This is a genomic window from Caryophanon latum (assembly GCF_001700325.1).
GTDB classification, from domain to species: domain Bacteria; phylum Bacillota; class Bacilli; order Bacillales_A; family Planococcaceae; genus Caryophanon; species Caryophanon latum.
This window is the reverse complement of sequence record NZ_MATO01000058.1, coordinates 1-41568: the sequence shown is the minus strand read 5'-3', so window position 1 is coordinate 41568 and position 41568 is coordinate 1. Positions and strand designations below refer to the sequence as shown.

Below are 41568 nucleotides of genomic sequence, written 5' to 3'. Positions count from 1 at the left end.
AAAAATGGAAGAGTCATAAAAACGGAAGTTTTTCAGTGCCCTCCATTACAGGTGAGGTCATTCCTTTTTACGAAGTCGATGTGACGAATGAATCAAAAGTAAATGCTATTTTTTCGCAGCATACGATTGAAGGAGTTATTCATTTTGCAGGCTATAAAGCAGTAGGTGAATCTGTCGAGAAGCCATTAATGTATTATGCCAACAATTTAATGAGCACAATTGCTGTAATGAATGCATGCCTAAAGCACAATGTGAAAAAATTTGTCTTTAGTTCATCTGCAACCGTTTATGGAGATAATGCAGTGCCGTTCAAAGAGACGATGACATTACTTCCGACGACAAACCCATATGGTGAAACGAAAGCAATGTGCGAGCGTATTTTAACAGATACAGCAAAAGCCAATCCTCAGTTGGAAGTGACGTTACTACGCTACTTCAACCCGATCGGTGCGCATAAAAGCGGCTTAATTGGTGAACGACCAAACGGTATTCCGAATAACTTAATGCCATACATTACACAAGTCGCTTCTGGAGAGCGTGAATATTTACAAGTGTTTGGTAATGACTATGATACGCCAGATGGTACAGGTGTACGAGATTACATCCACGTAGTCGATTTAGCAGAAGGTCATGTAGCAGCAATGAAGCATAGTAAGCCAGGTGCGCACGCATATAATCTCGGTACAGGAAAAGGTACAAGTGTGTTAGAACTGGTACAAACGTTTGAACGTGTGAATAACATTAAAGTACCATATAAAATTGTGGATCGACGTCCAGGGGATCTTGCTGAATGTTATGCGGATGCCAAAAAAGCTTATGAACAGCTTAACTGGAAAACAAAGTATGACGTTGTGCAAATGTGCGAAGATGCATGGCGCTATGAAACAGCAAAACAATCCGTATTAATTTCTGAATGAGTAAGGAGTAAACGATAGATGAAAGTATTATTTGTAGCCTCTGTATATCGACATTTAACAGCATTCCATATACCTTTTATGGAATATTTTCAGAAAGAGGGATATGAAGTATATGCAGCAGGAATTGGTGATGAAGATAAAGCCATTTTAGAGGCACATAATATTTCATGTATTGATATCCCGTTTTCACGAAGTCCCTTTTCTTCGGATAACGTAAAGGCATATAAACAATTAAAGAAGCTATTTAAAGAAATGAAATTTGACCTTGTGCATGTTCATACACCAGTGGCAGCGTTTTTAACACGAGCTGCGTTCCGTAAAAGTGATTATGGGAAAATTTTGTATACTGCACATGGTTTTCATTTTTTCAAAGGTGCGCCTTTACAAAATTGGTTAATTTATTATCCGTTAGAAAGATTAGCTGCGCGCTGGACGGATCACTTAATTACAATCAATGAAGAAGATTATAATAATGCCAAAAAGTTTCTGCCAGCACATAAAGTATCGTTAACGCATGGAGTAGGCGTAGAGCCTTCAAAAATTGAGTTAACGGAGGAGGAAAAGAGGGAGCTCAAAGCTTCTTTAAATTTACGTAAAGATTCAATCGTTATTTCGTATGTGGCAGAATTAAATGATAATAAAAATCATATATTTCTGTTCAACAATTGGAAGGAAATTAAAGCCGTCACACCACAATATGAGTTATTAGTGATCGGTACGGGTGAGAAAGAAGCAGAGCTGAAACGAATTGTAGCAGAACGTGATTTAAAGGATATTCATTTCTTAGGTTTCAGACGTGATGTTCCGAAGCTTTTAAAAATTACAGACATTGTTTGTTTGCTTTCTTTGCGAGAAGGGTTGCCTAAAAGTCTAATTGAAGCAATGTTAGAAGGTATACCTTGTATTGTATCAAATATACGAGGGGCACGAGACTTAATAAACTTCAATATTAATGGCTATGTAGTAGATTTAAATGATGCAAAAGGGTTGAAATCAAGTTTTTTACATGTGACTAGTTTAGTTAAAAATAGTGAGGCAATAAAAGCAAATATTATGCAAAGTGAAAAATATACATTAAAAAATATTTTAAAAGAGTATTTTTTAATATATAAAAGAATCATGAATGAGAAGTAAAATACACTATTGTGAAATTGAAGAGGAATAGCAATGAAACATGCATATTTAATAATGGCTCACAATAATTTTGAACAATTATTGATTTTACTTGAATTACTAGACTTCCCAGACAATGTGATATTTATTCATGTAGATAAGAAAAGTGAAGTACCTGCGTATATATCAGATTTAGTATTAACATATTCCCCAATTATATTTACAGAACGAATTAATGTATATTGGGGTGACTATAGTCAAATTGATTGTGAGCTAACGTTATTACAAGCCGCATTTGACTATCCGTTAAGTTTTAGTTATTATCATTTAATTTCAGGGGTAGATTTACCTTTAGTTGATCAAAAAAAATTCCATGACTTTTTTGAAATTAATAAAGGTAAAGAATTTGTCTCTTTTATTGATAAAAAATGGACTGAAGAACATAGAATTATAAAAAAGCGAATTTATGGGTATAGTGTATTTCAAAAATATTATAGATCAAAAATAAAAAGTATGAATAAGATATTTAGATTGATTGATAAAATATCTGTTGAACTACAACTATTATTTAGAATAAATCGTACTAAAATGTTAAATGAAGAATTTATGTTTGGGCCAAATTGGTTCAGTATAACAAATGAATTTACAGAGTATATATTGGGAAATCGTGGTTGGATTGAAAAAGTGTTTCGTTATACCTTATGTGGAGATGAAATATTTTTACAAACCTTGATGTATAATTCGGAGTTTTATAAAAAAAACTATGGTGAAAATTTGCGTTACGTCGATTGGGAACGTGGAAACCCATATATTTTCAAGTTGAATGACTATGAAGAACTTGAAAATTCTTCTAAATTATTTGCGAGGAAATTTGATACTACTATAGATTGCAAAATAATAGAGAGAATATGTGAAAGTATTAATGAAAGAAAGGATTAAAATGTTGAAAATATTACATGTTATTCCGAATTTAGATACAGGTGGCGCTGAAAAAATGCTGGTTGATATAGTTATAAATATGAAGAAATCGAATATTAATTGTGAAATAGCAGTTTTAGCAAAAGCACCTAATTTTTTTGGGGATAAATTGCTTGAACATGAAATTAAAATTTATTTTGGTCATGATTCAAACGTATATTCTTTGAAAAATATATTTTTTTTAAGGAATATAATCAATAACAATAGTTATGATTGTATTCATTGTCATTTGTTTGGAGCGCAATTGTTTACACCTCTCGCTATGCTAGGATTAAATAAAGACATTCCTTTAGTAACTACTGAGCATAGTACACATAACAGGAGAAGAGATATAAAATCTTTTTATCTTTTAGACAAATGGATGTATAAAAAATATCGACGAATAATAGCTATTTCTGAAGATACGAAGCTTAATTTAGTTAAGTATTTAGGATTTACTGAACATATAACGAAAGTAATTATTAACGGGATAGACTTACATGCATATAAAAATGGAGTTCCAGCTAATCGAATGGAAGTATTAGGAGTAGATAACAATAAAGAAATTTTAGTTTTAATGGTAGCTGGTATGAGAGAACAAAAAGATCCAGAAACGTTAATTAGAGCTAGTAAATTGCTTCCTGAAAATTATACAGTTTTATTTGTAGGTGATGGAGAAAGAATGAATGAGGTTCAGCAATATGCAAAAGATTACGGCTCAAAAAAAGTTAAATTTCTAGGTAAAAGAAAAGATATTGCGTCTATTATGAAAATGAGTAACATATTCGTTCTTTCTTCTAAATGGGAAGGTTTTGGACTAGTAGTAGTCGAGGCTGCTGCGACTGGATTGCCTGTTATTGCATCCAATGTGCCTGGATTAAATAATGTTGTAAAAAAGCTAGAAGGCGCACTTTTTGAGGTAGGGAATGAAAACGCGTTAGCGGATTTAATAATTCAAAGTGCATCGAATCAAAATAATACAAATTTGAATTTGAATGAATTTTCAATCGAAAATACAGTTATGCAATATATTGAGACATATAAAAGCGTGATTAGTTAATAAATATTTTATAAAAGGGAATATAAACAAAAGGAGTATATATGATTTTATTATTAGTTTTATTTTTTATTTTTTTCCCCGTTTTATCAATCCCAATAGTTATATTTCTGTTTTTAAAAACTAATCAATATAATAAAATTTATATTTTGATGATAAGTGTCACATTAGGGGGAGTCGCGCTTTACTTTATACCTCCGACAAACTACGATCTGTATCAACATTTCTTGAAAATGGATTTACTAATAAGGATGGATTTTTTTGAAGCGGTAACATTCAGTCCACTAATTGTAGAAAATTTATGGTTTTATTTAGTTGCTCTTAGTGGGAATTATAATTTATTAGCAGTATCAGCAGTTATCATTACTTATTACTTTTCTTTACTCACAATATTTGGTATTGGTAGGTATTGTAATGTTGATAAAAAGTGGATTTTGTTTTTATTTTTTTTATTTTTAGCATGGTTTCAATTAATTTTACCTATGAGTGGAGTACGTTTTTCTACAGCTATTAGTTTAACGGCCTATGGAGTATACTCTATATATTTAAAGAGAAAAATAGGCTACTATTTTATAGTGATAGCCGCTTTAATTCATATAGGGGTTGTATATATCGTAGCTATTTTTATGTTAGTTAAATTATTTAGATACAAAATATTTCTTTTAAGCGGACTAATTATAGTAGGGTCTATATTAATTGAAAACATATCTCAGATATTATCGTTAATACCTGTATCATATGTCCAATTATTAGTTCAACGAATCTTTATCTATCAAGAATTAACTATAACTAATTTTTTTGATGAATTTTTATATTATCTTATGTTGTTATTAAATTTAATATTATTGCTTATTTTGGCATTTAAAAAACCATCTTTTGTAAAACTATATGGTAAGGAAGCATATGCTTTTTATATGATTTTTATAATAACTAATTTAAGCTTCTACTATATTCCTACTGTAGTATCACGATATACGTATTTTCTATTTATTTTTTTCCCGATTTTAATTCTTCCGTTTTTTAATGCATTACAAAAATATTTAAGAATATTAATTATTCTTTTATTTATTAATTTAATCGGATTAGGATTGTATATACAATATATACAATTAAATCCTTTGGAGTTTGAAGTAACACTTCTAGAATATATTTTTAAAGGTTTTTGGGGTTTTTCTAAAATTTAGAAGAAATAGACTGAGTTTAGTGATAATACGTATATTATGCTGTGTTGGTGATAGAATGTAATATTTAGATAATTATTTTAAAAATAAAAAGGAAGTTATAAAATGAGTAATTGTTCTAAGAAAAGAATCTTACATATGGGAATTTCGGATTCTATTGGCGGTATCGAAACGTATGTTCTTAATTTGTTGACAGGGATCAATAAAGAGAAGTTTCAACTAGAGTTTATTGTTTCAACTAGTACAGATATTCATTTAATTAATACGTTGAAGCAGAACGGTGGAATATTACATTATATAGTTTCTCGAAAAGAGAATTATATAGAGCACAAAAAGCAACTGAAAAATATTCTACAATCAAATAAATTTAATATTATTCATTACCATATTATTAATTTATCGTATTTATTACCATTTAAATATATTAATAACAATTGCGAAGTAATCTTGCATAGCCATACGTCGAAATTAACAAGCAATAAGAGAATATTATTTTTTCATTATGTTTTTAAAGCTATATATATGCGGAGAGAAATACACTTATTAGCTTGTTCGGAATTTGCTGGAAAAGTAATGTTTGGTGAAAAACAGTTTACTGTAATTCCTAATGCAATAGAGTTTGAAAAATATGAATTTAATTTAGCTAAAAGAAATGAAATAAGAGAGCTCTTTTCTTTAAATGATCAAATAGTTTTAGGCCATATAGGCAGATTAGAAGCTGAGAAAAATCATCAATATTTAATAGATCTGTTTGAAGTGTTGGTTAAGGAAAATCAGTTGCCAGTACATTTAATTATAATTGGTGAGGGCAGTTTAAAAAATCATTTGATTAGTTATGTTGCTGAAAAGAAGTTAGATAATAAAATAAGCTTTTTAGGATTACGTAGTGATATAAATGAACTTCTTAATATGATCGATATTTTTTTAATGCCGTCAAAATTTGAAGGGTTACCATTTGCTTTAATAGAGGCACAGGTGAATGGATTAAAGTGTATTGTTTCGACAGGGGTCTCCCAGGAAAGTAATATTAATGGAAATGTTAAATATTTGTCATTACAATCGGATTTTGCAAATTGGAAAGATACTATCTATCAAATGAGTTTAAATTTAGACGAAAGGAACAATGATTTAAAGGATTCATTATATGATATAAAAAAGTCCAGTAAAATTATAGAACATATTTATGAACAACTTTCTACAACTATTACTTGATTTCTAAAAGGCTACATGAATTCAGAAAGAAATCAAATTGGAGGCGTAAGTCATGAAAAAAGTGAGAAAAGCTATTATTCCAGCAGCAGGTTTAGGTACACGTTTCTTACCAGCAACCAAAGCAATGCCAAAAGAAATGTTACCAATTGTTGATAAACCAACAATTCAGTATATTATTGAAGAAGCAATTGCTTCTGGCATTGAAGATATTATTATTGTAACAGGTAAAGGAAAGCGTGCGATTGAAGACCATTTTGATCGTAATTTAGAGCTTGAGGCAAACTTACAAGAGAAAAATAAATTAGAGATGCTTGAGAAAATTAATGTATCGTCTAATATTGACATTCACTATATTCGTCAAAAAGAGCCACTTGGTTTAGGGCATGCTATTTGGTGTGCACGAAACTTCATCGGGAATGAGCCATTTGCAGTTTTACTAGGTGATGATGTTGTAAAAAGTAAAAAACCATGTTTAAAACAATTAATGGAGCAATATGACGATACATACTCAAGTATTATCGGTGTACAAGAAGTTCCAGATGAAGATGTACATCGATACGGTGTTATTGATCCAGTAAGTGTAGATAAACCGTTAATGCAAGTAAATCAATTTGTCGAAAAGCCGGCATTAGAAGATGCTCCTTCAAATTTTGCAATTATCGGTCGTTATGTACTAACACCAGAAATTTTCCGTTTCTTAGATGAGAAGAAAAAAGGAAAAGGTGGAGAAATTCAGTTAACTGATGCGATTGAGCAATTAAATACAATTCAACGTGTATTTGCATATAAATTTGAAGGGCGTCGTTATGATGTTGGTGAGCAACTAGGTTTTATTGAAACAACTTTAGATTTTGCATTAGACCGTGCAGATTTATCTGATGCTGTAAGAACACTAATCATAGACAAGGCGAAACAATTGCAATAAAAATGTAATGAAAGTCATCTCAAAATGAGTTGGTTTTCATTATTTTTAGTATTAGGTCGTGTCTAAAAACTCCATCTCACTGTGTCAATTTGAAAATGGCAGCGATATAAACGAATGTCAAAAAAGAAGTGGCTAATTTGTCATAACGCGTTGCCACTCGACGGAAATGTTTGATTTTATTGAAGAAGCATTCGATAACGTGACGTTCCTTGTAACGATTCCAATCCACAGACCAATGTTTCTTGGCGTTCGTACGTGGTGGAATGGTATACGAAGCCCCTTGACTGGTCAGTTGGTTACGAATGGCTTGTGCACCGTACGCTTTGTCGCCTAATACGTGACGGCCTTCGATGGCGAGTTGGTCGAATAGCGCGCAAGCAGGTTGGCTATCGTGTACCTGTCCACTCGTTAGTTGAAATAATAACGGATTGCCTAGCGCATCGACAATCGCATGAATTTTCGTCGTTCTTCCCCCACGACTTATGCCAATGTGTTGGTTGACTTCGTGATGGATGGCGTTTTTTTGCCCCTGCACTGTGCTGGTGTGCACGAACCGTTGTCGAATCGATGTTGGTATTTTCAAAATCAGGTTCGATTTGAAGAAGTGCTTGAAAAATCAAGAGGAGCTTGCCATCATTGCGCCATTTACAAAAGTGGGCATACGCCGTTTTCTAAAAGTCATATCGTTCAGGCAGATCACGCCAAGGCGGACCACTACGCGCAATCCACAACATCGCATTGAATATCTCACAGTTGTTTCTTTTAGAAGGGCGACCTGTTGTTTAAGTTGGAAAAAGTGCTTCAATCTAGGTTCTGTCTAAAAACTACGTTTGTAATTTGTTCGTCACCACAAATTGTGATGACGCATACAGGTTACTTGAAACAAGAGGCGGACTCCTGTGGGAATAGCTCGCGTCGCAAGACCCTGCAGATACGAGGAACGCGTATCGAGGAAGCTTGAGCCGAGACCGCGGAAACCCTGCCTCGACATTGTATAAAAAATAATCCGATACACCGAATATTTCTGAAGGTTATAAATTATTTGAGTTGTAATATAATTTCGAAAAGGAGGGATAAAGTTGAGTTGTAAAATAAGTGTAATAATACCTATTTATAATGTCGCAGATTATCTTGAAATTTGTTTGCAAAGTATATTAAATCAAAACTTTAAAGATTTTGAAGTGATTTTAGTGAATGATGGATCGGAAGATGATAGTTTAAAAATTTGTGAAAAATATATAGATCTTGATAATAGAATGAAATTAATAAATCAGTCTAATAAAGGTGTATCAACTGCTAGAAATAATGGGATGAAACAAGCTCATGGAGAATATTTAGTCTTCATAGATCCAGATGACTGGATTGAGTCGAGTATGTTAGAGAAATTATATAATAAAGTGACGAAATTAAATTTAAACATAGTACTATGTGCATATTCCGAAATTTTTAATGGAAATAGAAAAATTATCTCTCTGGAAACATCAAATGATCTATTGGAATCAGCGGCTATTTTAGATGAATTAATAGGCCCTATGATCTCATCAGAAAATTTAGATAGTAATATAACTCCAGTGATGGGAAGTGCTTGTAGGGCTATTTACAAGAAATCTTTTTTAGAGAGTGAAAGCATCTGTTTTGATTCTAGTTTGCCTTTGATGGAAGATCTTTGTTTTATGATTCAAATTTTATCAAATGTAAACCAAGTAGGGGTTATTAATGAGCCTCTCTATAATTATGTTAATAGAGAAAGCTCTGCAAGTATAAAATATAGAGCAAATATGTATGATATCCAAAAAAAAGTATATTCTAAAATAGAAGATTTAATAAGTGTTCATATTAATGGAAAAATAGAGGAGTATTTAAATAATAGATACATTACAATTCGTATAGTTAGTATAATAAATGAAGTTAGTAATCCTAATGGGACATTTAAAGAAACACTGAAATATATTAAGAAAATATGTTCCGATTTCAAGTTTTTAAGTTTAGTAGAAACATTAGATGTTCGTAAATATACGCTAAGAAAAAAAGTGTTATACTATATGTTTAGAAAACAATTATTTTTAGGTATTTATCTTTATTATAAACTTTTAAAATTTTTAATAGAAAGAAAATAAATTTAAAAGTTTAATGGTTTATCTCAGGTGTGTTGATGAGCCATTTTTATACATTGAAAGGCATGATTTTTAGCACCCAAGCTGAAATAAATGCTGTACATTAGTGGTAAAGAGCGTGCGATGAGACTCCTTAGGGAATAGACCCCATAAAGCGAGCCGCAATATGTTAATTTCCAATTAACTGGATAATCAACACGCTTGGGTTTATCTTATTTGAATGAAGTTTACTACAAACTAATGAAGCATCAAACTTTATATTAAAAGATGCTAGAAAATTTAATTGAGATGATTAGATGGTTAATTCTTGGAATTAGGGAAACGAGTATTATAACGAGTATAATATAATACTAATACCCGTTTCCAAAAAAGAAAAAGAGAATAGAGGTAATGAAGTTGCTATCGAAATCTATACACACAACACATTTAAATTGTACCTTGTCAGAAGAACATATTAAACGATATGAACATGTTATATCAGCACTTCATTATAAATTAGAGCAGGCAAGCGAATTAACAGGCTGGTTGCACTATCCACAGCAAAACCATGATGCATTACTTACACAAATTGAACAGGTATCTGCGGAGATTCGTCAAGAAGCGGATGTTCTAATTGTTGTAGGTGTTGGTGGCTCATTCCTTGGTGCGCGCGCTATTTTAGATGCGTTGACACCATATTTCGGTCGCCAAATGCAAGGGATTGAAGTTATTTATGTTGGACAAAATATGAGTGGTGCGTACATTAATCAACTGCTGAAATATATTGTTGATAAACGTGTATATGTCAATGTTATTTCGAAATCTGGTGGGACGATGGAGCCTGCGCTGGCATTTCGTGCGATGCGTCAGTACATGGAAGGCAAATATGGTGAGCAAGAAGCGGCTCGTCGTATTATTGTGACAACGGATGCAGAAAAGGGGATTTTAAAAGGCATTGCAGATAAAGCAGGGTATCGTCAGTTTGTTATTCCAGATGATATTGGTGGGCGTTTTTCTGTATTGACACCAGTTGGGCTATTGCCAGTTGCAGCGGCAGATATTGATATTCGTGCACTTATGGCTGGGGCGAAGCAAGCGGCAGAGGAATTAGATGAGCCGAGCTTAGAGCATAATGATGCGTACAAATATGCGGTGATGCGTCACATACTGTATAAAGAAGGCTATAAAATTGAATTGCTTGCGTCATTTGAGCCGTCACTGAATAAATTCCATGAATGGTGGAAGCAGTTGTTTGGCGAAAGTGAAGGGAAAGATAAAAAAGGATTGTATCCTTCTACCGTTAATTTTTCGACGGACTTGCATTCGATTGGGCAGTTTATTCAAGATGGAAGTCCGATTTTATTTGAGACGCTGCTGCATTTCCAATCAATTCAGTCAGATTTTACGGTCAATAATGATTTACGTGATGAAGATGGGTTGAACTATTTAGCAGGGCGTACGTTTAATGAAATCAATGCGTTATCGAAGCAAGGGACGGCGCTTGCACATGCAGAAGGTGGTGTGCCTGTTATTCAATTAGAGTTACCGAAGCTCGATGCGTTCCATTTAGGGTATTTAATTTACTTCTTTATGAAAGCATGTGCGATTAGTGCGTACTTGTTAGATGTGAACCCGTTCGACCAACCAGGGGTAGAGGCGTATAAGAAGAAAATGCTAGAGTTACTGGATAAATAATGGGAACTCGTTTGTGCTACAATTAGACAGACGAGTTTTTACTATGTAAGGGGAGTAATTAAAATGAATGAAACAGTACAGCATTGGCTGAAACAACAATTGCCTACGTATATGGCAGAGGAATTAGCTGAGTTACAGACAAATAGTATTCAATTAGAAGATGCATTTTATCGATTATTGCCGTTTGGTACTGGGGGAATGCGTGGGGAACTAGGTGTCGGCACAAATCGTATGAACATTTATACGGTGCGATTAGCGGCACATGGTTTAGCGCAGCATGTCGTGAAAAACGGTGAACAAGCGCGTGGTGTTGTCATTGCGTACGATACGCGCCATTTTTCGAAGGAGTTTGCGGTTGAAGCAGCGCGTGTGCTCGGTGCATACGGTGTGAAAAGCTACGTGTTTAGCGAAGCACGCCCGACGCCACAGCTATCGTTTGCGGTGCGTCATTACAATGCATTTGCAGGTGTTGTTATTACAGCGAGCCACAACCCGAAGCAATATAACGGTTTTAAAGTGTACGGCAGTGATGGTGCGCAAATGGTACCGACAGATGTGAAAGTAATCATCGATGAAATGAAAGCGGTAGAAAATTTATTTACAGTGCCAGTTGCAGACTTTGAAGCATATAGTGAATGGATTTTAGACGATATTGATGAAGCGTACTTAGCTCGTTTAATGGAGCTGAAGGAACGTGAAGTTGATGCAAGCATGAAACTTGTGTACACGCCACTTCACGGAGCCGGGCTCGTACCTGTTGAGCGAGGGTTACGTGCATTTGGCTTCGATAATGTAACGATTGTTGCCGCACAAGCGATAGCAGATGGCGATTTTCCAACAGTGCCGTATCCGAATCCGGAAGAAGCAGCGGCGTTCACGTTAGCGATTGCGGAAGGGAAAAAGGTAGGTGCTGATTTACTGCTTGCGACGGATCCTGATGCCGATCGTCTAGGCGTTGCAGTACGTGATGGTGAAGATTATGTGTTATTAACAGGCAATCAGCTCGGCGCATTAGTTGTGAACTATTTAATTGAGGCAAAAAAGGAAGCAGGGACGCTACCTGAAAATGCGGTTGTGTTAAAAACGATTGTGACGTCAGAGCTCGGTGCTTCGATTGCACGTGCGAACAGTGTTGAAGTCGTTGATGTATTAACAGGCTTTAAGTATATCGCAGAAAAAATTGAGCAATATACGACGACAGGTGAGAAGCAATTTTTATTCGGTTACGAGGAATCGTACGGTTATTTAGTGAAGGATTTCGTACGAGATAAAGATGCGGTACAACTTGCACTATTAACAGCGGAAATGGCATCGTATTATGCAGCGCAAGAGAAGACATTGCTTCATGCGTTACGTGATTTATTTGAAACGTATGGCTATTACAAAGAAGCGCTTATTTCAAAGGCGTTCGTTGGAAAAAGCGGGCAGGAAGAAATGCAGCAGTTATTGACAAATTACCGCAACAATCCGTTAACTGAAATTGCCGGTGTAGCAGTAACGTGTGTGGAAGATTATTTAACAAAGACGGCGACATTTGCGGATGGTACGACGAAGGATATTACGTTGCCGAGTGAAAATGTGCTGAAATATGTGTTAGAGGACGGTTCATGGGTAGCGATTCGTCCGAGTGGTACGGAGCCGAAGTGTAAGTTTTATGTTGGAGTAAATGACAATTCAAGCGAAAATGTTTGTAGAAAGTTAAATATGATTCAAACAGTATTTTTATGAGGGCGAGAAAAAATTAATATGTTACCCGAAGAAATAGGGGGGATTAAAAATTAACTCTTCAAGGCAAAGAAGATTGGGAGCAGTATTATCTTACATTAATATTCTTGTAGCAACACTTATAGGTTTGATATACACTCCTTTTTTATTAAAAATATTAGGCCAAAATGAATATGGACTTTATTCATTAATTTTAGCGTTAATGAGTTTTTTAGCTATTTTGGATTTAGGATTTGGAAATTCTATTGTCAGATTTAATTCAAAGTTTAGAGCTTTAAAAGATGAAAATGGTGTAGCTCAATTAAACGGATTATTTGTTATACTATACAGTTCAATGGCAATGATTTCTTTAATAATTGGATACTTTTTATATACTAATTTTGAACTCCTAATAGGAAGTTCGTTGACGGTAAATGAAGTTAATAAAGCAAAAGTCATGTTTGGAATTTTAATTTTAAACTTAGCCTTTACGTTATTTATGAGCATATACAATTCATTATTAATTGCATATGAAAAATTTGTAGTTATGCAGAGTTTAAATTTATTTAAAACGCTTACGCTACCGCTTATAATGACACCGCTTCTTTTAATAGGCTACAAATCGATTTCGCTAGTATTGATTACTGCAATTTTGAATATAATAGCATTGATTATTGCATCAATTTATTGTTATAAACAGATTAAAATACAAATTTCATTTAAAAATATTCAATTCAATTTATTCAAAGATATAAGCGTATACTCATTTTTTATTTTAATTAATATTTTGGTGGATAAATTATATGCACCTACTAGCCAATATATATTAGGTATTACTGTTGGGACAGCAGCTGTTGCTATATATGCTATTGGTATTCAGTTTACGAGTTATTTTACAACTTTGTCTACATCATTAAATAGTGTGTTTCTTCCGAGAATCACCCATTTAGTTGTAGAAGATAATAAAAAAGAAATATCAAATATTTTTGTGAAAATAGGTCGATTACAATTTATTATATTAGCTTTTGTTCTAAGTGGTTTTTTTCTATTTGGTAAGGAGTTCATTGTTTTATGGGCTGGGGAAGACTATGTTAATAGTTATTATATAGCGTTGATCATTATGTTTCCTGCGCTGATTCCACTTTCTCAAAATATAGGAATTGTTATATTGCAGGCTAAAAATAGAATGCAATTTCGAGTTTTATTATATTTAGTATTAGCTGTCATTAATGTTTTCCTTAGTTATTTTCTATCAATCGAATTGAATGAAATTGGTCCAGCTCTTAGTATGTTTATTGCAAACCTCTTTGGACAGATTTTAATTATGAACTATTATTATTATAAATATATAGAGATTAATATACCAAGATATTGGAAAGAGATTTTTGGGATTTCAATTATAATAATTGCTATTACTAGTGTTGTCTTCATTATCAAGTATTACGTATTAGAACATGCACTTAACAATTGGCTAACATTAGGTTTAGCGATAATCACATATGTAATAATTTTATGTAGTTGTTTGTTCAAATTTGTATTTAATGAGTATGAGAAAGAATTATTAACATCATTAATACGAAGATTTAGGAGAAGTAAGAAATGAGAAAAATTTTACGCAGTCTAGTATTTAGTATGCTCTCAATTTTACCAGTTAAGAAACGTATTTTATTAGAAAGTCATCCAGATTTAACGGGGAATACTTATCAAGTGTATCAAGAAATGTTGAAGAATGGTTTAAATGATGAATATGAGCTAACTTGGTTTGTTCTAGATGTTGATAAGTACAATCATATTAAGGTTAAAAATGTGTTTTTTAGAGAATATACTCCATCAAGTAAATTTAGGAAGTTGAAAAATCTTTTTTATATAGCTCGATCTAGTTTGATTCTAGATGAAAATAAAATGATTATAAAAGTGAATAAAAAGACAAAACGTATTTTTCTGAATCACGGGACACTTTTGAAAAATGTAAAAGGTATTTATAGTCCCGGAAGAAATGCTGACCATGTAATTATAGCGTCAGAAGGAATGAGTGACATATATGTGGACTGTTTCGACATTGATAAAGAGCAAATTAAAGTATTAGGTGCACCAAGAAATGATGTTTTATTTAAAAATAATATTTTTAAGTGGAACGAGTTAATTCCGAGCTATCAAAATGAAAAAGTAATTATATGGATGCCTACTTTTAGACAACATAAGCAAAATCGTATTGATAGTATAAATACTTTACCTTTAGGTGTTCCAATTATTTATTCGATCAGAGATTTTGAAATAATTAATACTTTAGCAAAGCAATATAATATATTTTTACTATTAAAGTTACATCCAGCACAGGACTTGAGTTATTTAAAAATTAAAGACTTGTCTAATGTGAAAATTATATTAGAGGAGCAATTTAGAAGCATAAATAAAGAATTATATGAAATTTTGCCGCATACAGATGCATTAATAACAGATTATTCCTCTATATATTTTGACTACTTGTTGCTTAATAAACCGGTAGCCTTTACGAATGATGACATTGAAAGTTATAAATTGGGATTTGTATTTGACGATTTAGAGAATGTTCTAATCGGATCGAAACTATCTAACCTTGAAGATTTAAAATCTTTTATGAACAATATTTATTTAGAGACAGATGAATTTGTAGAAAAACGTGCGGAGGTAAACAAATATTTTAATACTTATCAGGATAACCAGTCAGCCAAAAGAGTATATAATCTAGTTTTAGAATGTTTAACAGAATCTTGAAGAAATTAAAGGGCGGTAAATAAAGTGAAAAGAGTTATAACATACGGAACATTTGATTTGCTACATTATGGGCATATTAATTTGTTGAAACGAGCAAAAGCATTAGGTGATTATTTAATTGTTGGTATTTCTTCAGATAAATTCAATCGAATAAAAGGGAAAGAAAGTTATTTCAATTTAAATGAACGCAAACAATTATTAGAAGCAATTCGATATGTAGATTTAGTAATTGTAGAAGAGAATTGGGAGCAAAAAATTCAAGATATTTTAAAATATGAGGTGGATTGTTTTGTGATTGGAGATGATTGGGAAGGGGAGTTTAATTATTTAAAAGAATACTGTGAAGTTGTTTATTTGGAGAGAACCCCAGAAATTTCTACTTCTAAAATTAAGCAGGAACTGAATTTTACAAGTAGAGTAGATAGTGGAATTAGTTAAATACCTTTTTAAGTTTTATAAGGGTAGGAAAGTATGTTTTTATGGTTTTTTGGGGAATATACTTTTCGTTATTAATTATTTTATGGAACCATATTAAAAATAAAGTGCGAAACAGAACTAAAGTGCTATTCGACTCTTACAACCTATGTATCTTACCCTTCTTAAATTGAGCGAGTACATATACTGACTCAGCAACATTTGAACTTACGAAATGCTTGTCACATCAGCAAGTTCTGGAGGTCCAGTAACAAAACGCATAATTTAGTAGTGATAAATCATATGTATAGTTTGTGGTTGAGAGAGGGATGCATTATGAAACAAATAAAAATAGGTATTATATTAAATTATGTATCTATAGTACTTACATTTGTAATCGGCTTAATTTACACGCCGTTTTTAATTAGAACTTTAGGGCAAAATGATTATGGGCTTTATGCATTTGTTTTTGCGATAGCTGGATATTTAGCAATTCTAGATATAGGGATAGGCAATTCTATTGTTAGATATATTTCTTCTAATACGGTGAGTGGTGATAAAGAGAAAGAAAAAAGGATAATTGGCTACTTTTTTAAGTTGTTTTCTTATGTCGCAGTATTAACCTTAATTTTGGGGATATTAATCGCATTTAATATAGAGGTTATTGTGTCTAACAACTTTCCTAACGATTCATTATACACTTTAAAATGGATGATTTTAATTTTAACATTTAACTTTGCGTTAGGATTTATTTTTAATACTTTTGCATCTGTAATTCAAGCTTATGAGAAATATATTTTTTTGAAAGTATTAAATGTTGTTAGAACTTTAGCTGTACCGATTTTCTCGACTATTGCTTTGTTCAACACTCAGAATTTAGTATTACTAACCTTAATTTTATTTATAGTTAATTCAATAGTTTCTATATGCTACTTTGTATATTATAAGCGAGTTTTAAGGTTGAGTTTATCTTTTGAAGAATTAAATAAGGATTTTAAAAAAGAAATATTTTCTTATGCTGTGATTATTTTTATTGTAGCAATTGCAGATAAAATGTATTGGCAAACAGATCAAATTTTATTAGGCATATTAAAGTCACCAGAAGATGTAGCAATTTATGCTGTAGCTATTCAATTTGTTAACATCTTTATGTCTCTTTCTTTAGCTATTTCTAATGTGTTTTTACCTAGAATAACTAAGATTGTTAATGCAGAACATTATTCTGTAACAGAAATTAATATTTTATATATAAAAGTGAGTAAGTATCAAACCTTTGTGATGGGATTGGCTTTTTCAGGATTTATTATTTTAGGTAGAGATTTTATTGAATTATGGGTTGGACCAAAATATGAACTGGCCTACTTTCTTGTTGTAATATTAATGTCTACTTTTTTCATTGATTTAATTCAAAACTTGGGGCTTACAGTAATGCAAGCGAAAGGGAAATATAGCTTTCGAGCATATACGCTAATCATTTGTGCAGTTTTAAATGTTATAATATCTGTTCCAATTATAAAAATATATGGTTCGATAGGAACTGCATATATTACAGCTGCTTTTATATTACTAGGGAATGTTATAATCCTTAATATATATTTTCATAGTGTTCTTAAATTGAATATGCTCAAATATTGGAATGAAATAGGTAGAATAATTCTTATTATTGTGTTAATAACTTTAGTTAGTAAGATATTTGTTATTAATCTAGATATTAATACTTGGATAATGTTTTTTAGTGTATCGCTAGTATATTTAGCTATATATGTTGTTTTTTTGTTTTTATTTTATGCATCTATCGCAGAAAAAAAGAAAATAATAAGTCATATAAAATCGGTGAATTTTAGAATTAAAAGATAATAAAACACACGTGTTGATTAGCGAAATTTACGTATCACTTTCTTGATAAATGAATCGAGCTGAGGTCAGAATTTCTTCCACATACGTTTGCCATTGTTGATCGAGCGCATGCCAAAGAAACAGGCGTGTAAATCCTGCGAATGACAGGGATTTTACGTCTGATTTTCGATTGATACGTGCGTGTAAAAACTTTAGTAGCACATACGCGATTAGTGCTGCGAACAGTTGGCTAAATACGGCGTTGGGTGTCGTGCCAAATAGCACAGGTACATTTAAATTTTGTTTGATCCAGCGAAAAAACGATTCAATCGCCCAACGTTCTTTGTACATCGTCGCGATGTCTTCTGCGGTTACGTGACGAAGATTGGTCACAACACGTACAAGTGCGCCTTCATAGTCAATAAATTCCACGACACGATGACGCTTTTTGGTTTGTTTTTGCGCAGTTCCAAGTGTACACGTAAAATCTGCGAGAATGTTCGAATCGTTTAGCATCGTTCGTTTCAACGATTTTTTTCGGTTTAATTGGATATTTTCCTTTAAACGAATCACAAAATCTTGCCCTGTTTGCGCATAACAATCCACTTTATCCAGCGCAAAATACGCGCGGTCTGCCACCAGGATAAAGCGCTTGTCCTCCAATTGTTCACCTATTGGCCCATCATGTCGTAAACCCGTTGTTTCCACGACTTGAAGTGGCATCCCTGTTGTATTCGTGAAGCTAACGTGTAGTTTAATACCTGAGCGTTCACCGTGATAAAGCGCCCAGGGTAAGCGATTTTTCCCAACGGTAATCGTTGTCGAATCCATCGCCAGTATGTCTTTTTTTACCTTTAATTTGCGGCGTGTCGCTCGGTTGAGACGACCGACAATCACCTCCAAAATACGTTTGACAATCTGATAATTCAATTCACCTAAACGTTTCGAAAGTGTCGAATAGTCAACGGGTTGTAAGCCCTGCGCTGGTGCAACATCCGCGGCGTGACGCAAGCTTTTCCATTCAAACGTCGCAGCCCCCACTAAATAACGTAAAAGCGTAGGGACATCGCATTTACGAGCCGTATCTTCAAAGCCGAATTCGGTAAGAATACCCGCGAGTTCTTCCTGTGAAATAAAGTTTTGAAGTAGTGTGAAAATCGTGGTATTCTTAGCCATGAGAGATTCCTCCTCGTAAAAAGTTTGTGTGGTAACTTACATTTTACATGGAATCTCTCTTTTTTATTAGTTTTTTACGGTAAAAATTAGCTAATCAACAGGCGTGATAATAAAAAATATTTTTAACTATAATTATTTTCGTAACAGCTATATTTAGATACTTAGGTCTATTGATTAGCAATCTTTTTGTAGCTGAATCGTTTCTTTTAGAGCAAAACGAGAATCATTGCTATACAATCACGGCAGATTGCGGCGGCGAGATTCATTGTGGAATAGCTCTCGCCCGATGAACCCGTAAAGCGCGACGGAGGAATGAGTCGAGCCCAGGAAAGCGAGCCGCAATACTTGTTTGCCAATCAACTTGACTTAGTATTTAAAAAATTAAAATCTTTAGAATGAGGTTAAGTATGTTATTTAATTCATTTGAATTTATATTCATTTTCTTACCAATAGCATTTATCATATATTTCTTACAAACGGCCAATAAATTATATACTTGTTCAAAAATCTGGCTTGTGATAGTATCTTTATTTTTTTATAGTTGGTGGAACGTAGCTTATTTACCGCTAATATTAGGCTCTTTGTTCATCAACTTTTTTATTGGTAATCTTTTAGGTAAAGAAAATTTGAGATTTAATAAAAAGCTTCTACTCACTGTAGGTATAGTATTAAACGTTATTTTTCTTGGATACTATAAATATACAGATTTCTTCATTGATACGATCAATACAGCATTAAGTACTAACATGGCTTTATTGCATCTTGCTTTGCCATTAGCTATAAGCTTTTTTACTTTTGAACAAATTAGTTATTTGGTGGATAGTTATAGAGGTGAAACCAAACACTATACACTACTAGATTATTCTATGTTTGTGACTTTCTTTCCAAAACTAATTGCAGGACCAATCGTATATCATAATGAAATTATTCCTCAATTTGAAAGCGAAGAAACAAAAAAGATTAATTGGTCAAATATTTCAGCGGGAGTTTTTATATTTGCAGTAGGTTTATTTAAGAAGGTGGCTATTGCAGATACATTTGCAGTATGGGCAACAAATGGTTTTGAAAACTCCAGTAAGTTGACATTAATAGAGGGTTGGATTACATCGTTATCATATACGATGCAGTTATACTTTGATTTTAGTGGATACTGTGATATGGCTATAGGTATAGCTTTATTATTCAACATTAATTTATTACAAAACTTTAATTCGCCGTATAAAGCACTCGATATTCAAGATTTCTGGCGTAGATGGCATATGACGCTAGGACGTTTTTTAACACATTATATTTATGTTCCTTTAGGAGGCAATCGTAAAGGCAAGCGTCGTACATATATTAATATTTTCATTATTTTCATGATTAGTGGTTTTTGGCATGGAGCTGGATGGACGTTTATCTTTTGGGGATTCTTGCACGGTGTAGCATCTATGATTTGTAGATATTGGAAGATGGCTGGGTACAAAATGAATAAGTTTGTCGCTTGGTTTATTACATTTAACTTTGTGAATATTGCTTGGGTGTTTTTTAGAGCAGAGTCTTGGGGGCAAGCAATTGAGGTTTTAAAATCGATGCTGGGTCTCAATGGTATATCGTTACCGAAATTCTTTGAAAGTAAGGCAGCTATATTAAGTGACTATAACATACAGTTTAATAATTTTTATCTCTCAAATATTGAAGTAATCCAAGTATCTCTTCTTATTATGGTTTCACTATATGTGTGTACGAAACTCAAAAATTCTATACAGATGATGAAAGAGTTCAATCCAACACCTTTGTACTCCTTATTTATCATTGTGATACTTACATATGGAATTTTGAATTTATCAAATGTCTCAGAATTTTTATATTTTAATTTCTAGGCATTTTGAATTTAGTATCTTTAAATTTAAGATAAATTTTGAGGAGAGGGAAAGGTAAATGAAACATAAAATTTGGACTTCATGGGTAGTAATAGCTACAGGTTTGCTTTTACTTATAGTAGCGATTGTAAATTATACGATCGATCCGTACGCACAGTATAAAGATCCTAAAGCGTATATAAATAATCAGCGTGTCGTACTTCCAGGCTTAAGTGAAAATTTGGACTATGAATCTATAATATTAGGAACATCTATGACAGAAAATTTCGATATAAATCAAATAAATGAATTATTCGATACGAATGTTATTAAACTATCGATGGCTGGAGCCTCTTTAAGAGAACAGTATGAAATCGCTAATAAAGCTTTGGGTTCTGAGAAAGAAATTGAAACTGTATTTTGGGGATTAGACTTTTTTAAATTTAATATTGATGACTATAACTATGATAAGTCTGAAATATCAAGTTACTTATTGGATGGTAACAGATGGAATGATTATAAATATTTAATATCTCTAAAAACATTAAATGATGCTATTAAATTATATAATTACAATCATAATATAATACCTTATTTTCAAGGAGGTATTACTGATTTAGAAAAGTACGCTTATTGGGGAGATTTTTATGACTTTTATGACTTTAATGAAACTGTAGTTTTAGAAGATTACAGTAAGGTTATTAAAGAAATAAATGATACAAAAACTTTTAATATGAGCCCTACAAAAACGATTGTGGATTATATAAAGCCAATAATTCGGGCTAATCCAAATGTTGAGTTTAATCTATTTTTAACTGCACCCTCAATTTTATATTATTCATATGCAAATCGAATGAATGAAAATTCAAACGAAATGATTAATGAGATTCGTTTAGCTTTAGTGGAAGAACTAGGACATTTATCTAATGTAAATTTATTTGATTTTTCTATTGAAAAAGAATGGACGCATAACTTAGATAATTACAAGGATGTATCACATTATAAACCTGAGATTAATAAAGAAATGATGGAAAGAATTTTTAACAATGAAAATGTTATAAATTCAGATAATGTAGAGGCAATTAATAAAGAATTTTTAAAACAAGTTAGTTCATATGAAGCTCCATAGAAATATTGAAGAGGCAAGCGCGGATATTTTTGCGCTTGCCTCTTTTTTTATATTTCTAACGCGATCTTCAGCGCATGAATTTTATCATGTGCGTCTTTGAAGTCGGCTTGTAGTTTGTCGTACGTCATCGTCTCGTCGTAGAAGCTGTATGCGACTTCGACGTTGCGTACCGCTTCGTCTGCGTCGATGTATTGATCTGTGTAAATGTAGTCGAGTTCTTTTGCGTCAGCGGCTTCTTCGGCTTGTTCGAGTGCTGTTAGTAAGTATTCGACTTTGCTTTCTAAATATGCATCGATGTATTCTGGAATGTTGATTTTAATGTTTTCGACTGTGTCGGTTGCTATGCTTAATGTTTGCTCGATCGTGTCGATGTTGGACGTCGTTGCGATTATGTTGTTTACGTTAAGTAACATTTGCTGCAAGGTCGGATACGTTGCGATAACGTTTGGAATGTCTGTTGCGTTTTTCCATGAATCGAATTGTTGCTGCACGAGCTGAACGTCTTGGACGAATACGCTCACTTCATCGAGTAAGTACGTGTAGTCAGTCGCGTTTTCGAGCAATGCGTCGATCGCATCGATTTGCTTCGTAATTGTGCTTTCTGATACTGCGACATTGCTTAAGTTTTGCTGGAAACTCGTTTGTAAGCTGTTGACGTAATGCATATTTGGCTGTGATGATGGCGCTACGAGATAAATGTCTGAAATGGCGCTGTTTAAATCTTCAAGCGCTGTAATTAAATCGAGCCCGATGTCGCTTGCTTTTTGTGTTGCGTGCATGAGCGAGATGATGTTTTCGCGCGCGCTGTTCGTTTTCGTTAATGCGTGTAATGACGGTGCGTCCGTAATATGTGTAGATGCCATGTCGCGCAATGTGTCGAGCTGCATTTCGACATATTCTTCGTTCGCTGTTGCCGATTTGGAAATGGCTTCAGCGTTTTTTATTGTGTTGTCGATTTGCTGAATGAGCGTTTTTAATGAATTGATGTTTGCTGGAATGTCCTTCACTGCTTTTGCGAGCGCGCTGCTCGGCTGCTCACCGATTGATAGTAAATACGCATGCTCTTCTGATTGCTCCTGCATCGTCGTAATGATTGTCGCGTCTTTGTATTGCGGGTATTGCTCAATGAACGTCGTGATTGGTGTTTTCACTGTTGATGTCGTGAAGAACATTTGCTTTTTTGGCTTTTCATTTTTTAGCTTTACTTCAACTGTGTAAGCTTCGTTTTGTTCCAAGTCTTTTGTTGGATCAAGCGTCATCGTGTTACCTGAAATAGCTGGCGTAAATGTAACGGGTGAAGCAGTTGTTAAAATCGTAATTTCTTCAATGAGTGCTTCGTTTTTCTTTACGTCGTCGCTAAATGTAATCGTAAATGTATGATTTGGCGAAATCGTTAATACGTTATCGTCTTTTAAAATAGATGCGTCGGTCGTCGTTGGGGCAAAAAATAGACTTGCCGTTAATGTAGAAGCGAGTAACAATCGTTTCATGAAAAATCTTCCTTTCTCATAGAGCTTTGTATTTATTTTTTGCGTATGTCCTTTTAATTATCGGAATTCATCGCCCTCTTTTGAAGGAAAAGCTCCATTTCACGTTCGAAAAGCCGATATTAAAAGCACGATGATTTTATGTGGGAGGATTTATTTATGCAAAAAATTTTAAAGGCTGCGGTGGCGGCGACGTTAGTAACACCTCCGATCGTGATGCCAGGTGTAGCGAATGCGGCGGACACAGTATTTTCAGATGTGCCGAAAACGCAAACGCATTATGATAATATTATGGCGCTGTATAACGAGAAAGTGATTAGTGGTTATCCAGATGGTACGTATAAGCCAAATGCGTCTGTAACGCGTGGGCAAGCGGCGAAAATTATCGCAGGTGTGCTTGGGCTCATTAAGCCGGAAAATACATACACAGGGCCGAATCCGAATTTTGCCGATGTGCCGGTGACGCATAGCTACTACAAGTACATTGCGGTGTTAGCACAAGCAGGCATTATTAACGGTTACCCAGATGGTACGTATAAGCCGAACAATACGCTGCGACGTGGACAGATGGCGAAAATTATTTATAACGGCTTTAACTTAGATAAGTTTCCAGACGTAGCGCTGCCGTTTACAGATATAAAAGAGGGCAACCAATATTACGACCAAATTAAGTCGTTATATGCGCTCGGCGTAACAGTAGGGAAAACGGCGACGATGTATTCGGAAAGTGAAGCGGTCACGCGTGGACAGTTAGCATCATTCGTTATGCGTGCGCGCCACGTAGAAGACCGTGCGATGGAAGTGAAAGTACAAAATTTAATGAACGGTCGTTTAGTAACAGATAAAGGGACTTATACGATTGGTGCTAGTTTGCGCGGCATTTTAAGCATGGACAATGTGCGTGCATTAACAGGTGCAGATTTACAAGTGTACGTTACGAACAACGTCATTGTCGGTGTGCAAAGCATCGAGCTCAATGCGCGCGGTAACGAATCATCGCCGATCGTGTTCGACGGTGGTGAGGAAGTATTCCACGGCAATCTCGCTATTAAAAGTGAGTATACGGAAGTAAACAACATTACGATTGACGGTGATGTTGTCATTAACGGTGTGAACTCAGGTGCGAATCGTACGGCGAAATTTGTGAAGTTTAGCAATACGAGCGTAGCAGGGACGACGACGGTAAAAGATCAGTTTGACGGCACGAACAATACGACGTCACCTGCGACGGCAGAGGACGAAATTGAAGTGACGGTAAGTAATTCGGAGCTTGGCGTTGTATCGATCGCACGCGACTTTACGACGTTTGTGACAGATACACCGATGCGCTACGTAAGTGTAGCAGACGATGTATCGGCGTTTAGCTTATACGGCGACATTGAGATGCTTGAAGCGCGCGGTGGCGACGTAGAAGTAAAAGGAACCGGAACGATTACGACGTTTAACTACCGTGGTAAAGGCATTGCGAAGCTGTCATTGCGCGGACGTGTCGGCAACTTCAACGTAACGTCAGAGGATGCACGTATTTTCGTCGGTGAGCATGCGCAAGTCGATATTTTAGCGAAAAACTATAAGCGTGAGCTCGTCGATATTTTAATGAATATGGACGAAGCGGAAACGCGCATTTATTACGTGACGGATTACGGGAAAGAAAACAACGGCATGGAGTCGCTTGAAGATTTACTCGTATATACGACGCGTACAAATAAATTGTTCTATCAAGGTGAGGCGCTCGATTTAACAGAGTTCGTCGTGCAAGGTGTGTATGCGGACGGCTCGCTGAAGCGTCAGCACATTAAGTCGTCGAATATTACAGGCTACAACCCGAACTTAATCGGTGACCAAACGATTAAAATTACGGTAGACGGCATTAGTAAAGAGATGAAAGTGACGGTGCTTGAGTTAAAGAGCATTAAAATCGTTACGAACCCGACGAAAACGATGTACCGTATTGGCGACAGCTTTTCGACGTCAGGTATTGTCGTGGAAGGTACGTATGCGGACGGTACAGTGCGTCGTGAAACGATTACCGATGCAGATGCGAGCGGCTTTAACTTAACGCGCCCTGGCTCACAGGCGATTACGATTCGCAAGCAAAATCGTACAGCAGCGTATGTTATTCAAGTAGTCGCACAGCACCAACCGCTCGTTTCGGCGTTGAAAATTACGCGCCCACCGACGACGACAACGTATTACCAAGGGGAATCATTGCTTTTAAATGGCATGGTCGTAACAGGTATTTATGAGGACGGATCAGAGCGTGTTGAACGTGTGAACATGGCGAATATTACGGGCTATGACCCGATGCGCGCAGGGAAGCAGTCGGTAACGGTTAGCTTAAACGGGCATATGGCGACGTTTGATGTCGACGTGATTGAAATGACCGATTTAATTTTAAGAAGACCACCGATTCAAAAGGAATACCAAGTGTATGAAGGGTTAAACACGGCAGGCATGGAGCTGATCGCGCGCTATGCGGACGGTCGTGAAATGGACGTGAAATTAAACGAGGCGAAAATTACAGGCTTTAGCAGTGCGCGCCCAGGTTCAAGAAGCGTGCGTATTACGTATAACGGTCGTGCGATTAGCTTCAACGTAACGATTATGAACATTGACCGCATCGCTGTATCGAAGCTGCCAGATAAGCTTGCGTACTTCCCAGGTGAGGAGCTTGATTTAACAGGTATGGAGCTACAAGCGCAATATTCCGACCAATCGACGCGCATATTCCCTGGTGACTTAGCAACCGTATCAGGCTTTAACCCGAACTTAGTCGGCGAGCAAGTGCTTACTGTAACGTATGATAATAAATCATCGCAGTTTAAAGTGAAAGTATTACCGCTGCTTAGCATTCACGTTGAGCAGCCACCAGTGAAAGTTGTGTACCGCGAAGGTGAGGAGCTCGATTTAACAGGCTTAAAAGTAATCGGAACGTATGAGGGCAACCGCACACGTGAGGAGCAAATTACGAAAAGCATGATTAGCGGCTTCGATTCATCGGCGCACGGCACGCAGCAAAAGGTGACGATTACGTTAAACAATTTAGAAACGACATTTGACGTAACGATTTCAAAATCACCGCTTGCGCTGAAGGAATTAATTATCGATAAGCTACCAGAGCGCATTCGCTATCGTACAGGTATTCCGTTCTCGATTGAAGGGCTTGAATTAACAGGGCTTTACAACGACAACACATCGAAGCCAGTACCGCTAGATGACCCGAACATTAAGCTAAGCACGATTGATACGTCAAAACCTGGTCGCCAAACGTTCAAAATTGAATATGGTGACGTCATCGCTGAGTTTGAAGTAGAAGTGTATGACGTAGCGTTAGACGGCTTAACCGTTTCGACGACGAAATCGACGTATTCAAAAGGGGAGAGCTTCATTCCAGGTACGCTGACGGTGAAGGCAAACTTCGCAGACGGTGACGAAACGTTAAAAGAAGGCGACTATGAAGTAACGGGCTTTGATCCGATGAAAGTTGGCGAGCAAACGTTAACGATTTCATACCGCGATAAAACGACGACGTTAAAAGTGCGCGTTAACGAAAACAACGTGCGCGACTTCACGGTAGAGCCAGAAATGGTATTCGTCACACGCGGCGGGCAAGTAGACGTCACGAAGCTAAAGTTAAACGTGACGCTCGACAACGCATTAAATGAGCAAATTACCGTAATGGGTACGCCAGAGGAAGTGGAAATTACGAGCTTTGATAATTCAAAGCTTGGTGCCTATACAGTAAACGTTTCATACCGCGGCAAATACGCACCGCTAAAAGTGTATGTCGTCGATGAGCAAACGATTGTGTCGATTGATAAAGTCGAGCTATGGTGGGACAAAAACGGCACGCATACGAAATATCCGTACAGCGTCGTATCAAAAGATGATGTAGATGCGAACAACGTGTATTTTAAAGTGTTACAAGCAACGAACGGCGCAGGGAAAATCATTACAGATGAGGCGACGTTAAACAACATTAAAATTAGCACGGTAAACTTTGCGAATCGTATTACAGGGCAAGCAGATACGACGTCGGCACAAGTGAACGCAGCGACAGGTCGTTTAACGATTGCATCAGCAGCAGATTTAGATGTGCAGTTTACGTATAATGTGGACGGTGTACCGCTTGATAACCCGTATACGTATGCATTAAACATGGTGTCGCAACGTCAAGCGACATCTTCAGAGCTGACGTCAGGTAGTGCGATTGCGACGACAAACTCAAGCAATATTACACCGCTTGCACGTACGATTTCGTTCGATGTGCTAGACCAAGTTGGCGAGCGCTTTGACTTACCGATGAGCGCACCGTTTTACACGTTAACGAAAGAAGGCGCAACAGAAGCGGCGACAGCATCAGCCGTATCGAGCTATGCGAGCGGCGCCGGTACGATTTTAACGAACTTAAACGATGCAGGCACGTACACGTTACGCTTATATACAGCAGCAAATAAAGCGAAAAAGCTTGGCGAGTTCCCGTTAGCGGTGAAGCAAATTACAGTGCCAGCTGAAGCGGATGCGTATGAATATAAAGTATCGTTCAACACGAGCAAGGAAGTGTTAGACGTAGCGAATTACGAATGGGCAAATGGCTACGGCGCTGCACCGACGAAAACAGATGCGCTGACAATTCGTGCGCAAGCGTTCGTAGACGATGTAGAAGTAGCAATGCCAACTGGTGCGACTGTGAAATTAAAAAATGGCACAGCGATGAAGCTAAGCGGTAATACAGTAACAGCAAGTAACGATGTGAAGCCAATGGTCGACTCAGTCGTTGTTATGGTCGGCACGCGTGAAATGGCAGCATCACCGTCGATTCGTCTTCTGAACACATTACCGAAATACGATGCATTTACAGCGACTGAGCGCGTCGATATTTTCAAATACTTCACATCGGCAAATGCGGCGTTAATGGACAAGCTGCGTAACGGTGAAACGTTAAGCGATGCGGATAAAGTGATTATGACGTCTCTAGTTGGAAAAGCGTTACGCGACGTATGGAACGTAAAAAATGAAGATGCGATGCAGGCGATTAAAGAAATTACCGTTGTGCCAACACCGACGAGCTCGTCAGCAGACGGCAGTCAAAAAACGACCGCTGTGAACGTATTAGTGCATAAGCAGTTCACTGAAAACGGCACGGAAAAATACGTGACGGTAAACGGGGAATATATCGAAGCATGGATGAACAAAGCGGCGTCGACGTTACAAAAAACAGACCGCACACCAGCACAGTTTACGGTAATGCTTGATGATATGCGCGTAGATGAAGTGCCGGCGAGTACATTGACGTTAACGAAAGCGGTACAAAAAACAGTGACGACAACACCGAAAATAACGATTGACGGTAGTACGACGGTAGGACAACCGACGACGACGCAGCCACCGATCGAGCTGTCACCAATTTTAGCGAAGCAAACGTTCGATTCATCGAAGTCATCGGACACGACGTACAAAAACCGTACAGAGCTAGAGCAGCGGTTAAGTGCATTCTCGGACATTTTCAACATTGAAATTACGAGCAACGCCATTCGCTTTACGTTAAAAGAAGGCTTATCGCTGACGAAAGAAGAAACGGCTGAGAGCGACAGTGCAACGGTGAAAACGCGCGAGGATATTTCATACCGCATTATTACGAATATGCGCACGTACACGCTAAGTTTAACGGCGACGTCAATCGATATTCCGTTAGCAGAATTTTTCACAGCGTATAAAAAGCCGAGTACGCTCGTGCTTGACGGGCAAGTGTACAAGTTCTCGACGAAGGCAGGTCCAGCAGACGTAGAGAAGCTAGAGGAAGTGCCAGCATTCTCAAGCATGACGGCATTATCGGCAATGATTAATGAGAAGTTTACAGGCAAGTACCGAGCAGAAGCGTTAAACGATCAGCTGAAAATTTTCACAGCGGTGACCGGAGAAATTGCGAACGACAATTTAAACGGTGCGCTAAAGGTGAATGATTTACCAGTTGCGACGACGCCAACGCCAGACCCGGCAACACAGTTTAAAACGCCGTGGACGCTCGGTCAAAACGAATCGTTCGTCGGAAACTTAACGTTAACGTTCTCGCAAGCAGTAGAGCTACCGCTTGACAACTTCTTACCGGTAGAGGACTTCATCGTCAACTACACAGTAGAAGGTACTCCGCAGCAGCTAAAAATTGCCGCAGCAGATGTGAACGAGCGCGTTGTCGTAAACGGCACGACGGTAACGGTGAAGCTAGACCACTTACCGAACGCTGCACATTTCAGCAACCCGAACATGACCATTATTATGGATGACATTAGCGGTCTGAAAGCAGTGAAAGGTTACTACGAAAAAGACGTAAAACGCATTTACGAGGAAGCGACCGTAACGGTTACACCGACACCATAATGTGAAAATGCTAAAGGGAGCGACGATGTTTCCTTTAGCATTTTGTTTTTACATGTAGAGAAATATGCATAAACGTATTAATTTATTGCTCGAAACAGTGACCAAAAGGACATGTTAAAATGGTATTATGGAGTAATATCGTAAAGCTATTGAAAATGGAGGAAACGAAAACGTGAAGAAAATAATCGCTTTATGTATGTCTGTGTTATTAGTTGTCGCAACGATGGCGCCGACTGCATCAGCAAATACGGCACAGCTTACAAAAACAGTGCAAGCACAAATGAAAGGCGTGCAGGCAACAATTGCGGTGCGCGATTTAGATACGAACACACTTGTGTACGGGTATAATCAAAACTTAGCGCTTGCCCCAGCATCGAACATGAAGCTGTTAACCGCAGCGGCTGCATTGCATCATTTAGGTACAGACTATGAAATGACGACAGATTTATATATCGACGGCACGATCGAAGGGAATACGCTAAACGGTAACGTGTACGTGCGCGGTGAAGGTGACCCGACGTTCCAAGCAGATGATTTCATTACGTTTGCGAATGCGTTAAAAGCAAAAGGGATTACGCAAATTAACGGTCATTTTTACGGAGATGAATCGTGGTTTACAGGTCCGCGTTTAGCACCAGGTATCGGACGCACAGATGAATTACAATATTACGGTGCGCAAATTTCAGCATTAACGATGTCACCGAACAACGATTACGATGCAAGTACAATGATCGTATCGGCAACAGGCTCTTCAGTAGGTAAAGCTCCAACGCTTACATACATGCCAAACTCAAGCGGTATGAATATCGTGAACCAAGCAAAAACAGTCGCAAAAGGAAAAGCAAACACGCTATCCATTAAACGCCAATACAACACGAACCGCATTATCGTATCAGGAAGCATTCCGGTCGGTGCGACGAAGCGTGAGTGGATGACATTATATAGCCCGACGTTAAGCACGCTCGTTGCGATGAAGCAAGTGTGGGAAACGCAAGGGGTAACATTCATTAAAGGCTCACAGCAAACATATGCGAAAGTGCCAAAGCATGCGGAGCTTATTCATTCAGTGAAGTCGATTCCAATGGATGACATCGTATACATGATGAACAAGCTAAGCAACAACAGTATTGCGGACATTTTAGTGAAGACGCTAGGACGTGTCGTAAAAGGTGAAGGTAGTAATACAGCTGGTGCGGCCGTATTAACAGAGTACGCAAAATCAATCGGTTTAAATATGAATAACGTACGCGCAGTCGACGGCTCAGGTATGTCGCTGAACAACCGTTTCACAGCGAACGAATTAACGCGTTTACTCATTTCATCAAACCGTAGCTCGTGGTATAAAACTGCATTTTTACCGAGCTTACCACAAGCAGGTCATTATGATCGCTTAATGGGGGGGACGTTACGCTCTCGTTTAACGTCAATTCCGAACCGCGTCATGGCGAAAACAGGTACACATACAGGCGTTAATTCATTATCAGGTTATCTTCGCGGGAAGAGCGGCGAATGGTATGTATTTAGTGTCGTGACGAAAAACGGCTCGGTTGCACGCATCGACCGCGTTGTACTTGAAATGTATCGTCAGCTTTAAAATAAAATGCTGCGCTCAAGTTGAAATGACTTGAACGCAGCATTTTTTTATTTGCGCGACATATTTCTTACAAAATAAACGAGCGTTACGTTGAATTTTCGTTCACGTAACGCTTTTATCATATAAATGACCAGTAATTGTAACAATTTTAATGGAATCTTAATAGTAAAAAGTAGCATTTCGGCTATAATAAGAGGCAGTTCAATGACAAAGTACATAGTTTGAAAAAAGATGTTATTATGCGTACAATAAGAATGTGAACAAACTAACATAATTTGTCATGTCTGTTGATTAGCCATTTATATACAGTGAAATCGGTTGTTTTTAGCAACCATCTGGAAATAAATGCTGCATATTAATGGCAGTAAGCGTGTGGCGAGACTCCTTGGGGAAAAGCTCGTGCCTCAAGACCCCGTAAGCCGCGACGTAGGAGCGGTGCGGAGGCTTGAGCCGAGCCCCAGGAAAGCGAGCCGCAATACGCTTCTGCCAATTGATTGGCTAATCAACACGCTTGATAATTTGTCTTTTAAATGTAATGAATAGGGAGGAATTTTTATTATGACACAGTACAAAAAGTTTTTTGTAACAGCATCAAGTGCCGCATTAGTTGTATCGGCTGCAGCACCTGCATCGGCCGACGTGAAGTTCGCTGATATTAGTCAATATTCGCAAACGGTGCAAGATGAAATCGTTTCATTGGCGGAAGCGGGCATTATTAACGGTACGTCTGAAACGACTTTTTCACCTGCACGTAATATTACGCGCGGGCAAGTTGTAAAATTACTCGGTCGCTTTTTAGTAAAGGAAGGGTATGCGACGATTCCGACTGACTGGGAAACGAAACAGCGCTTTAAAGATATTCGTTTAGATGCGAGCGATAAAGATCTAATTATGAACGCAGCGATCGTTTATGATGCAGGCGTATTCCAAGGGAGCAACGGCAACTTAATTTCGTATCAGCCAATTTCTCGTGAAAACATGGCGCTCGTACTAGACCGTGCAGCGGAGAAAATTTTAGGGCAAACGTTAATTGCGATTGCGAAAGAGCAAGAAAAAGAAGGTAACGTAACGGATTTAAAGAAAGCGAAAACAGAGGCACGTGCAGCGATTACAGCTATTAACGCACTCGGTATTTCAAACGTAGCGACGTTTAATCCAAAAGGCAACGTAACGCGCGCAAACTTCGTATCATTTTTACATCGTGCATTCATTAAAGAAGAAGTAAAGCCACCAGTTGTTTTAACGTTAAAGGATGTAAAAGTTGTATCAGCGACAGAGTTAACAGCAGAGTTAAGTGATGGTTCATTACATAACGTTGTACTTGAAACACCATTAGTAGATAACGAAGCGACAGAAGTATCATTTAAAATTAATGACGTAACATATAAAGCGACAGTGACGAATGTCGTATCAGATTTAAAAGTATCAAGCGTCGTAGCGAAAAACGGTACACAGCTAGAAGTGAAGTTTAATCAAGAAGTGAAAGATTTAGGTGACGTAACTATTCGCGGCATCGATACGAACAATGCGGTCGTAACGGTGAAGGATATGAAGCTTTCAGCGAATAAAAAGTCAGCGATCATTACAGTTGAGGAAGTATTCGTTGGACGTTACGCAGTCGTTGTCGAAAACTTTAAAACAGCAGCAGGCGTAGATAACGTATCGTACGATGAAATTATTAACGTAGCACCAGACAAAACAGCACCGACGATTGTTGGTACAGAGCGTCCGTACGCAAACCGCGTCATCGTGAATTTCTCAGAGCCACTTTCAAACATCGGCACTGTCACGTTAAAGCTAGCGGACGGTTCATCAGCTGTTGCAGTAGCGGAATTAATTGGCAATAAAACAGCAGTGGAGTTTGATTTATCGTCTGAAGCGATTCCACCAAACGCGAAAGTAACCGCGACATTCGTTGGCACAGCGGACGTTGCCGGTAATTTAATTTCGCCAAACCCAGCGAGCGTAACGTTTGAAAAAGGCTCAGCAGACGGTGTAGCACCGACTATTTCAAAAATCGAGCAGCTAAGTGCAAAATCATTTACAGTAACGTTATCAGAGCCAGTGCGTGCATTTACAGCAGCAAACATTTCCGTATCACGTGCTAGCACGGCAAATGGCGTAACAGCGGTTGAAAAACTATCAGATATGCAATATAAAGTAACGGTAACGAACGTGTTAGACGGCTTAAATACAATTGTCGTAAACAACGTCGAAGATTTATCAGGTGAAAAAGCGGCATCTGTTACGACGACAGCAACATTTGCAGTAGATAAAACAGCGCCAGTCGTATCATCAACAGCCGTTATTGTCGATAAAGGGCATCAATATTTATCGATTAAATTCAACAAGCCTGTTACATTAAACGACAGTGCAGCCGTTACGGTAAATGGCACGTACGTTCAAAACGCGGTAACGAACACATTAGTTGGAAAAGACGTTGCGGTAACGCGCGTTGATGCAGAAACAGTGCGCGTGAAGCTTTCAGATATCGCAGAAAACAATATCGGTGCGGCGTATGACGTATCACTTGGCTTCAAAAACATCGTGAGCGAGGCAGACGTAGCAGCTGAAACGGTTAATAGCGTCACATTTACACGCGGTGAGGATGTAAGCGAAAACACGACGAAAGTAGAAGTGGACGACATCGTCATCGTAGATAACAATACAATCGAAGTTATTTTCACAGAAAACGTAGATGCAGCGACAGCGACGACAGCATCGAACTATACGATCGATAGTGCGAAAGTGGAGCGCGTAGTCGTACTTGCAGGTGCATTAAATAAAGCAATCGTAACGTTAAAGGCGGATTCGGTTGAGCATGACGGTACGCGTTACATTAGCGTAGCGAACATTAAAGCAGCAGGCTCATCAAATGTTATGGATAATTACCGTCAAACGATCACGTTAACAGAAAACGTAACGCCGAAAGTATCAAGCGTTGAAATGGTGAAGGACAATCAGCTGAAAGTGACGTTCTCAGAAGCGGTACACAACGTAGGAGAGAATGCATTTATCGTTGCAGAAGGTGATAAAGTGTTTGTCGGTGCGAAAACGACGACAAGCGCAGCAGAAAGCACACAGTTTGTAACAGAGGCGCTTATTTCACTTGCAGAAGGTGATTCATTCGCATCGAAATCGTCCGTGCGCATTACGTTAGACCCGAATGCAAACATTGCAGATGGTAACCGTAACGCATTACAATTTAACGGCGCGACTGTAACAGTACAATAACGATAACAGCCGTTTAAAATAGAAGTGAGTTTCAACTGTTCAACGGATGAAGTTCATCGTGAAATATAGATGACGTAGCGCAGTCGAAAAGTGCCATCAGGAAATTGTTCCTGATGGCACTTTTTTGTCTACGCTTCTTTACGTGCATCGATCGCGTTAATTGAGACGAAAAAAGCTGTGCTAATTGTCGGCATCGACGTTTAGCACAGCTGTTCATTAAAATACTAAATACTTCACGTAATCTTCCCACGATAGTTGCTTTAAGTTGCTCCACTCAAGCTTTTTCGTCGGCATCGTTAAAAATGTTTCCGCGTAAATGTCACGCGCTGTCGCATTTAATAAAATTGTACCGTCGATTAAGTCTGTCGGTGTAACTGAAGCATTACCTGTTGTGAATGATACGTCGATTGGATTTAAGCGTACACGTCCGTCATAGCCGAGCGTGTATACGTTATCCTCACCGTAAAATGATGAGTCTAATTGAATGTCGTCGAGCATAATGTCAACCGTTTCATCCTCGATCACTTCTTCGCCTTCAACAACTGCTTCATCGTCAGCTGGTGCCGGTAAGTTTTTAGGTGGTGGTGCAATCCATGCAGTCGGTAGCTTGTACGCAAATAGCTCCTCGTTCAATACGATTTTCGCCTGTGCGATTGAGCCAAACGGTAATGGATCAAGCGTTTCATCTGCTTGAATCGCTACTTCATAAAGCGGACGGTCTTTGTATACGTCGAGCTGTTGAATTTGCGCATACGCAGGTGAATTTGTTGCAGGTACTTTATGCTTTACAGATACTGTACCTGTTATTTCGTCTTCGATTGAATCGTCCTCTAATTGAGCGGAAATTGTTGCAGCTTGTCCTTCAGATAGACGCTGCCATTCGCTGTCTGATACGAACGTTACGTATTCTTGCTCAGCTGAATAAATTTCGATTGTAATGAAGCCTGATTCTGTTTCGATTGCCGTAATCGTACCGTCAATTGGGCTAATGAGTGCTGCTTCACCTTCGTCAGCCATCGCTAAGTACGAATCGATAATATCTAGCTCACGTTGCACTTCGATAATGCGTTGGTCGATAATAGCAGCTGCTTGTAGCGGTGATTCTAAAATCGATACTTCAAGCTCCATATCGACTGTTAACTGCTCGCCAATTTCCGATAAATTTAACGTGCCAGTCGGGTCATTTGATCCTGAGTAGCCGAGTGAGCTTGCGATTGTTTCAAGTGCGTCTAATTCGTCCGCGTACGCATCTGCTTGAATTTGAAGGCGCTCGTATTCGCGTTCAGCTGCTTCAGTTCGGAATGTTAAAAGTTCCTCGCCAGCTGCAACGACCTGGCCACGAGCTACTAACAGCTCGTCGACATCGATTGCGTTCGCTGTGACTGTTTGTACAGAGGCAGAGGCAAGTACGGCATCTTTTTGTAAAATTTCTTCATGCGCATCTGCAGTTGCAACGGCATATTCGTTAATAAAATATGAGCGCTCTACAGGACTGTCTTCACCAAATGCGATGTAGCTGCTCGTTCCAGCAACGGCCGCACATAAAACGGTAGGAATCCATACTGATTTTTTTAATGTCATATTATTATAATCCCCCTACAAGCCAGTCTTGTAATGGCAGCACACTTATAATTGCTACAAAAATCGCAATAATAATATGTACGAAAATAATTTTGAATAGCAGCGGCGCGTTGTTGCTTTCGTTCCATTTTTTTAAGAATGCATATTGAACGCCAATAATTGCAACGACCCCAACTGTTAATTGGTTAAGTAAAAATAGCGTAAACTCATTTGTCGTCCATTGTGCTAAAATAGGTGCAAGTGATAAAAATGATAAATTTGTTGCATATCCTACGTTATAGAAGACGATAAAATGAATGAGCTTTTCTACAAGTAAAATGCAAATAACATACACTTGTACGCGTTGAATCCATTTGTATGGCAACTCTGTTAGTAAGTATAAAAAATACGTTACGATGTAGTAGTGGAATGCAAAATATAACATCCCTAGTAAAGTTGCACCAAGCGCCGACACATAACGAGCCGTTACGTATTGATCCATAAAGCCCTGTGCAAATAGCGCAGTCGCTTGTTCTGTTCCGAGTCCCCATAAATCACGTACTAAAAAGAAAACGGCTATTGCTAAAAATACAAGAAATACACGTAACTTGTATCCTTTAAATTCCATTTCTTGTTGTAATGCGTTATGGAAAGGAGCTGGTTTTACGAACGTGCGCCAAATTGAATAATTGAACACGAGAAAATTCCCCTTTCTTAAATAGCTCATTATAATAATTTCCCTACTAATAAATGTAACAGAAATTCCCTAAATGAAAAGGGAAAATTAAGAATTAAAGATAAATAGTTGCGCGTAATATGTTTCGCATTTTTCGTTATAATGAAATATGCTTTTACAGTGTATTTTCAGACAAGTTACTGTTTAGAAATATAACGTTCTATGACTAGAAAATAGTTGTTTGTGATTTCTTCTGTAACAAATAAACGCGATATATTATACTGTATGAAACAACATGAAACTTTCAACGAAATATAAAATACGTTGAAATTGGGAGGTCTTTCGTTGAAGAGGACATACTGGTTAATTGTATGTATTGCCATCGTCATTGTTTTTTCAGTGCAAGCCGCAATTCCTGTCATTGCACAAAAAACACCGTTTACTGACATTGAAGGTAATACACATAAGGAAGCCATTGAAACTTTATATGCTGAGGGTATCGTATTTGGCGCAACGAGAAATAAATATGAGCCAAACGCGATTGCAACACGTGGTGAAACGGCTAAAATGTTTGCAAAAGCATTACAGCTTGATACGATCAACGTGAAAAATCCAAACTTTAAAGATGTGCCGACATCACATGCTTATTACGGGGAAATTGCCGCACTCGCTAATTTAGGTATTGTGTCTGGTGAAAATGGCTCGTTTCGTCCGAATGGCAATTTTAAACGCTCGCACGCAGCAAAAATGCTGACGCTCGGTTTTGCATTAAACAAGGCGTCGTCGATTGATTCGAAATTTAAAGATATGCCAGAGCATCGCGATACGGCGCTTTATATTCAAACGCTTATTAATTACAGCATTACACAAGGAACAACGGCGACAACGTTTAGTCCGAATCAAGGCTTAACACGCGGGCACGTTGCAACCTTTTTATATCGAACGATGAACGCATTACGCGATGACTTAAACATTACGACGGTTGAGTGATGATGTGTCACATAAAAAAATAATGAATCGGCAATATAGCTATGCGACAATAGGCTTCTATGCATAGGTATATTGCCTTTTTTTATTATGTGGCTATCGTTACTTACGATGCATGAGACGTTACAAATGCTCATTTTGTACATGTCGGCTGTTTGTGCGTTCAAAATGGTCATAAAAGGTCGATATGTATTATGAGAATGTTTTATATAGAAGGGAATGAAGACGATGAAAAGAATCGTCGCAATTAGTTTACTTTCAGGTGCGATGTTTGTCGGCGCAATGAGTGTAGAAGCAACGAATGATGAATGTAGACAAATTGTCGATGCGACAAGCTTTAGTACGAATATTGAAGCATGTTCACCGACGATGACGAACGGGGAAGTAACAGAGTCGAGCTTTAAAGATTACGTAAGTACGTTACAAAAATTTAAAACAACGTATAAAGGCGAGCCACAATACACGATTTTAGAAGATAAAATTAAAGAGGCGACAGAAGTTAATGATGTCATTAATGATATCGCTTCGATCAACCCATATAAGCTAACAGGCTTTTCGCGTGAAGTAACGAATGCCCGCACAGCTTATGATGCTTTAACGGACAAAGCGAAAAGCTACGTGTACAACGAACAGCTGCTACAAACATATGAGGCAGCTGCAATTATCGTAACGCAAATTTCTAACATTAAGCTAACGGATACAGCAGCGGAATATAAGCGTAAAGTAGAAGCGGCTAAAGAGGCGTTTGACAATGCACCGATGGAAGTACAAAATGCAGTCGGGAATATGGATACGTTAAAGACACATGAAAATACGCTACACCGTGTAGACGAGCTATCAACAATTATTGCATCGCTAAATAAAGATATATCGACGTTAACAGACAGCCAAATTAGTGAGTTCGTCGCAATGCTAGCTGAGGCGAAAACATTGTATGAAAGCTTAAGTACGACGGAGCGCAAACTCGTACAAGGATATCAGCTCGTGCTAGATCATGAAAAAGGGATCGGCAGTGCGATGGAAATTGTCGCGTTAATTAATGAAATTTCGCCGTCGCTTGCAACATTTGCGGCACGTACAGAAGCGGTGAAGAAAAAATACGATGCGCTTGCAGAGACAGATCGTAAATTCGTACAAAACTACGATAAATTAGAAAGCTATATCGAACCAGCAGCGATTTCAAACGCGCTTAAAAAATTAAAAACGACGTCAAAAACGTTTGAAGCAGATGTAGCAGATTTACGTCAGCGCTTCGATGCGTTAACACCGACGCAGCAAGGCTACATATCAAATAGCAGCGCATTAACAGACGCGGAGCAAAAGCTAGTGCAAATAGAGGAAATGGAAAAGCTCATTAGCACAATTGCGAGCGCAACAGCACAAGATATGATGGGCGTTGTAATGTCAGCAGGCGAGGCATTTGAGCTGCTAGATGCCGGTCAGCGCAAGCTCGTAGAAAATGCAAGCGAGTTAACGAAGTTTGAGGGCATTGTGAAGGACGTATTAAAAGTCGAGGCGTTAATCGACAAAATTGATATTCAAAGCAAGCAGTTTACGAAGCAAGCAACAGCTGCACAAAAGGCGTTTGATAAGCTTACACCAGAGGAGCGTCTATACGTGCGTAATGTTAGCGCATTAGCATCAACAGGTCCAATTAGCGACTTTTTAGTAAAGCTTTCAAAGCTGCGCACATCGTCAAAAACGTACCGCCAAGACGTGGAAGATTTACGTGTAGAGTACATGCAGTTTGACGCAGAAACGCGCGATTTTGTCGGCAACTATGAAGCAGAGCCGAAATTAGTTGAAGCAGAGCGCATGATTTCACAGGCGAATTACGTCGATGAACGCATTGCGCGCGTCGGTGAGGAACCGGAAGAAAACTACGTAAAGTATGTGGCACAAACGCGCACAGCGTATAATGAGCTACCAAAGGACGCCCGCAAGCTCGTGTCGAAATACAAGGAGCTTCAAGGTGTCGAAAAGCAAATTAAGCCTGTATTAAAAACAGCGGAGTTAATCGAGGCGTTAGATGATAGCCCGAAAAGCTTAATGGCGGCGTTCGATAAAGCGCAAAAAGCATACGCAAAATTAAAGCCGAACCAAAAGCTACTCGTTTATAATTTCAACGTATTAAAAGAATACGAAAAGCCAGTATCAGTATCAAAAAAAATTAAGGCGTTAAAGCCGACGAATTTGTATTTCGCGACGGACTTAGCGACAGCACGTCAAACGTATGAAAGCTTAACGGAGCAGCAAAAAGGTCTTGTAGAAGGTGCATACCGCATTACCGAAGCCGAGATGGAAATGCGTGAAGTAAATGTCATCGTGACGCTTATTCAAAACGTATCGATTACATCGCCTAACTACGTGAAAGATGCGCGTTCAGCGGAGCAAGGCTATAAGCAGCTCATGTCTTCGTATCGCAAGCTTGTCGTAAACTATAACTACTTAAAGGACGAATTAAAATCGGTAAAAAAAGTAGAGAAGGTTATGAAAAATATCGACGAGCTTGTAACGCTAGAGCCGAAAAAATTTGCGACAAAATTAAAAGCTGCGCGCAAAGCGTATGATAAGTTAGAAGAAGATGAAAAACCGCACGTTGCCAATTACATGAAGCTCATCGAATATGAAACAGCTGAAAGTTTAAAGTAAAGTAGCGAAAAAGAAATATCATTCGAGGCAGCGATGTGTCGAATGATATTTTTTTGCTTTTGCGATGAAGAGAAGTAGTGTAAACTGACATATTGCACGCGTATGAAAATTGTTCATTTGATTAGGACGTGTCTAAAAACTTTATAATTCCGCACAAATGAACGCTGTAAACGAATGAGTGGTTTTATTAGCTGTTGGTAGAGTTAGTTGATTCAAGCGTAGGTCGGTTGATTCGCCATTCCAAATGGTAAATGAAGTGTTTTAACCGGCTAAACGAATGAACGACCGGACTGATTACGATGAGTTTGCAGCGAGACTGTTTCTAGAAATTCCGGCACTTAATAGTTTGCTGCTGTGAAGGACGAAGCGTAAAAATGTTTTTGGCGACGAGTAATCGCATTCGTCATACACGTCCAGTACAATGGGAGGCTAATCAACACGCTCTGCGAAAAACATGTTATATTTGTAAGCAATTATATTTTTATATGACCGGTAAAGAAAGGGGATAGCGTATGCGCAAAATAATAAGCATATTATTTCTAATGTGTATTGTTAGTTGTGCAACGACAGCCGCGGCTTCATACAAGGACATACCCGATACACATTGGGGTGCGCCGACTGCGAAATGGGCTGTCGAACAAGGGTATATGGCTGCTTATGACGGCTATTTTTCACCAAATAGAGAAATTCCACGCATCGATGCCATCGTAGCGCTTGCGGCGATGAAAGGTATCGTCGATCGACCAGCAACGAAACAGCTCGCATTTGAGGATTTTTCGCCAACGCAAAAAGGATATGGTGTCGTTGAACAGCTAGTAGAGCAAGGGATTATTAAAGAGCAGCAATATTTTAATCCACAGCAGCCGATTACACGCTCGCAAATGACGAAAATTTTAGCGATGTTATTTCAAATTAACGTTGATTTGAAAAATGATTCGAAGTTTACGGATGTACCCCATAGCCATCAAGTTTACCCATTCGATTCATTTCTTCAAA

General features: G+C 37.6%; 27 protein-coding genes and 1 pseudogene. 22 read left to right on the top strand and 6 right to left on the bottom strand.

From position 1 onward, the window contains the following. Positions 1–35 precede the first annotated feature (35 nt). The 7 genes from galE to galU all read left to right on the top strand — a co-directional run bounded on the left by galE (position 36) and on the right by galU (position 7362). Positions 36–917: a UDP-glucose 4-epimerase GalE gene (galE, locus tag A6K76_RS13390; RefSeq protein ID WP_083995457.1), complete on the top strand. Its 882-nt coding sequence runs from the start codon at positions 36–38 to the stop codon at positions 915–917. An 18-nt stretch (positions 918–935) separates the two neighbouring features. After that, positions 936–2051 (top strand): glycosyltransferase family 4 protein, encoded by a 1116-nt coding sequence (locus A6K76_RS13385; RefSeq protein ID WP_066465929.1) that lies wholly within the window; start codon positions 936–938, stop codon positions 2049–2051. Between the two features lie 33 nt (positions 2052–2084). Beyond that, positions 2085–2969, top strand: a complete 885-nt coding sequence (locus A6K76_RS13380) for a beta-1,6-N-acetylglucosaminyltransferase (protein ID WP_066465927.1) — start codon at positions 2085–2087, stop codon at positions 2967–2969. Continuing rightward, positions 2941–4047 (top strand): glycosyltransferase, encoded by a 1107-nt coding sequence (locus A6K76_RS13375; RefSeq protein ID WP_139108702.1) that lies wholly within the window; start codon positions 2941–2943, stop codon positions 4045–4047. Before A6K76_RS13380 ends, A6K76_RS13375 begins: the two co-directional genes overlap by 29 nt. Before the next feature lie 41 nt (positions 4048–4088). Continuing rightward, positions 4089–5228 carry an EpsG family protein gene (locus tag A6K76_RS13370; protein WP_066465923.1) on the top strand — a complete coding sequence of 380 codons (1140 nt, stop codon included), beginning with the start codon at positions 4089–4091 and terminating at the stop codon, positions 5226–5228. Between the two features lie 102 nt (positions 5229–5330). Then, positions 5331–6437: a glycosyltransferase gene (locus A6K76_RS13365; RefSeq protein ID WP_066465922.1), complete on the top strand. Its 1107-nt coding sequence runs from the start codon at positions 5331–5333 to the stop codon at positions 6435–6437. Between the two features lie 52 nt (positions 6438–6489). After that, the gene (gene galU / locus A6K76_RS13360; protein WP_066465921.1) at positions 6490–7362 is read left to right on the top strand and encodes a UTP--glucose-1-phosphate uridylyltransferase GalU; all 873 of its coding nucleotides are present in this window, start codon (positions 6490–6492) and stop codon (positions 7360–7362) included. 76 nt (positions 7363–7438) lie between these two features. Here galU and A6K76_RS16565 read toward each other — a convergent pair whose 3' ends face one another. Together A6K76_RS16565 and A6K76_RS16935 are read right to left on the bottom strand one after the other, a co-directional pair. Then, positions 7439–7945 carry an IS5 family transposase gene (locus A6K76_RS16565; RefSeq protein ID WP_211271766.1) on the bottom strand — a complete coding sequence of 169 codons (507 nt, stop codon included), beginning with the start codon at positions 7943–7945 and terminating at the stop codon, positions 7439–7441. 88 nt (positions 7946–8033) lie between these two features. Next, positions 8034–8126: pseudogene (locus tag A6K76_RS16935) on the bottom strand (IS5-like element ISSoc13 family transposase); the annotation flags it as partial. Between the two features lie 315 nt (positions 8127–8441). Between A6K76_RS16935 and A6K76_RS13350 the strand changes: the two are divergent. From A6K76_RS13350 to A6K76_RS13320, 7 genes are all read left to right on the top strand, one after another. Continuing rightward, a complete protein-coding gene (locus A6K76_RS13350) occupies positions 8442–9479 on the top strand; it encodes a glycosyltransferase family 2 protein (RefSeq protein WP_066465919.1) in 1038 nt (345 codons plus the stop codon). Positions 9480–9866: 387 nt separating this feature from the next. Further along, positions 9867–11150, top strand: coding sequence for a glucose-6-phosphate isomerase (locus A6K76_RS13345; protein WP_066465918.1), 1284 nt, complete (start codon positions 9867–9869; stop codon positions 11148–11150). A 57-nt stretch (positions 11151–11207) separates the two neighbouring features. After that, complete coding sequence (locus A6K76_RS13340) at positions 11208–12878, top strand: phospho-sugar mutase (protein WP_425393890.1); 1671 nt, start codon at positions 11208–11210, stop codon at positions 12876–12878. A 73-nt stretch (positions 12879–12951) separates the two neighbouring features. Beyond that, the gene (locus tag A6K76_RS13335; RefSeq protein ID WP_083995455.1) at positions 12952–14457 is read left to right on the top strand and encodes a lipopolysaccharide biosynthesis protein; all 1506 of its coding nucleotides are present in this window, start codon (positions 12952–12954) and stop codon (positions 14455–14457) included. After that, positions 14454–15608, top strand: a complete 1155-nt coding sequence (locus tag A6K76_RS13330; RefSeq protein ID WP_066465913.1) for a CDP-glycerol glycerophosphotransferase family protein — start codon at positions 14454–14456, stop codon at positions 15606–15608. The genes A6K76_RS13335 and A6K76_RS13330 overlap by 4 nt, the downstream gene beginning before the upstream one ends. Positions 15609–15632: 24 nt before the next feature. Further along, a complete protein-coding gene (gene tagD, locus A6K76_RS13325) occupies positions 15633–16046 on the top strand; it encodes a glycerol-3-phosphate cytidylyltransferase (protein ID WP_066465911.1) in 414 nt (137 codons plus the stop codon). A 312-nt stretch (positions 16047–16358) separates the two neighbouring features. After that, positions 16359–17879, top strand: a complete 1521-nt coding sequence (locus A6K76_RS13320) for an oligosaccharide flippase family protein (protein ID WP_066465909.1) — start codon at positions 16359–16361, stop codon at positions 17877–17879. 27 nt (positions 17880–17906) lie between these two features. On the opposite strand, the gene A6K76_RS13315 is transcribed toward A6K76_RS13320, so the two are convergent. Then, a complete protein-coding gene (locus tag A6K76_RS13315; protein WP_066465907.1) occupies positions 17907–19034 on the bottom strand; it encodes an IS4 family transposase in 1128 nt (375 codons plus the stop codon). Between the two features lie 407 nt (positions 19035–19441). Here A6K76_RS13315 and A6K76_RS13310 point away from each other — a divergent pair, with 407 nt between their 5' ends. Both A6K76_RS13310 and A6K76_RS13305 read left to right on the top strand, forming a co-directional pair. Then, the gene (locus tag A6K76_RS13310; protein ID WP_066465905.1) at positions 19442–20896 is read left to right on the top strand and encodes an MBOAT family O-acyltransferase; all 1455 of its coding nucleotides are present in this window, start codon (positions 19442–19444) and stop codon (positions 20894–20896) included. A 58-nt stretch (positions 20897–20954) separates the two neighbouring features. Beyond that, the gene (locus tag A6K76_RS13305; protein WP_066465903.1) at positions 20955–22004 is read left to right on the top strand and encodes a hypothetical protein; all 1050 of its coding nucleotides are present in this window, start codon (positions 20955–20957) and stop codon (positions 22002–22004) included. 47 nt (positions 22005–22051) lie between these two features. On the opposite strand, the gene A6K76_RS13300 is transcribed toward A6K76_RS13305, so the two are convergent. Then, the gene (locus A6K76_RS13300) at positions 22052–23494 is read right to left on the bottom strand and encodes an Ig-like domain-containing domain (RefSeq protein WP_066465901.1); all 1443 of its coding nucleotides are present in this window, start codon (positions 23492–23494) and stop codon (positions 22052–22054) included. Positions 23495–23650: 156 nt separating this feature from the next. On the opposite strand from A6K76_RS13300, the gene A6K76_RS13295 reads away from it, so the two are divergent. The 3 genes from A6K76_RS13295 (at position 23651) to A6K76_RS13285 (ending at position 34697) form a co-directional block, all read left to right on the top strand. Next, a complete protein-coding gene (locus A6K76_RS13295) occupies positions 23651–29869 on the top strand; it encodes a bacterial Ig-like domain-containing protein (RefSeq protein WP_066465895.1) in 6219 nt (2072 codons plus the stop codon). 172 nt (positions 29870–30041) lie between these two features. Then, positions 30042–31463 (top strand): D-alanyl-D-alanine carboxypeptidase/D-alanyl-D-alanine endopeptidase, encoded by a 1422-nt coding sequence (dacB, locus tag A6K76_RS13290; protein WP_139108700.1) that lies wholly within the window; start codon positions 30042–30044, stop codon positions 31461–31463. 558 nt (positions 31464–32021) lie between these two features. Beyond that, positions 32022–34697: an S-layer homology domain-containing protein gene (locus A6K76_RS13285; protein ID WP_066465887.1), complete on the top strand. Its 2676-nt coding sequence runs from the start codon at positions 32022–32024 to the stop codon at positions 34695–34697. A gap of 216 nt (positions 34698–34913) precedes the next feature. Here A6K76_RS13285 and A6K76_RS13280 read toward each other — a convergent pair whose 3' ends face one another. Together A6K76_RS13280 and A6K76_RS13275 are read right to left on the bottom strand one after the other, a co-directional pair. Beyond that, positions 34914–36278, bottom strand: a complete 1365-nt coding sequence (locus A6K76_RS13280) for an efflux RND transporter periplasmic adaptor subunit (protein ID WP_066465882.1) — start codon at positions 36276–36278, stop codon at positions 34914–34916. A 4-nt stretch (positions 36279–36282) separates the two neighbouring features. Then, a complete protein-coding gene (locus tag A6K76_RS13275; protein WP_083995452.1) occupies positions 36283–36954 on the bottom strand; it encodes a hypothetical protein in 672 nt (223 codons plus the stop codon). 324 nt (positions 36955–37278) lie between these two features. On the opposite strand from A6K76_RS13275, the gene A6K76_RS13270 reads away from it, so the two are divergent. The 3 genes from A6K76_RS13270 to A6K76_RS13260 all read left to right on the top strand — a co-directional run. Beyond that, a complete protein-coding gene (locus tag A6K76_RS13270) occupies positions 37279–37923 on the top strand; it encodes an S-layer homology domain-containing protein (protein ID WP_066465878.1) in 645 nt (214 codons plus the stop codon). A gap of 225 nt (positions 37924–38148) precedes the next feature. After that, positions 38149–40572 (top strand): hypothetical protein, encoded by a 2424-nt coding sequence (locus tag A6K76_RS13265; RefSeq protein ID WP_066465876.1) that lies wholly within the window; start codon positions 38149–38151, stop codon positions 40570–40572. A 512-nt stretch (positions 40573–41084) separates the two neighbouring features. Continuing rightward, positions 41085–41568: S-layer homology domain-containing protein (locus A6K76_RS13260; RefSeq protein ID WP_139108699.1), on the top strand; the 484-nt coding region annotated here is incomplete at its 3' end.

Bases quoted from the DNA above. Each gene is read 5' to 3' on its own strand.
- A6K76_RS13385 (WP_066465929.1), top strand. From the start codon at position 936: ATGAAAGTATTATTTGTAGCCTCTGTATATCGACATTTAACAGCATTC.
- A6K76_RS13380 (WP_066465927.1), top strand. From the start codon at position 2,085: ATGAAACATGCATATTTAATAATGGCTCACAATAATTTTGAACAATTA.
- A6K76_RS13370 (WP_066465923.1), top strand. From the start codon at position 4,089: ATGATTTTATTATTAGTTTTATTTTTTATTTTTTTCCCCGTTTTATCA.
- A6K76_RS13365 (WP_066465922.1), top strand. From the start codon at position 5,331: ATGAGTAATTGTTCTAAGAAAAGAATCTTACATATGGGAATTTCGGAT.
- galU (WP_066465921.1), top strand. From the start codon at position 6,490: ATGAAAAAAGTGAGAAAAGCTATTATTCCAGCAGCAGGTTTAGGTACA.
- A6K76_RS13345 (WP_066465918.1), top strand. From the start codon at position 9,867: ATGAAGTTGCTATCGAAATCTATACACACAACACATTTAAATTGTACC.
- A6K76_RS13330 (WP_066465913.1), top strand. From the start codon at position 14,454: ATGAGAAAAATTTTACGCAGTCTAGTATTTAGTATGCTCTCAATTTTA.
- A6K76_RS13320 (WP_066465909.1), top strand. From the start codon at position 16,359: ATGAAACAAATAAAAATAGGTATTATATTAAATTATGTATCTATAGTA.
- A6K76_RS13315 (WP_066465907.1), bottom strand. From the start codon at position 19,034: ATGGCTAAGAATACCACGATTTTCACACTACTTCAAAACTTTATTTCA.
- A6K76_RS13310 (WP_066465905.1), top strand. From the start codon at position 19,442: ATGTTATTTAATTCATTTGAATTTATATTCATTTTCTTACCAATAGCA.
- A6K76_RS13305 (WP_066465903.1), top strand. From the start codon at position 20,955: ATGAAACATAAAATTTGGACTTCATGGGTAGTAATAGCTACAGGTTTG.
- A6K76_RS13300 (WP_066465901.1), bottom strand. From the start codon at position 23,494: ATGAAACGATTGTTACTCGCTTCTACATTAACGGCAAGTCTATTTTTT.
- A6K76_RS13295 (WP_066465895.1), top strand. From the start codon at position 23,651: ATGCAAAAAATTTTAAAGGCTGCGGTGGCGGCGACGTTAGTAACACCT.
- A6K76_RS13285 (WP_066465887.1), top strand. From the start codon at position 32,022: ATGACACAGTACAAAAAGTTTTTTGTAACAGCATCAAGTGCCGCATTA.
- A6K76_RS13280 (WP_066465882.1), bottom strand. From the start codon at position 36,278: ATGACATTAAAAAAATCAGTATGGATTCCTACCGTTTTATGTGCGGCC.
- A6K76_RS13265 (WP_066465876.1), top strand. From the start codon at position 38,149: ATGAAAAGAATCGTCGCAATTAGTTTACTTTCAGGTGCGATGTTTGTC.